We start from the raw sequence: 57,671 nt of genomic DNA on the forward strand, positions 1-57,671 counted from the left end.
AGCAGCTTCTGTTTCGGGGTCAGCGCCCAGCCGGAGATCCGGTTCAACGGACTCTCGTCCAGGCTGTCCACCTGCGGCGGTTCGACGTACCGCCGGGGGTCGACCGGGGTCGCGGAGACCCGGCCGCCGACCCACGGCCCGACCACGACGATCAGCCCGAGAAGAACAACCAGCCCGGCGGCCGCCCCGGCCAGCGCCCGGCCGCGCACGGCCGCGCGGGTCTTCGCCGGTACGTCGGACAGCGCCGGCCCGCTCGCCGGCCGAGCACTGACCGCCAGCGCGACGGCGACCAACCCGGCGAACAGCACCGTCGGCCACCCGGCCGTCCCCGCATTGGGCCCGACGACATAAAGCGCGCCCCCGTAGAGCGCAGCCGCCGGCACACACCCGAGCAGCACCCGCCCGGACCGCACCGCCACCTCGGCACCGGCCAGCCCGGCCAGCCACGCCGCCACCACCGGCACGACCACGGTGTCCGGCGTCGACTCCACCGGAATCATGGCGGTGAGCAGCCGCGGAATCCCGTTGACCAGCGCATCGGTGACAATGCCGCCGAGTGCCCCGGTCATCTCGGCCCGGTTCGCGGCCACCCGCAACGCCCCGAGCGTGTACCCGGCCAGCAACAGCACCGACATCGGCGCGATCGTCCACGACGGCAGCCGCCGCGCCGCCACACTGACCCCGACGGAGCCGAACGCCGCGCCCGCGACGAGCTGCACCAGCAACGCGTCGGCATAGATCCGCCCGAGCACCACCCCGGAAAGCCCGATCAAAACCACCAAAGCCACGGGTACGACCGCAGCCCGCAACAACCTCACCATCGGAGCACCCCGCCCGAGGAGTTCGCGGCCCCTCGCGGCCTCATCGCGTGTCGCGCAGCGGCATCCTCCACCGGCGTCACCATCCCCGCACTCCGTCCCAGGCGCCGGCGAACTGGACCCCGTCCTCGGCCTCGATGACGATGAGCCCACCACCGGCTGACACCGGCGCAGCGTCCCGATCACCGAACAGCCCAGCGATGACGACGGGATAAGCGCCCCGCAACGCGGTCACCGCACCCAGATCGGCCCGCCCACCCGGCCCGGTCAGATAGACCAGCGTGTCCCCCAGCCGGTTCTGCCGCAGAATGCGCAAGGTCTGGCTGAGATCACCCGCCCGCAGCTCGGCCTCGGTGAGCACATCCAGGAACGGCCCCTCGGCGATCCCCGATACCAGATGCAACGCAACCGGAAGATCCTCCCGCACCGCAGCCGCCACAATCGAAGCCGCAGCCTCGCAGCAGGACTCGAACGAGGCAGCAGTCCCATCACGAACGTCCGGATGCGCCTCGGCCCGATCGTCAAGCAGCACAATGATCGTCGGCTCACTGGTATCGAGCTGCTCACGAACCATGAGCTCACCGACCTTGGCCGAACTCCGCCAGTGCACCCGCCGCAGCTCGTCGCCGATGACGTACTCCCGCAACGAATCGAACGTGATGCTGCCCTGCGGCACCTTGTCGATCCGCCCGTCCAAACTGCGCGCCATCCCGGCCGGAACAGCCCGCAGCAGATGAATCCGCGGATGCACCCACACGCTGGTGACCCCGCCATAGGTCCGCGACAACGTCATGAGCCCGAGCGGATCGGTCCGCGTGACCCGCAACGGACCAACCGGCACCACACCCCGCCGCTGCGTAGGAACGGGATACTGCACGGTGGTGTCCCGCCCGGGCCGCAACCGCAGCAGGGGAACGGGCACACTCGCCGAACCACACCGATCCGCGGCCACCAGGTTCGCGGCCCGCAGCTTGCTGGTGTTGTGCACGGTCAACGTCATGGTGGCCGGCTCCCCACGAGCCACCCGGTCCGGGCTGGCAACCCGCTCGACTCCCAGCCCCGGTCGCCACACAGCGAAGACAATCCCGCACACCACCGCGACAGCAGCAGCGGTGCCCAGCAGCGCCAGGTCCGGATACCCGAACCTGAACCCAGCAACAAGCAACGTCAGCGCAGCAACAAGAACGCCGGCCCCACGCGCGGTAACACCGCCAAGCCGCCTCACGCCGACGCCGCCGCTACCGCCGCGCACCGGCGGGCTCTACCGCGACGCCGACATGACTTGCGCTCAGTGCAGACGCTCATGCACCCACGCGCTGATTGTCCGGCAGCGGCACCGGCACCGACCGCACCGCGTCCTCCAGCACCTCAACCGCCGTAACCCCGCGCAACTGAGCATCCGGCGACAACAGCACCCGATGCGCGAACACCGACCCGATCAACGCCTTGAAGTCCTCCGGCAGCACATACCCCCGCCCGTTGATCAGCGCGTAAGCCGACGCAGCCCGGGTCAGCGCGATGACCCCACGCGGACTTACCCCGACCCGAACCTGCGGGTGATCACGGGTCGCGGCGGCCAGACGCACCGCGTACGTGTAAAGCGGATCAGCAATATGCACCCGCAACGCCATCCGCACCATCTCCCCGACGGTGGCCGTGTCGGTGACCGGCTCCAGCGCATCCGGGGAGCGCATCGCGGCCCCGCGCAGCACCTCAACCTCGACGTCCTCAGCGGGATACCCGACTGACAGCTTGACCAGGAACCGGTCGAGCTGAGCCTCCGGCAACCGGTAGGTCCCGTCCATCTCGACCGGGTTCTGAGTGGCCACCACCAGGAACGGCTGCGGCACCGGGTGCGGCACGCCGTCAACGGTGACCCGGCGCTCCTCCATGACCTCCAGCAGCGCCGACTGGGTCTTCGGCGAGGCCCGGTTGATCTCGTCGGCGATGACGATGTTGGCGAACACCGGGCCCGGGTGGAACTCGAACCCGCGGCTGGCCTGGTTGAAGATCGTGACGCCGGAGACGTCGGAGGGCAGCAGGTCAGGCGTGAACTGGATGCGCCGCCACTGACCGCGTACGGCCGCGGCGATCGCCCGGGCCAGCGTGGTCTTGCCGACGCCGGGGACGTCCTCGAGCAGCACGTGCCCCTGGGCGAAGAACGCCGTGAGTGCGAGCCGGACGACCTCGGGCTTGCCCAGCACCACCGTGCCGATGCGGTCGGCGAGCTGCGCCGCGACGGCGGCGAAGCCCTGGATGTGCTGGGGCGGCAGGGGTTCGTTGCTCACTGTGGTTCCTCAGCAGGTGGGCAGGTCGTTGATGTTGTCGCCGCCGTCGAGGTTGAGCCAGGCGAACGGGATGTAGTTCTTACCCTCGTAGTTGACCTGGACCCACCAGTCCGACTCCTTGTGGCCGTTGTAGATGTAGGAGTCGATGTTGCTGCCCTTCTTCTTGCAGTACGCCTCCAGCCGCCTGCCGGGCTTGGCCCAGCCGACCTGCTTGTCGTTGTCCTGCCGGGTGACGCTGAAGATCTCGTTGCCGTTGCGACCTTCGCGGTCCTTGTCGCAGTAGTCCGCGGTGTCGCCGTTCTCGCCGTTCTTACAGGTGGCGGTGCCGAACAGTGCGTCGGTCGCCTGGTTGCGGGTGCGGGCGTCGCTGGTGCCGGCGGCGGTCTTGGCGGTCACCGTGAGCGTGTAGCTGGTGCTCGGCTTCAGGCCGGTGACCTTGAGGCTCGAGCACCCGCCGGAGGCGGACCCGCCGCCGTTGGACGACTTGACTGTGCAGGTCGCCTGCGCCCCGCCGGCGTTCACGCTGAACGTGACGGTGGCCGTGTTGAACGTCGCGGACGAGCCGGTGATCGTGACCACAGGCTTGGGCAGCGTCTTCGCGGTGGCGGTCGCCGACTCGCTCTCGCCGGCCTCGTTGACCGCGCGCACCTCGACCGAGACGTTCTCACCGGTGCCGAAGCCGTTGAGCGTCACGCCGGTGCCGTCGGTGACCTCGGTGGTCTTCCCGCCGGCGGCGACCACGTACTTGGTGATCGGGCGGCCGTTCTCGGCGGGTGCGGTCCAGGTGACCTGGATGGTGCCGGCCTTGTCGCTGACGGTGGCCGCGTCGATGTTCTCCGGCCGGTTCGGCTTGGCGAACGGCACGACACTGTTGCTGATCGGTGACGCCTTGGAGCCGGCACCCCGCTCGTTGATCGCGACGACCGTGAACGCGTACTGCTTGCCGTACTCCAGCTCGCCGTCCTTGATGGTCATGGACGTCTCGCCCTTGACCTCGCCGAGCGGGGCGGAGGTGCCGTCGCTGACGGCGGTCACCGCGTACCGCTCGATCTCCAGGCCCTGGCCGTTGGCGGCCGGCCAGCTGACCGCGACCGTGCCGTCGGGTTTCGCCTCGGCCGTCGCGGCCGTGGGCGCGTCGGGGACCTCGGAGGTCGGGCGCACCGGGTTGCTGGTGCGGGCCGGGCCGTCGCCCTTCTTGTTCACCGCGTGCACGGCGAACCGGTACGTCTCGCCGTTGGTCAGGCCGGTGACGTTGAGCGAGCGCTGGTTGGCACCGACCTGGAAGGTCTTGTCGGCGCCCTCGACGACGTACTTGGTGATCTCGGCACCGTTGGCCGGCGCGGCCTGCCAGGAGACGCGGGCCTCGGCGTTGCCAGCCGCGGCGCGCACGTTGCGCGGCGCGCCCGGCTTGGCGACCGGGGGCTTCTTCGGCTTCTGCGGGGGCGGCGGCGGGTCCGGCGGGGTGGGCGGCGGGTCGCCACCGAGGACGTCGTCGGCGTACTTGTCGACGACGCGGACCTGGTGGGCGTTGTCGACGACGCGCGCGGTGGAGGAGCCGGGGGCGTTGATGAACAGGTAGTTCTCGCGCACCTCGAGTTCGAGGGGGCCGCCGGCCTGCTTGAAGGCGATGCTCTTCTGCTCGCGGCCGGCGGTGTCGAACACGTGCACGGTGCCGGTGGACTCGTCGGCGACGTAGAAGAAGCCCTCCCAGGCGACGGCCGGCTGCAGTTCACCGCCGTCACCGGGCACCACGAAGTCGGCGACGCCACCGGTCGACGGCACCGCGTACACGTGGCGGGCGTCGGGGACGGTGACCGGCACGACCAGGCCGTCGGTGTGCTCGGGCAGCGTGCCCGGACCGCTGAGCGGCAGGACGTGCTCGGCGGTGGTGTCACCGCGGAAGGTGGTGAGCTTGTTGGTGGTGCGGTCTAGGACCGCGACGCCGGTCTCCAGGGTGGACAGGGCCAGGTCGTGGCTGGGCGTGGCCACAGTCTCAGTGCGGATCTGCACCGGGCCGGCCTGCCCGGCCGCACCGCCGGTGGCATCGCCGTCGGGCAGGGGAGCGGCGGTGATGGCGGACACAGTGCCCTCGCTGGGCACGGCGATCCACAGCCGGCCCTCGCCGTCGAAGACGCCGCCGGTGATGCCGGGCGGGTAGCGAAGGGACTCGCCGATGGGGGTGAGCGAGCGCGGGTCGAGCTGGCGCACCTCGCCCTGGACGGCGTCGATGACGAACGCGGAGTCCTCGTGCAGGGCGACGCTGACGCCGATGCCGGCGGTCATGGCGGGCCCGACGAAGGTCTGCAAGGAGGTGAGATCCATCGAGCTGATGACGCCGGTCTGCATGTCGCGCAGCAGGACGAAGCGGTCGTTCTGCGAGATCTGGACCTGGTGGCCGCGAGCCTGGGGCACGTTGACGCGGGTGTCGACCCGGGCGGTGACGCCGTTGATCCGGGCGGCCTCGCTCTTGGTCTTGCTCCACACCCAGGAGGCGGCGTCGTAGCTGGCGACGGCCTGATCGGCGGCGCCCAGGCCGAGGACGGTGAGTCCCAGGCCGGCGACAAGGCTCAGGACAGTGCCCATGGTGACGAGCCCACCACGACTGCGCCACCGGCGCTTACGCTGGCCGATCACGACATCTGCACTGGCCACAGCCTGCCTACCTCCCCGTTTGCCGGCGGCGCCCGTTCAGGACGCAGGCCATCATAGGGGGATGGGGGTCGGTGTGGACACCCGGCAAGTCACGGTTGTGGATAGTGATGATCGCCGAGAGTGATCATCATTTGCCGGGCGAGGGCTTGGTCGAGCGAGGGACCCGGCTGGTGCAGATCTGCGGCGAGGTCGAGAACTGGCTGGTGGTGTAGACAGCCACGACAGCGAAGCAATAGTCCAGGTCAGCGTTCAGTCCATTGAGATCGAACGTGGTCGTGGTCGGCCCGACCTGACCCATCGGCCGAAGCTGTTCCCCGGGCTTGCCCCCGGTGACGACGAACGAGGCCCGCCCGTTGGCCGGATCAGCCCAGAACAGCTTGACCGACGATCCGTAGTCGCGCATGCGCACATCGCTAGGAGCGGGGCCGGCGAGAGTTGGCACATCAGAGGCCGGATCGTCACCCCGGTTGGCCAGAACGACAACCAGCGCGACCACGGCGATGATCACCCCGAAGACCGCGGCAATCGCCGCGAAAAGGGCCGGGGCCTTCCGGGAGTACGACGAATCGCCGCTGCTCGCCGGAACGGCTGAGGTGATCGGTGGCGCGGAGATGATCTGCGGCATGGGCTGCTGGTCGTAGCGGCTCTGCTGGAAGTAGCCGGGTTCGGGCTGATAACCGTGGCCAGGGAATTCGGTCGCGGCAGGCGGTGGTCCAGGCGGCGCAAAAGCCGGGGGTACGCCGTGAGCGCGGCTCGGCGGGACGGGAGGCGGCATCGGCTGCCCGTAGGCGGGGGGAGCCGACGATGATGCGGCAGGCTGGCCGTAGCTGGGCGGCACCGGCTGTGACGCGGTGCTCTGGTCGTAGCTCGGCGGCGCCGACCGTGATGCGGGCGTCTGGTCGTAGCTCGGCGGTGCCGGCTGCGAGGCGACTGACTGGTCGAACCTTGGCGGAGCTGACTGGGGGACCGCTGCCTGGTCGTAGCTCGGGGGAGCCGGGTCATAGCTGTGCGGGGAGAGGCCGGTGGCCGCTGAATCGCCGGCGGAGGGCCGCTCGTAGCTGGGCGGGGCCGGCTGCCCGTAGGTGGGAGCCGTCGGTAGCGGGCTTGGCTCGGGTTCGGGGAAGTAGCGGGGCTGGGGTTCCGCAACGGGCTGCTGTGGCAGGGGGCTCTGCTGAGGGCGTACCAGTGCCTGTTGGTCCTGGGGCGCCTGCCGCTGCGGCGGGACCTGGAAGCGTTGCAGCTGCTCGGCCGGCAGCTCCATGCGTACCGTCGGCGGGTCTTCCCCCAGGTAGGAGCGCGCGCGGACGACGGCCCAGTGGTCCGCGCCGAGCGCGGCTGGGCCGTGCGCGACCACACGGCCGAACGCCCGCCGGGCCTCGTGCCGGTTCTCCATCTCCTCGGCAACGACGCCCAGATCGAAGGAGATCCCCAGCATGACCGGGTCGGTGTCCCCGAGCCGCCACTGCCCGGCCGCGTACGCCTCCTCCAGCACCCGCCGCGCACCGGAAGGATCATCGGCACGCTGATGCACGGTGGCGAGCTGCTGAGCGGTCAGTAGGACGTCAGGGTCGTCCTCGCCAAGATTGGCCCGCCCCAGATCAACGGCATGCTCGAGCACAGCGCGCGCCTGCCCAAGATCGCCGGAATCGGCGAGGGCCAGCGCACGCTGCCGGGCGGCGAAGAGCGGGGACGGCTGAGACACGCAGGCCATGCTGCCCTTTGCCGTCCGGCGACGCCAGTACGGGCGGTCCCGCTGTCCCGATATGTCCGGTCCGGGGGTGGCCTGTGAGGGTGCCCGAGGGGCGTGTATATTTCTCTCCTGTGCAGCCCGCCGGGCGGCCACTTGCGGATGCGAACCGCAGGTCGAACCGGTTACGCTGTGCTCACCTTGTCCGGGTGGCGGAATGGCAGACGCGCTAGCTTGAGGTGCTAGTGTCCTTTATCGGACGTGGGGGTTCAAGTCCCCCCTCGGACACGAACTATTTCCCCATATGAGTCCGCGTCAGGCTGTGCCTGTACGCGGGCTTTTGTTGTTCTGGGTGGTAGGTGAGTTTGAGTCCGAGTTGTCGGTAGACCTCGGCGCGGTCGGCGGGGTCTGCTCCGGCCAGGACGGTGGTGAGTTCGCCGACTTGTTGGACGATGGCTGTGATCTGGTCGCGGGTCAGTCGTGGTCGGGACTCAAGCAGCGGTGTGGCGGCGAGTAAACGCTCGATGCGCTGGCGTTCGTTCTGGGTCTGTGTGATCCAGGTGGTGACCACGGCCGGGTCGGCGCCAGCGTCGAGAGCGGCGCGGTAGCTGGCCAGCTTCTTGTCACAGGCGGCGAGTCCAGTGCTGGCTTGTCGGGCGATGTGATCGTCGCTGGGTGGCGGCTGCTGGCTGTCGGTCAGGCGGGTGATGGTGTCTTCGATGCGGTTCGGTGTGAACGCGGATGCGAGTGCCTGGTCCAGGGGTGTGACGAGGTCACGTTCGCGGAGGTAGACGTTGCGCGGGTGGTCGATCTTGTTGGCAAGGGCGTATTCCTGGGCGTAGCGGCACCGGTAGTAGGCCTCGCCGTTTGATCTCTGGCCTTGCATGCGGCGTTGACAGACGGCGCAGTAGACGAGCCCTTTGAGGACGTAGGGGTGGCGGCTGCGGTGCTTCTTGTGTTCGTGGCCGGGTCCACTGCCGCGGCCGTGCAGGATTTGTTGGACCTGTTCGAAGGTGGAGGTGTCGATCAGCGGGGGGTGAACGATGTCCTTGGATACCACCCACCGTTCTTTGGGGTTCCACCGCACGATGGCGGTGTTGCCGAGCGCGACGTCGTTGACGTCGAGCAGGACCTCGTCGGTGCGTTGCCGGTTCCAGACTTGGTGGCCGGTGTAGCGGGGGTTAGTCAGGATCACGCGGATGGCGCTCTTGGACCAGGCAAGGCCGGGCCGGTGTGGATTGCGTTTGCGGTCTTAGCCGGACGGGCTGGCGATGCCGTCGGCGGTGAGGCTTTCAGCGATGACGTAGAGGCCGTTGCCAGCGAGGAACTCGCTGTAGATGCGTCGCACGGTGGGGGCGGTGTTGTCGTCGGGCACCAGGCCGTGCAGGCGGCGTCCGTCGGCGGCTTTGGCGGGGTTGGGGTGCGGGCCGAGGTCGGCAAGGGTGTAGCCGTAGGGTGGCTGGCCGCCGAGGTAGCGTGTACCGTGCCAGAACTCGTCGCACAACCAGTGAGCTGGGGCTTCGCAGTTCGTGGTGACGATCATCGGTGTGGTGATTCGGCTGCTGTACCTGATGATGATCAGGCTGGTCGGTGCTCTCGGGTTGCTGGTTCGTAGCGAGACAGCGGTGGTCGCCGAGGTTCTCGTCCTGCGTCATGAGGTGGCGGTGCTCCGGCAGCAGTTGAAGGGTCGGCCCCGGTTGTCCTGGCCGGACCGGGTCATCCTGTCCGGCCTTGCCCGGCTGCTACCCGCCGCTGTCCGGGCTCGCCGGCTGGTCACCCCTGCCACGCTGCTCGGCTGGCACCGGCGGCTGCTGCGCCGGCACTGGACTCATCCCCGTAAGACAGGTCGGCCGCCGGTCAGCGACGAGGTCCGCGACCTTGTGCGGCGCCTCGCCCGGGAGAACCCACGGTGGGGACATCGGCGCATTCAGGGTGAGCTGCTGCGGCTGGGCCATCGTGTCGGCGCGGGAACGATCCGCCGTATCCTCGCCGCCCGACGGCTCGGACCGGCGCCTCGGGTCGTGGACACCAGCTGGCGGACGTTCCTGCGCGCGCAAGCCCACGGTCTGCTGGCCATCGATTTCTTCCACGTCGACACGATCCTGCTCAAGCGGCTCTACGTGCTGGTGGTGATGGAGGTGGCCACCCGCCGGGTCCACCTGCTCGGGGTCACCGCCAATCCGGATCACGCCTGGGTTGTCCAGCAGGCCCGCAACCTTGTCATGGACCTCGGCGACCGTGCCGGCCAGTTCCGTTTCCTGATCCGCGACCGGGACGGCAAGTACAGCGCCGCGTTCGACGAGGTCTTCGCTTCCGAAGGCATCACCGTGGTCAAGATCCCGCCGCGGACACCGCGGGCGAACTGCTTTATCGAACGGTGGGGTCGTAGCCTGCGTGCCGAGTGCACCGACCAGTTGCTGATCTACCACGAGCGACACGCCCTCGCGGTGGTCGGCGAGTACGTGGACCACTTCAATGATCACCGCCCGCATCAAGGCCGGCAACAGTTACCACCGAACCACGACCCGGCAGTCGTGATCGCGATGGACGCCCCGGTACGACGCCGACAACGCCTCAGCGGCGTGATCAACGAGTACCACCGGGCAGCTTGACGAAATCTTCAAAGTGTCAGATCACGGCCATGAACGGGGTTTTGGCACGGTGCACGATCGGAACGAGGCGAGGTTGGCGCTGCCGATGACGCTCGGAAAGTACGTCGCGCGGGCCGGCACGCGACTGATGGAGCGCGCCGATGTCGGCACGCAGGTCGCGAAGGTCAAGCTCAACGCACGGGTGGAGATCACCGGCCAGGCCGACGCGGCGCATGCCGACTGGAGCAGCGTCATCGTCACCGAAGGTTTGCAGACCGGCAAACAGGGATGGGTCAAGACCGCGTTGCTGGACGACCTGACGCGCAAGAAGTCCATCTGAGAAACGTCGGCGCCGGATCACCTGATCGAGTCGAAGCCGTAGCGGGCGAGTTGGCGGACGGCAGCGTCGGGGTCGCCGTCGGCTATCCCGGCCAGGACGGCGCGCGCGCCGGCCCCCTGCGCCCTGAGTGCGTGGACGATCTCCATGCGTACGAGCATGTCCGGCTCACGCGACGCGGCTTCGGCGAGCGCTGATATCGCCTCGGCGCCGCCGATGCGGCCGATCGCCTGCGCGCTGCCACGTCTCACCTCGGCCGCCGGGTCCGTGCGCAGGGCCGCGCGGAGCGGGACGACGACCGCCGGATCGGCGATGCGTGCGAGGGTACCGGCGGCGATCAGCCGGAGATCGGCGTCGGCGCCGAGATCGGCCAGCACGGCGGCTACCGCGGGAATGGCCGGCACCTCGGCGACCTGATGGAGAGCCCACCTCCGTTGGTCGTCCGTACCGGAGACGAGCAGCTGCCGGGCGCGTGCCTCGGCTTCGGCCGCCGCGGCCGCCGCGCCGGCCGCTCGGGTCGCCAGGAGCTCGAACGCCGAGACGCGGCTGACATCGGCGGATGTGCCCGCGCGCGCGATCACCGTCCACCGTTGCGGAACGCGGGCACCCCCGGCCAGAAGCCAGGCGATCAGGACCAGGGTTTGGGTACCGCTCCGGTGCAGCGACGGCGACGTGACCAACGCCAGCTGTGCCGGATCGATGCCGGCCGCCGGCCGGTCACCGGGGACGAGCGCAACCACCGGTGGCATCGGCAGGGCGTGCGGCGGCACCGCGGTGGTCTCGAGCCACGCGATCCGCTCGGCCGCGACCGCCGCGCTCGGCATGCCGGCGAGGAAGCCGTACCAGTCGTCGTCGGAGTGTCCGCCCGGCCGGACCATGGCGTCGGGGGTGACGGCCGCCTTGAGCCGCAGACCCTCGGCATCGAGGTAGGCGAAGAAGCGGACGTAGCCGGTGCCGAGGCCGTGCCGCTCGACCACCCGGTCGCCGGGCTCCGCGATGCCGAAGGTTGCGAGGTAGTCGCGGTAGCGCGCGCCCGGATCGACCGTGTCCACCACGTCAGTGCACCGGGATCAGAATCTTCTGTCCAGCGGTCAACGGCGGCCACGCGTTGGCCGGGTCGAGGGCGATGCCGGGGTTGGCCCGGACCAGGTCGGCCTGCGCCACGCCGTGCTGTGCGGCGATCATGGCCCGCGTCTCACCGGCGACGACCCAGTGCTCGCGGCAGCCGGCGAGGACCGCGGTGGGCGGCAGTGCGTCGGTGATCCCAGGGTTGTCCCGCACGATCGCCGGCCGTGGCACGCCGCTGCGCCGCGCCAGATCGTCCAGGCCGGCGATACCGGCCGGGATCCAGGTCCGTACCGGCGCACCCGCCACCGGCAACGTCGCCAGCTGCGGACCGGTGCGCGCCAGACCCAGGAACTCGACGTGGCCCTGGAAGAACGCCGCCCGTACGCCGGCCTCGCCGACGCCCGCGTGCGGGGATCCGCCCGGAGGCGTGCCACCATCGCGGATCCGCTCCGCCTGCGCCCGGTGGAGGGCGTACTGAGCCGGGGTGACCGCGTTGACGATGAGCGTGGCATCGGGTTTCGGCGGCGACGACGCCCCTTCGACGGTACGGCGCAGGGGTTCGGCGTCACCGGCACGGGCGCGGGGTAGCACATCGGTGTTGAGCGTCGAGATCGTGAACATCTCGACGAACCCCTCGATCATCGTGCCGCGGCTCTGCTGCGCGTCGACGAAGGCTGGGTGCGCGCGCAGATGCAGACTTTCGTGCGTCGCGGTTCGGAAGATCGTCCAGCGTTGGGTCAGCTCCGCCCGACGGGCATCGGCGCCGGGAGCGTATGACGACTGCAGGGTGATGCCGGTCTTCCCGCTCTCGCTCCAGCCGGTCATCCGGTAGTCGATCAGCTGACGTTTGTTGCTGGGCGGGAGCGTCGAAGCGGCCGCGTAGGCGTCGGCCACCTCCCACCGGAAATCCTCGGCGCCGGGATCGTCGGTGGAGTAGTGGTGTGCGTCCAGGATCTCCTTGGCGAAGCGTCGTGAACCGGCCGCGCCGGCGCTGCCGGGGACATCGTTCTCGAACAGCCACCAGGCGACCCCGCGTGCGAGGTCGGGGTCTCCGGTGAACGTGGTCCGGTCGGCCTCGCTGGACGGGTCGAAGAGATTCTTGTCCGGGCCGGTCGTCTGAAACGGGCCTCTGGCCTGGACCTGCGCGGGGCTCGTGGCGGCGGCCTCGATCGTGGTGGCGTACCGCGTCTCCAGTGCGGCGCGAGCCTGGTTGGCGATGTCGACCACGCCCGTCGGCGCCGGTGCGGCGCCACCGACCGCGGCGGGCGGCGTGCTGAACGGCACCCGGGGGAGTCCCGCGGCGGCAACCGTCTCCGGCCGTTCGTATTTGAGATATTCGTCGAAGGCCACGAAGAGTTCGGCCTGCATCGTCGCGCGCGCTGCCGCCGCGCCGAGCGCACCGGTGGTGCCGTCCCACGGTATGCGGGGCGCCGGTGCGGGGGCGGGCGGTCGCGGGGCACCCCGCCGCACCGGCACCGGTGCGGCGGGCGCCGGACGGCTGCTGGGATCCAGCTCGTAACCCAGCTCGCGGGCGAGATCGGCCGACGGTAGCGCGGCCGCCCGACCCGGGGGCGACACCCGCTGGTCCGCGCCGCGGGTGGTCGGTATCGGGGGACGCAGCGGCACCAGGTAGTTGCGCATCGCCAGTTGGTCGCCCGGTGGCAGACCCGAGGCGCCGGCCGCCGTGTCAGCGGCCCGTGGATCGGCTCCGGCGCCGTGGCTGAGCCGGACGACCCGCATGGCCGTCACGATCCTGGCGGCGTCGGCCGCGCTTGCCGCCGACCCGGCGTTGCCGATGAGCAGGTCGAGCTGAGATCGCCGTTCCAGGTCGGTCAGCGTACCCAGGAGCTCGTCCATCGGCAGGCCGTCCAGAACGGCGAACGCGGCCGGGAAGTCGCCCACCCCGGCGATCGGACTCACCACGCCGAGGGCGTCCAGCACCCGCTCCACCGCCGAGCCCGCGGCGGGCGGCGCCACGGGCTGACGCTGAACCGTGCCGCCGGAGCTGACCGTACCGGCGTGTGGCACTGAGGTGGCGGGCGCGCCGTCGGCGGTCGCCCGCCTCCCCAGGGCGTCCGCCTGACTCTCCCACGCCGGCTCGGTGTTGAGTCCCGATCCGGCCAGCTGCGTGGTCGCACGCACGGCACCCGACCGTTGTTGCAGCACATGCCCGAGCTCGTGGCCGAGCAGCAGCCGGCCACGCGATGTGTCGGGCGCCCACTGTCCGGGCGCGACGTGAATGTCGCTGCCCTGCGTGAAGGCGAGCGCCCTGAGTCGCACGGCGCGTGCCGAGCCGGTGTGCACGCGCACGTCGGAGAAGTCCGCGCCTAGCGCGGACTCCATCCGGGCCCGGACCGCCACCGGCATCCCGGTCGGATCCGTGACCTCCGGCGCGGACGCACGGATGCCCGCCCGGCGGACCGGACCGTCGGCGGCCGGACCGTCGGCGGCCGGACCGTCTGGCCTGGACCGGGTAGCTACGGGTCGGCTTACCAGCGAACGCACGCTCACCTCCCGCCGCGTCCGTGCCTGCAAGGGCTGACGTTTACCATCCTCGGACCCGCTCGTCACCGTCTCGTCACCTGAGGGCCCAATCGCTGTCAGGGGGTGGGCGGCGGGCGTTGCGGGTCGGGGAATCTCGCGGCGAAGTAGGCGTAGAGGTGGGGACGCAACCGGGACAACGACTGAGGGTCGGCGATGTAGAACGAGAACGTCTCCGCGAAGTTCTCCGCGATGGAGGTGTCCGCATAGGCGGTGAGCCCGGCCAGGCCGTCCGCCGCTGCGGCGGTGCGGAAGTCGTTCGCCTCACCGGGAGGCAGCACATCGGTCCAATCGAGAAGCCCGGCCGCGTTCCGCGCCTGGCGCCGGCCGGACAACGTCCGTCCGGCCGTGAGTGTTGCCTCCTCCTTCTTCAGCCGCTTCAGCAATGCCGCCCATGGGGCCTTCTCGGCCGCCGGCAGAGTGACTGTTCCGGGCTGGCCCGGGATCGGGGTGCGATGGAACCGGCTCTGCTGGGCGAAGCTCGACCGGAACGTGGCCAGCGGCTCGCGGACCGGTGCGTCGTCCAGTGCGTGCCCGACCTCGTGGAGGATCAGCCGGTCGAACGCGGTCGACGCCCGTCCGCCCGGAGTGGCGAAGGTCGGTTCGGGCGAGCCGAACGCCGTGTCGAACACCCGGATCGCATGCTCTTCGATGGAGTAGGAAGCGCCCAGGGTGGCATCTGCGGGGTTGGCGCCGGGGACGCGGATGAAGGTCATGCCGCGCACCGTTGCCAGCATCGATTCCGGTATCTGGGCGATCGCCGACTGCAGCAGCGTGAACTGGTCGGCGGACCAGTCGGTGATCCCCGCCGTCGCCGTGGCGCGGACGAAGCCGAGCCGGGCGAAGATCTCGGCGGGTACCTGTTGTTGCTGCGGAGGGCGCTGGTCGGGGGCGATCGAGCTCACCCGCTCGACGAGCATCTCCCGACCTTTCGGGGCGGACCGCTGGACATGGGTGAAGCGGTAGACGGCCCAGTCACCGCCATACCGGCCGAGATCCAATGCCGTTGTCGCGGTGGTGTCCACCGGCATCGGTGGAGCGAACGTGGTGAGCAGGCTGGCCGCGAGCCGGGTGAGACCGGCGCGGATCCGGGGTGAGCCACCGGGTGCCAGGACCACCGTCGTCCCGGGCGGCGACGGCACGGGCACCGCCCGGGGATGGAACAGGGAATCCAGGAGCGCGGGCGTGAACTGGTACTGGTCGCCGAAGCGGATCCGGGCCCGCTCGTCGTCCGACAGCCCGCCCAGCAGCGCCGTGCCCTGCGGATCCGCGACGGTCGTCGGCCAGGCCCACTCGTGGATCACGGCCCGGTATCGCTGGAACAACTGGTGAGGGCTGTCCCCGGTGGCGGCGTCGGCGTTCAGTCGGCGGCCCTCCAGCGCGGCGGCCTCCAGCAACGCCGTCACCGCGTCGCGGTAGGCCTTGCGCAGCCGCTCGGTGAGTGTCTGCTCGGCGCCCAGCGCGGTGTCGATGAGCTGGGCGGCGGTGTCGCGGGTACGCAGCCAGCCAGCCAGCTGGGTCCCCAACCGGCTCAGCTGCACCCGTACTCCTTGGGGTTCCTGCTGGGGCCGGCGGCGCGGCGCCCGCAGGCGGATCGCGTAGAACTCGGCGGCGCCGCCGAGGAACGAGATGGAGTCCTCGACCGTCTGTCGCTGGTCGTCGACCGTCGGCGGGACCAGCGGTGCCTCGACCGGTTGGCGCAGCAGCCGCGCCGGCCCGGACCGGCTGTCGCGGACGTGGCCCAGCTCGTGCGCGAGCAGTGCCCGCCCGGCGGCGCTGCCGGGCGCGTACTGCCCGGCGCCGAAGACGATGTCCCGGCCGACCGTGTACGCGCGGGCGCGAACCGTCGCGGCCGACCACGCCGCCGCCCCGGCGGTGTGGACGCGCACGGTGGACAGGTCGAAGCCGAGGCCGGGTTCCAGAACCCGCCGGACCTCGGCGTTGAGCGACTCGGCGGGGGTGTTCACCGCCGCGCGGACGGCGGGGGACAGCACGGCGGCGCTCTCGGCGGCGCAGCCGCGGGCGGGTGTCGCCGCCGCCCGGGCCCGTGCGAGCCCCTGCGACGGCGCGGATCGCACGGGCGCCGCCTGGCGCATTGGGGTGGCGCGCTCGGCCACGGCGTCTCCTACTTGAACTCGACGCCCAGCGTGAGACCCGCGCCGACACGGGTCTCGCCACCGGTCAGCGGCACCAGGACGAAGCCTTCCAGGCCGACCCGCACCGGCTGCCAGGCGCGGACTCCGACGCCGAGGAACGGCGACAGGTCGAGCCGGTCGGCGGCCGGCCCCTGCACCGCGGTCCCGACGAAGCGCAGACCACCACCGAGGAAGAACGTGGGTTCCTGATATTCGGCGGCCAGGCCGATGCTCGCGGCGAACTGCCTCGGGCTGGCCACCGGCGACCCCAGCAGCTGCCCCTCGGCCAGCAGTTGGGCGCGGGCGTACGGCTCGCTGCGGACCAGCACCCGCGCGAAGCGGACGGTGACGGTCGCGTCCCCGGGCGCGTGGGTGCCGAAGAAGATTCCGACGCCGAGTACGTTGCGGCTCGCTGCCTGCGCCGTGTTCGCGTGCCGCTGGTACTTCTCGGCAGCCCGCCGGGCGGTGGCGGCGTCCCACACCTTCGAACCACCAGCCGCGGTGACCGAGCCCTGCTCGCCGGGGTCGGTGGGGCGCCAGCCGATGAGCTCCAGGCGGCCGCGGAAGTAGGCCAGCCGCAGGCTCTCCTCGGCGGAACCGGGGTCGAGCTCGACCAGGAACGGACCGCGCATGGCCGCCCGGACGGCATCGACGTCGGCGACGACATCGCCGTACTCGCCGCCGCCGGCGCCGGGGGGCACGATCTGCCGTGCGAAGTAGTCGGTGAACCCTTCGACGATGTGCACCTCGTCGCGGAACGCCGCGGTGAAGACCGGGTGCGCCAGCGCGTGGATGAGTTCGTGGACCGCGATCGCGTACACCTCGTCCCGGGGCCGGTTGAGGGGCAGGTTGACCCGGTCCTGCGCGGTCGAGTAGTTGCCACCGATGTTCGCGCCGGCGGCCTTGCTCAGTTCTTCGGCATGCGTACTCTGCAGACTGTGCGCGAGCTGATCGAGCACCTCGGTACGAGAGCCGCTCGCGAGGCCGGCCATCGCCCTGATGCATGCGCCGCATTTGGTCTCGGCGCGGTTGCGGGCGAGAGTCAAGCCCAGTCGCGAGGTGTCCCCGAAGGTCAACGGGACCCGTCCGGCCGGACGCCGGGTCGGCAAGGGCTCCGTCGCGTCCCTGGACAACGTCACGGTGCGATAGGTGTATGCGCCGAACCTGCGGTAGATGGCCTGCCGCGCATCTGTCGCGGCGTCGAGGCCGACGGACTCGTCCAGTTTGGCGCCGGTGCTGCCCCGCAGCGCCCTGATATTGGCCAGCAGCGGTTCGCGCAAGCCGGCCACCACAGCGGCGACCTCGGTCTGGGTGAGCACGCGGGGAGGGGCGTCCGGCCGCCCGCCCGCCTGGCCGGTCGCGGGCTCGGTGTCCGCGACGGGCTGGTCCACCGGGCGCCGCAACGCCGTCGCGATCCGGCGCCGTTCCTCGTCGGTGGGGTAGTGCGGCTCGACGTCGTCGCGGCCGCCCTCCCGGCGCAGCACCGGTGCCGTGCTCGGCCGTGCGGCCACTTTCCCGAGGGCCGCGGACGCGCCGGCGCCGGCGCCGGCGACCGCGTCCGCCTCCCGCTCGGCCGGATCGCCGGTTCGGCCGACTTCCGGCTCGCCGTCCGCCACCGGCGTGCCGCGCTGCTGTGCGACGTGGGTCAGCTCGTGCATCAGCAGGCGCCGGCCACGGCGGGTCGCCGGCGCGTAGCGTCCGGGCGCGAAGACCACGTGCTCACCGACCGTGTAGGCCGCCGCGCCGAGAACCGCCGCGGACGGGTCGGTGTGCACGCGAACCGAGGTGAAGTCGTGCCCGGCCATCCGTCTCATCGTGGCAGGCAGCGGTTCACCGGGTCCGGCGAGCGCATGGCTGACGCCCGGCACCTGGCCACCGGCGTGCCGCCGCCGCACGGCGCGTGTCACGAACACCGGGCCAGCTTCCGCCGGCCTCGTCACCGCACTGTCACCCGGCGGGCGACGCCCGGGTGACGGCTCGGTGCGAAGCTGGTGCCCGACGCCGTCGGACGTCGCCAGGGAGGACGCCATGTCGGTCGCGTTCGCAACACGGGAGCATCCGTCGGTGCGAGGCCCGGACCGGGTCGACGCGCCGGCGGTCCACGGTCCAGACCAGGGCCGCCGACCGGTCTGGATCCAACGGTGCGCAACCGGTTCGCCCGACGGCGCAACCTGCGAACAGCGGCTGAACGACGCGAGCGCGAGCATCCAGCGGATCACCGCTCGGGACGGCGGCGCCCCGCTGCCGGCGTCGGTGCGCCGTGGCTGGGAACCGGCCTTCCGCGCCGACTTCTCCCACGTCCGGATCCACAGCGGTCCGGAGGTCGACGGCGTCACGGCGGCGTTGCGGGCTCGGGCGCTCACCTCCGGCAACGACATCCTGATCCGGTCGGGCTCACCGCGGCCGGGAACACCGGCCGGTGATCGGCTCCTCGCCCACGAGGTCGCGCACGTGGTGCAGCAACGGCGGCACCCGCGATCCGGTGGGATCGATCGTGGGCCGGCGGACCCGCTCGAGATCGCCGCCGATCGCGCGGCCGACCAGGCGACGAGCGGTGCGACGGTCAGCGCCGCGCCGGCGGGCGGCGCGGGCGGCCCCGCGACGATCCAGCGCAAACTCGAAGTGGCCGATCCGGCGGCCGTACCGGCCGGGGCGCCGAGCGGGAAGACGAACGCCTCCGTCGTCGACGGCTACATCAAGTCGCTGTGCCCCGACTTCGGCGTGAGCGGCGGCAAGGTGGTGCCGACCGGTGGCCGGTGTCCGGTGCCCGGTGCTGCCCTGGCCGCCGAGTCATGCGGTTGCCTCTGCACCATGCATACCCATCCGGACGTCTGGACCATCCTCGTCAACGACGCCGACTGGCCGCACACCGACCCGGTCACGCGTACGGTCACCGTGCACTCCGGCTTCTCCGGCGTCGAGTTCGGGGCCTGGACCAAGGGCGCCGGAGCGCACCGGTTCATGTACCAGAACTGGCGGGTGCTGGCCCACGAGATGTGCGGTCACGCGCGACTGTTCGTTCGGGGCACCCACCCGAGCGGCCCGCCGGCGACCCACGGCGGCCGCCCCAGCCACGATCCGACCGTCACCATCGAGAACAAGATCTCCGGCGAGCGGGGGATCGCCGCGGCGGACCAGCGTGGGCTGTTCGCCGATCCGCACCACGGTGAGTCGCTGGCCCGCGTCTCCATCCAGGAGTTCCCGGTCGGCTCGTCCAGCGTCGCGGCGCTCCCGGCGGCGCAGGCCGCCAAGCTCGCGACCGCGACCAGCTTCATGAACACCGCCGGCGTCGAGGCCGACGTCGCCGGACACACCGACGGCGCCGGCAACGCCGCCGACAATGCCAAGATCTCGCTCGACCGGGCCAAGGCCGTCAAGGCGGATCTGGTCGGCCGCGGCATCCCGGCGGCCCGCTTCATCGACGTCCGCGGTGTGGGCACCGCCGAATGCGCCACGCCGGGGCCGCAGCCCGCCTGCCGCAAGGTCGACCTGTTCATGTACATCATGCGCGGCGCCAGCATCACGCATCCGTAGGAGGTGACGATGGCCCGGATCGTGGTGCGCCTGCGGCCGACCGAAACGGTGGGCGAACTCGACGTCGATGCGGTCGCCGCCCGCGTCGCCGACCTCACGAGGTGGCGCGCGGAGGTGGTGGACACCCGGTTGTCAGATGCGCCGTATCTGACCGTGGTGGCCACCACCGAAGACATCGACGACGCGGCCGCGGCGGAGCTGCGCGACGCTCTTCGTGAGCCGGTTGCGGCGCGGGCATACCTGGTCAGCGCCGTCGGCCGGGAGCAGCCACTGGAAGGCGCGGGCACCGAGGACTTGCGGGCGGCGGCGTGCGCCACTCCGTGAATGCGGTGTGCGGCGCTCCGCTTCACCGCGCCGTACAGGCTTCGGTGGCCGGCCACCATCCGGGCGAGCGGCCGACGATCCTGGTGACGGCCGCCGTGGGTGCCGGGCTCCACCCCGGCCCGGTGGTGATCTTCGGGCTCGAGTTGTGGGCGTGGATGATCCCGATCACCAGCGACGGGTCGTGCAGCGGCAGCACCACGAAGCGGCCGGGACCCCAGATGAACGCGGTGTCCTCACCGACCGACAGCGGACGAAACGGTGCCCGGCGCCACGCTTGCCGGCGGTAGGCGAGGGTGTTCCCGGCCGCCCAGGGCCGGCCCCGGCCCGGATAGCGGTAGCGCCAGACCCGGGACCGATCGGCGTCCCACCACAGCAGATCGTCCAGACCGCACACGTCGATCCGGCCGGTCAGCGCGGCGGCCTGACGGGCCAGGCGGTCGGGGTGCGACCAGTCGTCGTCGTCCCAGTGCACGAGCACGTCGCCGCGCGCGGTCTCGGCGGCGATGTTGCGTTTCGTGCCCAGCACCGTGCGGCGGTCCAGACGCACGTAGCGGACCCCGGCGCCGGCGACGATGTCCCGCACCGGGTCCCGTCCGTCGTCGACGACGACGAGCTCGCGGTCCGGGTAGCTCTGATCGAGGAAACAGCGGATCGCCGACGGTACGAACTCCCGGCGGTCGGCCGTCGGCATCAGGCAGCTGACGAGCGGGCCGGCCGCGACCGCGCCGGCCCGGGTGCCGGCGCCGACGGCCGTGTAGAACTCCCGGTCGGCGCCGAGCTCGGCCGGCTCGGTGACCTCCCGCCAGCCCCGTGCGGAGGTCTCGCTCCCATCATGAAGACGCCAACTGTTGGTGGCGTGCCGCACGTACAAGAAATGACCGGCGGCCGGCAGCGCGGCCAGCCGCGCTCCCCGGTTCAGCGCCCCCCGCAGCAGGAACGCGTCCTCGGCCAGCGACTGATCGGGGTAGCGGGACTGGCGCTGCCACACCGAACGCCGGAAGACCAAGGTGCCCCCGTGCACGTCGCCGACGAACAACCGGCGGTGGGCCGCGGGCGTCGGGACGCGGAACCGCCATCGCCGTACGTCGAACCAGACGGCGTCGCGCAGCGCGGTGATGTCCGCGTCGCCGGCCAGCAACGGCGCGACCTGGGTGCGCAAGCGCGCCGGTCCGTACCAGTCGTCGTCGTCCCACTGGGCGATGAACTCGCCGCGGGCCTGCTCGCACGCCAGGTTGCGCTTGTGCCCGATCGACAGCGACTGGGCCGGCCGCAGCCAGGTGATCCGGGAGTCGTCCGCCTCCGCGCCGATGGCGGCGCGGGAATCGTGTTCGCCGTCGTTAACGATAATCAGTTCCCAGGACGGATCGTCCTGGCGACGCAGGTAACGCACCGCTTGGCGCAGGAAGTCGGTACGGTCCGCGGTGGGCAGCACGCACGTCGTGACCGGGCCGCTCAGCTTCGCGGCCGGGTGCTGCCCGGCCGCGGGCGGCGTCTGGTCCGGCAAGGGCAGCCGGATCCGGATCCGGTCCGCGGGCGCGAAGTGATCGCACGCGTCGCCGGCGCAGTGTTCCCGGTAACCGTCCGCGGTCCCGTCGAGGCGCAGCCCGCACAGCCGGTCCTGGTAACGCCGCCGGCTCGCGGCGAAACGGCGCGGCTCCTCGGTGTCCCGCCGCCGGGTGGAGGGCGCCCGGTGCACGAACGCGGCGCCCACCCACACCCCGACGAAACCGGCCCGGGCCGCCCTGGCGCTGTACTCCATTTCCCAGCACGGTCCCAGGCCGAACCCCTCGTCCGCGGCGCCGACCGCCGCGATCACATCGGCGCGGACGGCGAAACAGAAATCGGCGAGCGAGTGCAGCGGCGTCAGCGGCGTCAGCGCCCGGCCGTGGCGGCGGTGGGCGGCCCGCGCGGCCGCGACCAGCCCGTCGGCGCTGCCCGACGCGGCGGGCAGGACGGCCTGCTCGTTCCAGCAACGATTGGTCGACGGGCCGGCCAGGCCTATCCGTGCCGAGGAGGCCAGGGCCGCGGCCAACGTGGTCAGGGCGTCCGGTGCCGGCCGGGCGCCGCTCTCCAGCAGGATTATGTCGCCGCCGTCCGCGGCCGCGGCAAGCCGGTTGAAACAGGCCGGCGGTCCGCCGGGCGACGAGGTGCCCGACTGGGGCAGGTCGCTCAGCACCGGGTGCCTGGCCAGGGCGCGGGCGGTCTCGGCGTCGGGTCCGTCGGGCAGCAGCATGACCGCTGCTCCGGCCGGCAGCGCCGCGTCCAGGGCCGCCAGGGTGGCCAGCAGCCGGGCCGGTTCGGCGTGCACGTGCACACCGACGGTCAGCGTCGCCATCGGAGGCCTCCTCGAGCCCGGCTACAGGAAAGTCGTGTTCGCATGCCAGACGAACGGATGCGCGAGATGCAGGCACTCCAGTCCGGGCACCAGCCGCGGTCGCAGCCCGCGCCGCCGGCATGCCGCCAGGAACACCTCGTCGCTGCGCGCGAAGGAGTTGATGGCCGTGGTGTAGCGGATCGACGCGATCACGTCCCGCGGGACTATCTGGGTGTAGCCCCACGGGTATTCGTCCGTCGCGGCGTCGGCCGCTTCCCGGGTGAGCCGGTCGAACTCGGTGATCGCGTCGCGCCGGCCCACGATCAACGCGTCGGTCGCCTCGCCGCCGAGGTGCCGGCGGCGTCCGAAGTACAGATGCGGTCCGGTCGCCTCGATCTGCGCGAGCACGCGGCTGACGCTGTCCGTCGGGAAGACGCAGTCCGCGTCGGCGAGCCAGACCCAGGGCTGCGCGGCGGCCTCGACCGCGTGGTTGGTCAGCGCGCCCTTGTTGCGGGCCAGGTCATGGCGCACCGCGACGTCGACGACGCGCAGTTCGGGGAAGGCGCGAGCCACCGTGGCGAGGTATTCGCGGGTCCCGTCGGGGCTGTGCGGATCCGCGACGAGGATCTCGAACGAGCCGGCGGGCGCGTCCTGCGCACACCAGTTGCGCATCGAGACCCGCAACCGCTGAAGGAACCGGTGACAGGTGATCACGATCGACAGCCGAGCCGAGGTGACCTGCGTGGCCATCGATGCTCCCGCTCTCGCCGGTCACGGGTTGCGCGGGGCGCGTCGGCGGGTGGCCTTGGCCGGCGTGCCGGTGCGGGACCGCGATGGCGCCGAATCTCCGGAGAGCGGGTCCGGCCGGGCCGAACCGGTGGCCGGCGGGAACAGCATCCGAAGATCCGCCACCTCGTCGCCCACCCAGGCCAGCGGTGCGTAGTGGTAGACGACCCCGTCGGGTGGCCGCATCGCCTCGTCGTCGGCGGGCCACACATCGCCGGTGACCACCCGGGCCGGGATCGCCCACCAGTCGCCCCGGCGGTACCGCGGAGCTTCGTCGCTGTCGGGTGCCGCGAAGCGGATCTCGATGCCGTCCTCGAGACCGATCCAGGTGCCGGTGACCAACGGCAGGGCGCCGTCGGTGCCGACCTTGAGCACCCGGCCGTCCTCGGTCGACGCGGTCGGTCGGTGGTCCCAACGGCGCAGCAGCGGGTGCAGGCCCGGATCGGTGCCGCTCGAGTGGCGCCCGTAGCCACCGGACGGGTCATCCTCCAGCGTCACCAGCCGTTCCGTCACGTCCACCGATCGGATCCGGCGCAGCGGGGGCGCCGGCGCGGCCGGGGCGTCGTCGGCGACCCGTGCGGCGTACGCGTCATCCACGATCTCCACCCAGTCGCCGGCGTCGAACGCCGTCTTGCCGTCGCGGCCCAGCGAAGCCAGCCGTACGAGGTTGCCCGAGATCGAGGCGATCGGCGCCACCACGGAGGCGTTCTCCCGCGACCACATCCAGGTCGCGCCCTGCGCCACGACGGCGGGTGGAGCGCCACGGCGGCCGCGCGATCGTCCCGACGCCGGCGCGGCGAGCGTCTGCGCACCGCCTCCGGTGTGCACCTGGATCCGGTAGAGCTGATTCTCCAGCCCCCGGTAGCGTGACTCCGGCGACACGTCGCACAGATCGTCGTCGGCGTCGTCCGGCCGTTTGGCCCGCACCTGCAGCAGCGGGATCTGCCCGCCGGTGCGCTGGAAGTTCTCGGTCAGCCAGATCAGGGCGGCATCGGCGCTCGGCGGGCCGGGCGGCGACCCTGACACGGCGGACGGGGTCGCCGCCACCTGCCAGATCACCTTGGCCCGGGCGCTGGAATCCGGGCCGAGGTCGCCCAGGGCGATCTCCCGGATGGACGGGTCCTCGACCGCCGTGATCAGGCGTTCCCAGACCCGCAGATAGACCAGGTACGGCGCGTCCGGCAGCCGGTCGTCGTCGATGTCGGCGTCGAGGTAGCCGTCGGGCTGGTCCCAGTAGGTGGCGGCGTCGGCGTCGTTCTCCACGAGCAGCCCGTCGACGTACATTCGCCCGGGCGAGATCGTCAGATCCGGTTCCTTGGTGGCGGTGCCGGCCGTGGCGATCTCGAAGCCGCCGTCCGGCCCGATCGGCGCCCCGGCCGGCCCGACGAGGTCGGCCACCGCCGTGCGCAGCTGGTGGAGCAGGACCGCCATCGCCTCGTTGAAGTCGGCGTCGAGTGTGACGCGGCCCTGCTGGCTGAGCACCGTCGAGACGTGCTTGACCCGGTCGAACGTGATGCGCGAGAAGTCCCCCTGCATGGCTGCCCCTCAGGTGACGAAGATGAGCCCGGCATCGCTGCCGGCCGGTGTGTATTCCGCGAGCCGCAGGCGCAGGTTGTCCTCGCGCTGCGGCTGGAACAGGTCATGGAAGGCGCCGAGCTCGGAACCGTCCTCGGCGCCGCGCCGGATCTCCGGTGCACAGGCGAGGTCGAGTTGGGCGTAGCCGGGTGTGCCGTACCGGGTGCTGGTGTACCGGGGCAGCACCCGTTCCGGCTCGCCGGACAGTTCCGGTTCGCAATGGAACCGCGGTGGCGTCCGGGAGCCCGGCTGCAACCAGCAGAACCGTACGCAGCCGGACTGACGCCGGGCGATCCGGACCGGGCCGCCGAGTATGCAGTTCTCCACCAGGCCGGCGCCGTGGCTGCGGACGGCGCCGAACACCGTGCAGCGGCGGGCATTGAACACCGCGTACGCATGCCGGTCGTCCGGCCCGGTGAACGCGTCCACGCCGGCGCCGTCGAGGATGCTGTCCGATAGGTAGATCCGGTTCGGCTCGGCCTGCTCGTCGCCGGCGTTGACCAGGATCGTGCCGAGGATGCTGTGCTCCACCTGGACGCAGGCTGGGGTGTCGAAGAACTCCAGGCTGGGCTCCTCCGCATGCTCCGGCCGGCAGCCGAGGTCGAGCGACCAGCCCGGCACCAGGGTGCAGTGCCGGATCACCACGCCGGCGACCGGGCCTTGGACCTGGATGCTGCGGCCGGTCACGAGGAGCCCGTCGAGGGTGATCCGCGGCGCCGGCCCGCTGCCCTGACCGGTGCCGGTGACCCGCAGTGCGTCCGGACGGTTGCTGTACCAGTCCAGCAGGCGCAGCACCGGTCGGCTGCCCTCGGCCGCCCGGATGGTCAGCCGGTCACCGAGGTCCATTCTGATCTCGATCTGCTCCTGGTAGGCGTCGCTGCCGACGATCTCGATGACCGCCGCGTCACGATCGGCCGACTCCTGCGCCCGGTTGTCCCGCCAGTGCCGGACGGCGTCCATGATCCGTTGGTAGGTCTGTCCCGGACCCACTCGCAGCGGAACCGGATCGCCCGGGTCCGCCGCGGCGACCGGTCGCGGGTATTCGCCGCCGCCGATGTCCGCCGAGAAGCCGTGGTGGTAGGTGACCCAGACACCGGTCTCTGGGGCCGCCCGGTTGGGGAATGAGATCCGGCCGAGGACGGGGTCGACCGCGACCTGGCCCCGGCCGACGGTGTAGCGCCAGTCCGACAGGTCGGCGGAGACGATCCGCGCCAGCGGGACCGGCTGATCGCCGTCCAGCCAGATGCACAGACTCTTGCCCGGCCCGTAATAGTGCGCCATGCGGTCGGTGAAGGCCCGCCGGCGGATGAACGCCGGCACGTTCGTCTCGTCGGCGACGTGCGTGGGCGACGGCTCCTCGACCGGCCGGGCGACCAGGGGAGTGTCGTTGGACAGGATGCTGAAGGTGAAGTTCGCCCGGTCCCGGTCGATGCAGAACGCGGGCGCACTCGAGATCCGGTAGGGCTTGAGCCGCCACAGGTACAAGCCGACCTCGGGGATGTTGTACCTGCCCGGGCGGGCGGCGGAGATCCGGGCGACCTCGACGGTGTGCGCGAGCGTGTCGAACGGGCCGTCGAGACGGTCCAGGGCGTCGACCGACCGCACGTCGGCCAGCCGGCCGCGACGGCGTCGCCTGGCGTCCGCCCGAGGATCACCGCCGTAGAGGCGTATGGTCTGGGTCACGCCCAGCAGCCGGCGGAACTCCACCGCCCGGGCCGGCCAGCCCGCGACGTCGGCGGCGAGTTGTTCCAGCAGCGCGAGGGCGCCCTTGCGCCGGCGATTGCCGACCGTGTTCGCTACGTCGCGGCGCGGCGCCGACTGCGCCAGCAGCAGGCGCGCCTGGTCGGTGCCGGCGGCGAGAGCCTCGCCGGAGCCGTGCAGCAACCGGTACCCGACGAGCTCGGCCAGGTAGGGCACCACCCAGTCCTGGCACGTCTCGATGAACCAGTCGTCGTAGAGCTGGGCGATGTCGGCCTCGACCAGGTCGGCCTGTTCGGTGACGACGGCCAGCAGCGCGCGCAGCGGTCCGCCACGCTCCTCGTCGCGGACCTGATAGATGCGCGGCAGCAGCCGGTAGAGGCGGTCCGGTTCACCGGTCACGGGATACTCCGAAGGATGAGTGTCTCGGGTACGTCGGGGGACAACAGCGCCAACTGGGCGGGCCGGATCCCCCGGAAGACGGTCAGGCGCCCGCCCACGCTCAGCACCGGGCTGTCGAGTTGCGGGTTCAGCCGGACCAGATCGTCGACGCTGAGCCCGTGACTGCCGGCGACCGACGTCAGCGTCTCGAGGGGGTCCGTGATCTCGTGGCGCAGCTCGTCGAAACGCGTTGGTCGCGCCGGGACGCAGGCCGCGGCGCCGCTCAATGCCGCGGTGACGGCGGCCAGTTCCGCCGGTGTGGAACTGCCGGCGATGCCGGCGAACACGTCGACGTCCACATAGTCCACGCCGGGTACGTGCTGCATGGCCGCCACCACCCGGCTGAGATAGGCCGGTTCGCCCAGCTCCCGGTTGGCGAAGCCCAGCTCGCTCAGCACCGCGGCGCGTACGGCGGGCTCGACCAGCGTCCAGGAGTGGTCGGGGTCGACCCGCACTCCGGCGGACAGCACGATCAGCACCAGGTCGCGGACGGCCGCCTCGACCGGCAGGTGCGGGTCCCCGGAGTCGGCCAACGCCGACTGCAGTGCCGTGAACAGTGCGGACGTCGGATCGATCGGTACGTCGTCCATGCCGGCGATCGTCACGTGTACGACTTCGCGGGCGCCGTCGTACAGCCGCCGGGCGCTCGCCTTGCCGATGCCGACCCGGGCCCTGGTGAAATCCTGGTAGTCCTGGGTGGACAACAGCCGGTCCAGGGCGAGGACACGCAGCGGGATGAGCTCGCGGGAGTCGGCCGGCTGGTCGCCGTCCGCGCCCCCGGTCGACGGCAACGGGTTGGTGACCCCACTGACGCCCAGGGGCCGGCTAGCCAGCTGGCTGATCTGATCGCTGACCAGATTGCCCGACCGGCCCGCCCCGACGCGGTACTCCGCCGTGACGTTCTCCTGCCCGGTGGGCAGCCGTGCGCCCCGGGTGCCGTCGCCGAAGGCGACCGCGGCCGTCGCGTCCGGGCCGCTGGTCTGGACGTAGTCGTGGTCGGTGTGGCGGGACCACGTCAAGGTCTCGACCTCGTGCCAGCGGACCCCGTTCACCCGGACGGTCAGCGCGTCGTCGGCGCCGAGCGGATTGTCCGCCGGCAACCAGGTCAGCGGCGTGGTCGGGGTCACCTGGCGCAGCGTGAAGACCTGGTCGGTGGTGCCGGCGTCGCCGCTGCCGAGCACCTCGGTGCGGGTCTCGCCCTGCGTGGCGGCGGTGACGTTGCCGTACAGCAGCGCCGTGTCGCGCCGGTAGGTGTAGGCCAGTTCGTTCGCCAGCACCAGAGTGGCGTGCACCGTGTCGCCCGGCTCGTCCGGGTCGACGCGCTGCCGCACTCCCGCGATCATGGTGAGCTCGCTCGCCGCCACCCCGCTGGTCAGGGGGACGTCGGTCCGCTCACCGGAGACGATCAGCCACCGGCCCGGGCGCAGCCCGTCGTAGGCCCGGTCCAGCTCGATCGTGCCGCCGCCGATGTCGTCCCTCAGCGGATCGCCGAGAACCTGCAAGGGCTCGCCCTGCGCGTACACCGTGACGAGTTCGGGCGTCAGGGCCCCGATGTCGCCTGCGAGGGTCAGCACGGTGATCGGCACGTCGACAGTGGTGATGGTTTCGCGCGATCCGACGGTCTGCGGGACGGTCTGCTGGTTCACCGCGGTCACCTGGCGGATCAGCGGGTCGGGGTTGTCGACCTCCTCGACGATCACCCAGCTGCCCGCCACGATGCCGTCGTACACTGCGTCCAGCGGCAGTATCGCCGAGCCCGCGGGCCCCGGCTCCAACAGCTGAGGGCCCGGCGGCGAGGTCAGTCCGCCGAGGAACATGCGTGCCTTGACCCGCATCACCTGCAGTCCGGACAGCGGCACGGGCGGCGCGATCTTGGCGTTGCCCCAGGCCCGGTAGAGCGCCTCCAACCGGGGATCGGCCACCGCCAGCAGCCGGGGGTGGACGTCGGAGTCGGCGGCGAATAGCTCCGGCACCTGCGACGATAGGTACCGCGCCGCGGCCGGCGGGCGCGACGGCGGCTTGCGCAGCGCCGCCAGCATCGGCGTGAGCCCCACCAGCGCGGCCGCCGCGCTGTCCGGGCCAGGGGGTGAGGACCCCCGCGAGGCGCGGGCGAGCGTCTGGTCCCGGACATCGGCCAGCTCCGGCGCTTCGGTACGCAGCGCCGCCGCGACCAACGTCAGGACCCTCATGCTGTCCCCGATCACCGCGCCGACCTTCTCGTCGAACCAGCGCACGACCTCGGGCCGGGCCCGCCGGCGGGCGATGGCCGTCTCCTCGCGCAGACCTCGCACCGCCTCGCGCACCTCGGCTCGGGGCACCTGGTTCACGCCGCTCTCCACCTGAGCGTCGGCCAGGTCGAACGCCAGTTCGGCCAGGACGGCGGCCGCGCCCGTGGCCGCCCGCGACGGTGGCTGGGCGCCCCGCGCCTCGTCGACCGCCTTGATCAGTCGCTGCAGGGACTGGGCGAGCGGCCCGATGTCCGGTCCGAACGCGACAAGCGTCACGACCGTGCTCCCGGCGGGGAAGTCGGGGCGGGCCTCGCCGACGATCCGGGTAGCCGGCGCGGTCGCCGATCCGAACAGGAACAACAATCGGTCGGCCGGCTTCAGGTTCGCCGTCGTCCCGGCCACGGTCAGCTCGGTCAGATCGGCATCGACGGTGATCGCGTCGATCGCCGGTGGCCTGGTCCGCCGGACCGCGAGCGTGTTCCACTCCGCGCGGGCCTCGAAGGCGTCGGTGGTCTCGAAGGCTTGGGGGAGCTCGCCCTGTGCCGGCACGCTGCGCGCCTGGGAGCCCGCGGGGATCGTCGTACGGGCACCCGGGTCAAGGGTGTAGGCGAGGAACGTGCTGGCCGCGAGGGCCGGCCGGAGCCGATAGCCCAGCAGGCGGCCCAGCTCGGCCAGTGACTCCGGCTCGGTGGCGGTGCGCAGGTAGCCCTCGTTCGCGACCCGCTCCTGATAGAACGTGAGCACGTCGGCCACCATCGCCCAGCCGTCCAGCAGTGCGATCGCGAAGTCGTCGGTGTCGCGGGTCGTCAGGCCGAGGGCGTCGTGGGCCGAGATGCGGGCGAGCATGGACTCCAGGAACCGGGCCTGGGTGCCGACGCGGCGGCTCAGCGCGGCCCGGCCCGGCGGGTTGGTCGTGTCGGCCGGAGTCACGGTCTGGGTGCCGGCGCAGCATCCGCACAGTTTCTCGATCATCGGCCACCTTCCATGTCGAGCGTGAGCAGTCCGTACTCGGGCCGGGCCGGGTCGGCGGCCAGTTGGGGCACCTCGAGGGGCCCGATGCGCAGCAGCCCGTCCTCGAGGGCGGTGCCGGCCGGCCCGAACAGCGGCTGCAGCCGGGTGACCTCCACGTGGCGGACCCCGGGCGTCGCCGCGGCGGCGGCGACCAGCTGACTGACGCGGACCGGGGTACCGAAGCTCAGGTTGTCGGGATGGAAGAGGCCGAGTCGGCCGTCGGGAAGCCGGCCCTCGCCGAACACGCCGGTCAGCGACCGGGCCACGTGGCCGGCGACGAAGTCCGGCTCCACCCGAACGCGCAGCGCCAGGTCGAGGGGGACGAGGACGGCCGAGCGGACCGACACGTCATGCCCGATGCGCTGGACGGGGTGCAGGGCCTCGCGTACGGCGGCGAGCAGCCAGTCCGGTGCGGTGTCGGCGTCGACCGGGTCGACGGCCACCTGGACCTCGTACCAGCTTCCGACCCACCGCAGGTCCGCAGCCGCGCGTTGGATGCCGGGCACCTCGGCGGCGATCGCGGCGTAGTCCGCCGGGGTGATCGCCCGCAGCAGCCGGTGGCTCAGCTCGTGCGGGGCGCGCCGGCGAACGTCCGCGACCGGTTCGGGATCGACACCGCCCGACGCCGGTAGTGGATTGAAGACCCGGCTGATCCCGCCCGTGCGGGTGCCGCAGAACACGACGGTGTTGATGGCGCCGCGGCCGAGGTTCCCGGCGCTGCCGTTGCCGACGCGGTAGGCCACCTCGATCGGGCGTCCGCTGGGGAGCGCGGCCCCGGCGCGCCCGTCGCCGAACCGCAGCGTCAGAACGCCGTCGTCGTTCACCTCCCCGACGACGTGGCGATCGTCGGGTCCGCTGCTCAGCAGATCCCGGCGCGGCCGCCACGTGAGTTTCCCGCCCGGGCCGGCGAGGGCGTCGTCGCCGGCGGGCACGGTGACGCGCAGGGCCGGCAGGGCCGCGCGCGGGTCCGGCCGCAGGGCGGCCCCGGCCGGTCCCCGGAACAGCGACCGGCCGGGGGCGACGTCGCGTGCCTCGGCATCGCCCCAGGCCTGTGCGATCTCCCAGCCCTCGTCCGAGGCGTCCAGCAGGTAACCCGTGCGGGCCCGGCGCACCAGTTCGGCCAGCCGGGCCGTCTTGGCGGCGAGCAGGTCGTCGAAGCGGGCCAGCAGCACGGCCAGTGCGGACTCCGGGTGTTCGCGGGCCTGCAGCCGGCGCACGAGCCGCGGGCCGAACAACAGGTCGAGATAGGCCAGATTCGCGTCACTGAGCTCGCCGCCGTGCCGGACCCGCGACCACCACGCGGTGAGCCGGGCGCGGGCCCGTTCCGGCGCGCCGCGCAACTGCTCGGCCTGTGCGCGGGCCACGGTCGCAGGCGCGGGGAACGGCGCCCGCTGGGTGACCGGTCCGCGCCGCAAGGCGGGACGGAACCTCGCTTCGATGGGCGGGTAGGCCGGGCCGGGTACCGCCGAGCCGTCGGAAGCGCAGCCGAACTCCGGTGGATCCGGGCAGCTCAGCTCCTGCCGCAGGACCGGCTGTTCGTGCGTCTCTGTGGACCCGCCGCACCAGTCCAGGCTGCGGCCGTGCTCGACGAGCACGACGTTGCCGAACGCGACACCCACCTCGAGGTCCTCGCAGCGGGGGCCGCCGCGCGCGGTGACGCACAGCGGGAACGAGAGCGCGTCCTCGCGTGACCAGGAGACCTCCAGCAGGGGTTGCCGGTAGAGGTCGTCCCGGGCCGGTGTCACCGACGTCAGGCGTACGGCCTGGCTGTGGGTCGAATCGGCGTCGCCGGGCACCCCGGTCCGCGGCCCGGTGGCCTCGGCGAAGATCAGGACGTCGCCGGGGCGCAGATGCAGCACCCGGGTGTCGTCCCCGCCGCCTTTCCGCTCGGACGCGTCCGGCTGCTCCGGTTGGGGCGGGCCGTCCACCAGCGTCGCCGCCGTGGCGCCGGAGGGGAGGCAGCACTCGCCGTCGCCCCACGTCCACAGGCTGATCCGGCTGTGGCCCGGATGCACCGCCACGTCCTCGACGGTCACCGGCTCGAACACCTCGTACGCGGGCAGGTCCGGCCGATCCAGATCCTGGGCGAGCGCGGTGCCGCTCTGGACGGCGGAGGTGGGCGGGAGGGAGGCGAACCGGAAACCGCCCGCCGGCAGCGTGACCTCCTCGGTCGTCTCCAGACAGACCCAGGCCCGGGCCGCGCAGCCGTCGTGCACGGCATAGTCCACCAGCCGCGCATGCCGGCGGATCGAGACGCGACGGCGCGCGGTCTCGAAGTAGGCCTCCGGGGCGGTGGCATCCTGCCGGTAGCTCAGCCGGTCACCCTCGTAGGCGAGGAGTTCGACCAGGGCGGTCCCCAGATCGGGCACGTGCCGTTCGATCCATCGCGGAGTCGTCAGGCTCATCCGGTCGAGCAGCAGCCGGCGGAAGCTGTCGTAGTCCTTGGCGAGATAGTCGATCTCGGGCTCGACGTAGGCGCGGGAGGGGCAGCTGCAGACCGCGGCGCAGTCCTGCAAGGCGGCGCAGTTCTGCTTGAACGTGAAGTCCTGGCAGGAGTAGCGCGGGTCGAAGGCGGGATGCGGGCGGGTGCCGGGCCGCCCGTGGGCGCCTCTCTCGACCACGCAGAGCCGGTACGTGGACCGGTCGCCGTGGCGGTCCACGGTGAGCCGCACGCAAACCGGGTCCGCGCCGTCGCAGTCGGCGACGGCCTCCACGCGGATGCCGGTGACTCGGCGGCCGCCGTCGATGCGGAAGTTGGCCGGCTCGAGGTCGGCCGGTGGCTCGGCGAAGAGCCGGACCGTCAGGGTCAGCTGATCGGCGCCGACGTCGATGCTGTCGATGCCGTTGCTGCCGGCGGACCGGGCGGCCGCGCGGCGCCGATCGTCGGAGCAGCTCACCGTGGTGCTCATCGGCCCACCCCGCCGTCGATCGTGTCGATCCGGCGCTCGCCGGTCGCCCGCAGCACGTACTGCACGTCGACCCGCAGCGTGGCGTCGTCGGCGGTCACGGTCAGCGACTCGAGGGCGATGACGTCGCCGAGCCACAGCTCCAGCTGGGCCTGCGCGTCGGCCTGCAGCACCGCCGCCACCGCGAAGCTGTTCGGTTCGAACACCATGTCGAGCAGGCCACAGCCGAAGTCGGGCCGGTTGACCCGCTCACCGCGGGACGTGAACAGCAGTTGCTCGATCATCTCGATGACATGGGCGGCGTAGTCGGCGGTGCCGGACCGTCCGCGGGCGTCGACGTGGAACGGGAAGCCGATGTCCATCCTGGTGACCGGCATCGCGCTCACGACCCGACCACACGTGCCTGCGTGGCGGCGACGATCGGCGGTGCCGGTGTTGGCGCACACAACCCGCCGCCCGGGCCGTTGGGCGTGGCTTGCAACAGGACGGCCTGGCCGTCCACCTGCACCCGAGCCGAGACGTTGGCCCACTTCACCGTGACGCAGGGCGTGGTGAAGCCGCAGCCGGCCACGGTGAGCACGGCGGCCACCGTCGCGATCGGTCCGCCGGCCACCGTACGGGCGCCGGCCGGGACGATGGTGACCTTCCCGCCGTGCGGGCAGGTCATGACCGCCGTGGTGGTGAGGACGAAGCCGGGCATGGTCGCTCCCTACTTGAGGACGGTCAGGCCGCCGTTGTTGATGTCGACGGACGTGCCGGCGAGCCGGATGGTGGCCAGCCCGGGGCCGCAGGAGAGCTCGATCCCGGCCTCGTTGATCTTGATGTACGGCCCGCTGGGCCCGTGCAGCTGAATCTGGATGCCACCGGTGGGGCCGGGCGCATCGGTGATCAGCAGGTAGTTCTGCGTCGGCGTGCCGATCACCACCTGCGGCACGCCGGGCGGGACGGTCTCGCTGACCTGCGGGGCCTCGAGGGTGCCGCCGCGCCAGAAACCAGTCCACACCGCCCGGTCGATGTCGTCGTCCTGGAACACGATCCACACGCCCGACTGGACGATCGGCACCACGTGCATGCCGGCCAGCGCCGTGTGCGGGGTGGCCCAGATGCACGGGTCGGAGCCCAGTACGTCGTCGACGCGTACCTGCAGGCGGTTGAGCTTCAAGGGGTCGATGTTGGAGACGACGACACCCTTGTACGGACCGGAGAACTTCTTCGCGTCGGCGGTCATGTCATCACCCGGTCGGAGAAGGGGACGAACCCGTCCCTGGTCAGGCTGAAGCTCTGCTTGTACTCACCGCGTTTGATGTCGTGGGTGACGCTGGAGACGTAATAGAGGCCGTCGTAGGCCAGTCCCGCGCCGCGCACGCCCACCAGGTTCCGGGACTTCAGGATGTGGCCGTAGCGCAGCACGTCGAGCTTGCCCTGCCCGGTGACGGCGTCGGAGGACTGGGCCGTCTTGCTGAGCCCGCGCAGCAGGATGTCCGTCACCGCGCGGCCGCTCTGGTTGGGCAGCGGTTGCCTCTTGAGTGCGATGGCCGGCCGGACGGCGAGCGGCGGGCGCAACAACGACACGTTGGGCAGCGGCACCGAAAAGCTGATCTTGGTGGTCGGCTCGGTGATCTGGACCGTGTACTCGGCGCGCGACAGGCCGTCGAAGCTGAACGTCAGCGATTCCACGTTCGTGGCCGCGCCGCTGTCCACGGTCAGGGCGGGCTGCACAAGACCGGCCCGAACCTGCGGACCCCAGTAGGCGGTGCTCACGTTCGGCACCGGACCGGGGATCAGGTGGAAGGTGTAGCCGGCCTCCGATGCCAGCGCCTTGATGTAGTCCAGGTCGGTGCCCGACTGGATCGGGATCTCCTCGATCGGCGTCTTCACGCTGAAGATGACCGCCGGAACGGGCGCCGGGATGATCCCGTAGTGCGCGTACTTCAACAGGATCCGCAGGACGCGTACGTTGAGCGGCATCGCGGGATAGCACTGGCGTACGTCCTCGACGTCCATCAGCACGGTCAGGTCCTCGCCCGTGACGGTCAGCGTCGAGGACCCGGGGGATTCGCCCGGGGCCACGTCGTGCCGGGTGACCACGCCGTCCATGAGCACGTCCAGGGTGCCGCCGACGACGACGGCGATCACGACCCGGGTCGGCGGGTCGAGCAGGCCGGACGGCAGGAGCGCCTGGGTGACGACCGACCGCTTGCTGACCGCGAAGGTCACCTGGAACCCGCTGCGCTGCCCGGCGGCCGACGTCACCTGGACGGATCGGACCGCGTCCATCAGCTCCTGCGGCGCCGGCGCCGCGAGCACTTTGCCGATCAGCAGCATCAGCTGCACGCTGCTAGCCATGGGGCACCCCGAACAGGCCGCCCCCGCTCGGCAGACCGGCGGGCAGGGTGATCCGCAGCACCCGGCCCGCGGGTGTGGTCAGGTCATCGGGGTCCGTGGCCCGGTTGGCGTCGGCGAGCTGCCACCACTGCTGGGGGTCGTCCAACTCCACCGCGGCGACAAGATCCAGCCGGTTGTGCTCGGCCGGGCCGACGATGTGCACGCCGATGGTGGTGAGCTCCTCGGGCCGGGGCAGCAGCCGGCGCCGCACGTAGACGACGGTGCGCCCGCCGGGCAGCTCGTAGGTGGCGGTGGGAACCGGCTGGTAACGGCTGGCGACCGAGAACATCACTGACCACCTCAGATCGTGGTGAGGCCGAGATCGGCCACGGTGTTGGTGACGAGCGCGGCGAACTGCTGCTTCTGCCGGTGGTACTGCAGGTACAGCTGGCCGCCCTTGTGCCGGTAGCCGACGTCGTCGACGGTGAGCACCCGTACGCCGATGCTGACCTTCGCCCGGATCGGGTCGAGGGAGGTGTCGAAGGCCTCCTCGGTCACGCTGAGCTCGGTGAGGCGGACGGGTACGACCCGCCGGGCCCCGAGCACCAGCACCATGAGCGGCGCCTCCACGGCCGCGATCTCGATCATGCCGCGACCGGCCAGGTCGTTCTCGGCGATCAGCTGGTCGACGGTGGGGTAGATGCTCGCCTCCAGCGCGGACAGCACCGGGGCCACGCCGTTCGCCGCCTCCCGCGGGTGTTCGGCGGGACGGTCCAGCTGATCGGTGGCGTCGAACTCGGCGTCGAACTTGAACGACTCGTGCGGCGGGCCCTTGAGGCGCAGCGCCTCCAGGCGGTCGCCGGGCTCGTTGCCGATGCCCTGCGGCTCCAAGGTGCGCGTCAACGTGTCGGGGTTGAACTGGAATGGGATGGTCCGCACCGGCCGGCCGAACGTCGGATCCAGCAGCACGAACCCACCGCGGACCACGGGTGCGGCGGCCGGGAAGCCGGTCATGTCGTCACCTCCTCGCGATCGGCGGCCCTGCTCATCTCAGGGCCTTCGCGGCCGGCAGCTTGGCGAGGTCCACCGACAGGGAGAAACCGAGGTCGACGGTGCCGGCCGGTGCCCGCAGCTCGCTCGGCGCGAGCGTGCGGAACTGCACCGTGGTGGCCCGCAGGATGTCGTTCGGCACCGAGCCCAGCGACCGCATGTCGAATCCGACCGAGCGGGCCGTGCCGGGGATCGGTATCCGGAAGTCCCGGTCGGCGAGCAGTGCCAGCGGGACGGCGAGCCCGTCGACCTTCTCGCGCGCCAGCCGGCCGAACTCGGGTAGCTGGGCGAGGCCGGCGACGGCCACGCCGGCCATCGTGGCGACGCCGGCGCCGAGGACCACCTTCTCGCCCGTCGTGGTGCGTTCGAGCAGCCGATACCGCTGGCTCTCGAGCAGGTCGGCGACGGCCGGCACTTTCACCACGGCACCGATGACGTCGCCGACGGTCCCGGGCCGCATCCGGTCCGGTGGGCGGTCGCCCGGCGGTCCGGTGGTGGGCGTGGTGAGCCGGCCGGCGAGGGTCGGGGTCAGCGGGTCCGGTCTCGTCCGCGCGGTGGCGGGACTCCCGGCGCCCGCTCCGCTGAGCAGGTCCGGCACCGGTGTGACAGCCGGACCGGACCGCGGCGCCTCGACCACCACCTGCGCGGCGCCGGTGGACGGCCCCGCCGGGTCGAGCGCGAGCGCCGCCGCCGGCACGCCGGCCTCGATCAACGCGCCGGCCACCGCGCGGGCGCGCCGGGCCGCCAGGTCGGCGTCTGGTCCACCGGCGCCCGCGCGCGCGACTACGCGGAACGGCATCGCCGGGCCCGTGCCGATCCAGGTGGTGATGAGAGAGGCGAGGAATCGCACGGTGGACCGGTGCGTGGGCGTGAGGTCGGCGCCGCCGGCCGGGAATCCGTCGAAAGTACCCACGGTGAGGTGCAGTCCGGGCGCCGGACCCGCGGTGCTGTCGGCGTCGCGAGCGACGCCGGGTGGGCGTCCGCCCAGGGCGGCCGGATCCACGCTGTGCCCGCTCAGCACGGCCGCCGCGGCACCGTGGGCCGTCGTCTCGGCGCCGGGCTCGATGCCTCCGTTGCGGTACTGGACGACATGCGCGAGCTCGTGCGCGATACTGCGGAGCCCGAGGCCGGCCGGAGCACCGAGGTAGACGTCGTCGCCCACGGTGAACGCGTGCGCATGCAGGTGCTGGGCCGCCAGCCCGGCGGCGCTGTCGTCGTGCACCCGCACGCGGCTGAAATCCGCGCCGAAGCGGGGCTCGAGCAGCGCTCGCACGCCCGGGCCGAGAGGTCGCCCGGGCGCCTCGGCCGCTGGGACCGTTGATCGCGTCGGGGTCCGTGCCGGGGTACGCACGGAGGCGAGTTCAGTCCGCACGACCCACCGCCTCGTACACCGATCGGGCGATGCCCGCGCCGAGGCCCGCGGCACCCGCGCGGACGACGTCCGGCCCGGTGACCCGCCGCATCCGGCGGGATCGCTGCCAGCTCGCCGAGGGCGCGGCGACGAGCAGCCGCGACAGCTCGAACTCCACGGCCCGGCGCAAGGTGTCGGCGTGTTCGCGGGAGACGGCCTTGTCGTCGAGCACGAGCCGGTCGATGCGCAGTTCGACTCTCATGGCACCCGCTCCTCAGACCAGGCGAAGTCGCGCTCCCGGATGGGCAGCTCGAGCTTGCGGAACTCGCTGCGCGCCGCGGCCAGCACCGCCGGCATGGTGATCGCGGTGCCAGCGGCCGAGGCGAGGAACGCGGCGTTCAGGGCGACGTTGCGAGCGGGGCCACCGGCGAGCGGCAGCGCGGCCAGCCGGTCGAAATCCAGATCGTCGCGCGGCGACGCGTCCGGGAACACCCTCTGCCAGATGATGCGCCGCTCGGCGAGTCCGGGGAACGGGAACTCCACGATGAACCGCAGCCGCCGGATGAACGCGCCGTCGAGGGCCCGGCGCATGTTCGTGGCGAGGATCGACAGACCGCTGTACGCCTCCATGCGCTGGAGCAGATCGTTGGTCTGCGTGTTGGCGTAGCGGTCGTGCGCGTCCTTCACCTCGTTGCGTTTGCCGAACAGCGCGTCGGCCTCGTCGAAGAACAGGATCACCCCACCGCCCTCGGCGGCGTCGAACAACCGGCGCAGGTTCTTCTCCGTCTCGCCGATGTACTTGCTGACCACCGCGGACAGGTCCACCCGGTACAGGTCGAGGTCCAGGTGGTTGGCTAGCACCTCGGCGGCCATCGTCTTGCCGGTGCCGCTCGGGCCGGTGAACAGTGCGCTGACGCCCAGGCCACGGGTGATCCGTTCACCGAAACCCCAGGTGTCGTAGACGGTGAGCCGGTGCGTGACCTGTTCGGCGATCTGCCGCAGCATGCGCAGCTCGTCGCCGGGCAGAACGAGATCGGCCCAGTCCACCCGGGGCTCCAGCCGCTGGGCCAGCGCGTCCAGCTGCGGGCGGGTACGGCTCTTGCACGCCCGCCACACCTCGCGCTCGGTGCCGCCGCCGGCGGCGATGACCCGGATCGAGGGCACGTCCAGCGCGAACTGAGCCGCCAGGGACAGCACCTGCCGCTCGCCGGCCGCCGGGCCGAGCGCGGCCCGCCACGCCGCGGCGCGTTCGGCGGTGGTCGGCGGCGCCACGTCCACGACAGTGCTGTACGAGCCGACGTCGGGCCAGCTCTCTCGGGTGGCCAGCAACGTCGGGCAGTGCAGTCGTTGCAGGAACTGGGCCACCGGCGGGCGCGTCTCGCCGTTCTGCCCGGCGTCCTCGACGTCGAGGAAGAGCGCGATGGGCAGCAGCATCGATTCCCGCTGCCACAGCCGTGCGAGGTTGTCCAGCTCGGTGGCGGCCGCCGGTAGCAGTGCCGCCGGCAGGCGGTAGGCGAGCAGTCCGCAGCGGGCGGCGGCGTGCGCCGCGACGAGTTGCTTGCTGGCCCGGTCGGCGCCGGCGAGCTGGACGACGGCGGTCGGCCCGTCGACTGCCTGCCACTGCCGGATCATCTGGGCGAGTACGGATTCGTGCGAGGCGGGTAAGTCCGCGTCGAGGTCGGGGTCGAGCGGGGTGAGCAGCGGTTCCAGGCGGTCGTCGACGTAGTTGAGGCACTTGATCACGTTGACGATGCGTTCGTCGGCCCGCAGGCCGCTGGCCGTAAGCGTCTGGCCGCTGTGTTGATTGATCTCGACCAGTCGCCAGTAGCGCAGGCCGCGTTGCGGCGACAGCACCGACCACGCCGGATCGGGTAGTACGCGCAGCGCCAGCGCGAAGGTCGGGAAGGCCATGCTCTGGCCCTGGACCGAGGCACACAGGTCGCCGAGCGAGGGGTCGAGTTCGGTCGCGGCGCACAACAGCAGCGTGTCGCGTTCGAAGCGGGTGAGCCCGAAGGTCTCGGCCAGGGTGACCAACGCGGGCGGCGGCGACATCCGCTCGGCGTCGGTGACCGCCTGGGCGGCGTTGGCGATCTGCGCGGCGGTGACCGGCGGCGCCGGCGCGCGCAGCGGCGGCTCGACGGACGGCATGCTCTGCCGCCGCCTCGACCTCCACGACCCGGGCACCTCGGGCAGGTCGACCGGGGGTCCGTCCGGCGGCTCGGCAGTCCGCGCGCCCAGCAGCAGGAGCCGCAGCCAATGCAGCGACGCGGCGAGGAACTCGCCGTTGGCCGCCTCCCAGGCGGCGTGGTCGGACAGCGGCCGGCTCATCACGTCACCGTCAGCTGCTGAGAGGCCAAGGGTGCCGGCGGCGTGGCGGCCGGGTCGAACCACAGCGAGTCCGTCCCGGCGATCCGCAACCGGACGACGTGGACGCCGGGCTGCGCGTCGGGCACCCGGAACGTCAGCGTGCCGGCGGGCGCGACGATCGGATCCGCCGGCCATGGTTCGCCCCCGAGCACCAGGGCCACCGATTGCCCCGGCCGCGCCTCGGGCTCGCAGTCGAGTGTCACGACGGCCGTGCCGGCGGCGTCGCGCGCGACCGTCATCGGCATCGTGCTGGTGATCCGCGGCGCGAGCAGCACACCGACACTGTTGGTCGGCAGCTCCCGGGAGGTCGGGTCGCCGTGCACGACGGCGGTCAGCCAGGCGCCGGACGGCAGCAGCGCGGGCTCGGTCGGGACCCGGAACCGCACGCGCGTGTCGGTGACCTCGACGACCTCCGCCGCCACCACGTCGACGGGCTCGGCGAGCAACGGATGGGTGAGGCGGACCCGCACGTCGGCCGCGGACAGATGCGACCCCTCCAGGGTGACGACGTCGCCGAGCCGCGCGGCCGGCTGGCCGTTCGGAGCGATCGCCGCGCGCAGGGCGGGGAACGGCGAAGCGGCATCGGCCAGCGCCACCGGTCCGCGGTCCAGCTCGCCGCGCCTGAGCACGGGCAGCGGCGCGCGGCCGCGGCGGCGGCTGTCGATCAGCACGACTCGCGCCTCGAACGCCGCGGACAGCCGGTACGGCGCCTGGAACACCGACCACAGCGAGTAGATGTCCTTCTCGTCGTGCGGCTGCCAGGTGATCCGGACCCGTTCCACCTGGTTGGCGATGTCGCTGTAGGGGGCGATCTGGGCCAGCTCGGCGCGGGTCAGCCGCGCGTGCTCGTGCAGGATGCGCAGCGCCCCGCCCAGTATCCCGTGCGCCTGCAGGTCGTCGCCGTCGGCGACGTGCGCGGTGAGCAAGTAGTGCAGCACCAGGGGGAGAGGCGGGTCACCGGTCTCGCCGGGCAGCAGGTCGCCGGTGGGCTCGTTACGCAGGGCACCGTCCACGGCGACCTGGTAGAGGAAGAGGTTGACCTGCTTCTCGAAGGCGGTGTCGCCGACCCGGTCGGGCGGCCGCGCGATCGCGACGGCACTGGCCTCGACCTCCTTGACCCCGATGTCGACGAGGTTGCGCAGCGTCTCCGTCACCGCCTCGATGGCACGCGGGTCGCTCATGTCCGGTCACCGCCCGAGCGGTCCCGCAGATACTGCTGCAGGCTGGGCGCTGGGGGACGGCGCGGTTCCCGGCGCTTCGGAGCAGGGGCCCGCTCGGGCGTGGCGCGCAGCTCGACTCGTCCGATCGTGACGGTGACGGTCCGCTCCGCGGGCGGGTTCCCCCGCCGGGGCGCCGGTCCCCGGGGAAGGTCGCGAACGGCGAGCGGCGTCGGCGGCTCGGCCGCCCACGGCTGTACCGGGTGGCTGGCCGGCGACGGCGGCGGGTCGTCCGGCGGCACCGGGGTGGTGAGTGCGATCGCCGCGCGCAAGGTGCTGGGCTGCGCGAACCCGTGCCGTTGTGCCCGTGCCCGTCCGGTCCGGTACGGCGGGCCCGGTACCGGGGACCGCTTGGATGGCTGTTCCAGCGCCGGGGGCGGTGTCGGCCGGGGTGGCTGTTCCGGCGTCGCCGCCACGAGGCGGGCCGGACTGGGCGGCCCGGAACGTACCGGCTCGCAGCCGTGGTCCGCCGGTCCTTCGACATCGTGCTCGTCGTCAGCCCGATGTCCCGGATCCGGCCGAGCGGGTTCCAGCGCCGGCGCTTCGGGGACGGTGATCTCCACCGGCGTGCGCGTCGACGGCTGCGTCCGGTCGGCGCGGTCGTGCACGGGCGGCTGGGCCGACCCGGCGTATGACGGCAGCGACGAAGCGCCCGGCTCCCGCTCCGCCGATTCGCCCGGCGGGACCGGATGGTCGGCGAGTGCCGGCCCCGGCTCGAACACCGACGGCAGGAGCGGCCGGATCAGCGGCGGCCCGTCGCCACGGGAGAGAAGCCGGCTCACGAAGTCGTTCATCAGGCTGCCACCTCGTCCAGGTAGAACCGTCGGCGGGCCGGGCTGACGGCCAGCACCTCGGCTTCGCTCCACCCGTAGGCGCTGGCCAGGGAATGCACATCGAACAGCAGCCGGCGGGCGTACGCGTCGACCTCCATCCACAGGTAGGCCGCCACGTCGAACGGCGCATCCCACTCGTGGCCGCAGGACCAGCAGGCCAGGCTCAGTACGACGTCAGCCTGCGGGTCGGCCACCGGCAGCCGGGCGGCGACGCCGGCGAGGATCTCGTCGCTCAACGCCTCGCTGCCCGCACTCCGTTCGACGACACACGTTTCGAGCAGCCGGCGGCGGGCGTCGCCCCCGGCGGAACCGAGAGCCAGCAGATCGCCGCTCGTCGGCAGGCGGAACTCCACCTCCACGCCCGCCACCTCGACGTGGCACCGATCGTCCGGCGCCTCCTCGACCGGGACGCGGATGTCCGCGACATCCAGCATCAACTCCAGCCGTTCCGCGCAGCGGGGGCAGGATGTCTCCGACGACAGCTGCGGACCGAAACAGCGCTCCCGCAGATCCAGCAGCAGCGCATCGCGGCGGCCCAGGGGCAGATCCGAGAGCTCGGCCGGGTCCCGCCGGCAGGCCGCGCCGGCCAGCGCGAGCGCCCGCGCGACGGCCGGGCGGCCGAGCGCGGCCTCCCACGCCGCCAGGAGCTCGCCTTCGGTGATCGCGGCCACGGCTCACGCCACCGGGTCGTCGAACTGCAGATCCGAGGGGGGAACCACGTCGATGTCCCGGATCCAGCCCTCGTTCTCCAGCTTGATGTGCTGGATGGAGACGGCGTTGGCGTTGGAATCGAAGTCGGACAGCGGCTGGTACTCCGAGACCCAGCAGTTGAACACCTGGTAGGACAGGACCTTCTGACCGGACTCGTCGAACATGTCGATGGTGATGTCGCGGCGGAAGTCCTGCAGCGAGGCCTCCAGCCCGCCGGCCGCGTTCCGGAAGCTCCAGGTCTTGTTGGCCCAGGCCTCGAAGATGTGATGGGCGCCGACCCCGCGTTCCATCTGGATGGGGTCGTACTCCGTACGCCCGGGCAATTTGTAGCTGGTGGCCGGATCACCGCCGGAGCGGTGCTTGATGACCTCGGTGGTGCGTTTGAAGCCGGAGACCTTGCTGACGCCGGCGATGTAGTCGGTGCTGTCGCTGAACTTCACCCGGAACCGGAAGTTCTTGTACGGGTCGAGGCGCTGGCCCCGCACGCTGACCTGTGGCATGTCTGTCGCCCCCTAGACCTGAATCTGGCCGGCGAGTTGCTGGATGTGGATGAGCACGAACTCGGCGGGTTTGAGCGGGGCGAAGCCCACCAGGATGTTTACGATCCCGCGGTCGATGTCGTTCTGGGGATTGTTCTGGGCGTCGCACTTGACCAGGTACGCCTCCCGCGGCGTACGGCCCTGGAAGGCGCCCTGGCGGAAGAGGCTGTTCATGAAGGCGCCGACGTTGAGCCGGATCGACGACCACAGCGGCTCGTCGTTCGGCTGGAACACCACCCACTGGGTGCCGCGGTAGAGGGACTCCTCCAGGAACAGGGCCAGCCGGCGTACGGGCAGGTACTTCCACTGGTCACCGAGGCGGTCCGCTCCGCGCATGGTCCGCGCGCCCCAGGCGACCGGGCCGACCACCGGGAACGACCGCAGGCAGTTGACCGCGAGCGGGTTGAGACGCCCGTTCTCGAGGTCGTTCATCGCGATGTCCAGAGCGGTCACACCGCCGAGCGACGCGTCGGTGCCCGCGGGCGCCTTCCACACGCCACGCTGGACGTCGGTCCTCGCCCACACGCCGGCCATCACCCCGCACGGCGGGAAGGCCCGCACCCGGTCCTCCTGCAGCGGGTCGGTCGACATGACCCGGGGGAAGTAGATCGCCGCGTTGCGGGTGGCGTCGCCGGTGAGCGTGTGCGCCTCCGTCGCGTCCGCCACGCTGGTCCATCCCGACGGCGGGTCCACGATCAGCATGGCGCGTTCCTGCAGGCACAGGGTCAGCGCGGCGGTGAGCACGCCCGAGAGGTCCTGCGTGCCCGGCAGGCAGAGGATGTTGAAGATGTCGGTCTTGAGCAGGGCGTACAGGCCGGACTTGTCGAGCTCGAAGCTGTCGCCGTCCCCGCCGAGGTAGTCCCGACCGCCGAGGACGGGATTGCCGTCCAGGCCGCCGGTTCCGGTGTTGTACCAATCGGTGTCGTGGCCGGGGGCGAACGGGTCCTGGCCGGGCTTGGGGCCGTCATCGCTGTCGACCGCGGCATGCGCGGCCGGCAGTGCCTCGGCGCCGCCGGTGACGGTGACCAGCCGGGACGATCCGAGCACCTTGTCGAGGCTGCGCGGGTCGTCGGAATCGGTGCTGATGTTGAGGTAGCGCTCGACGCCGACGACCGGGTCGGTGATCGACAGGTTGTACAGATCGCGATCCTTGTCCGCCGGTTCGAGGTCTCTGGTGTCGTAGTCCACGCGGACCTGGATTCGATCGCCCCAGACGCCCGGGCTCAGCGCTTGGAGCGCCACGTCGTCGCCGTCCGTCGCCCCGGGCAACGTGATGGTGGACGCCGCCGGATCGGTGTCGACCGGGGGCTCGCCCACCGGGACCGGGCCGCCGACCAGCCGGACGATCTCCGCTTCGCTTCCGCCGTTCTGATAGAACTGCAGGACCGCGTAGCTCATCGGGCTCTTGGGATGCAGGCCGCCGAAGGAGAGTTGGTAGTCGGCGAAGCTCGTGATGTGCACCGGGTGGTCGGGACCGCGCGGGGCCCAGCCGACAAAGGCGGCGATGGATGTGGGCACCCCGGCGATCGTCCGTACCGCGCTCGGCAGTTCGTCGATATAGACGCCCGGGAACGTAGGGGCGATGGGCATGGCCGTGTCTCCCTTCCGCGACGCGATGGAGGCGGACGTTCACCGTGCGCCGGTGCTGTCACCCCAGCGTCACGCGCGTCAGGAGGCCGCTGTCCGGTCCGCGACAACGCTTCGGGGCGGCATCGGGCGGGCGTGACGCGTCTGTGACGGCGGCGGCCGAGACTGGCTCGATCGGAGCAACCGTGGAGACGAACATGCACGAGGCAACGGTCGGTATGGCGCGCGCGCCGGAGCGAAGGTTCACGGCGTCGCCGGATCCGGTGCTCATGCGCTGCGGAGGACAGAGCTGTCCGCCCGGGACGTGCGGGCACGACGACGAGTCGCAGCTGCAGCGCAGCGGTGCGTTCGGGCCGGCCGTCGCGTCCGTGCCCCCCGTGGTCCATGACGTGCTCGCCTCGCCCGGCCAGGCGCTCGACGCCCGCATCGCCACGACGGCGGGTGCGCGGTTCGGTCACGACTTCAGCCGCGTCCGGGTACACACCGACGCCGCGGCCGCCCACTCGGCGCGAGCCGTGAACTCGTTCGCGTACACGGTCGGGCGCGACGTCGTCTTCGCCGCCGGGCGCTACGACCCCGTCTCGGCGGTCGGTCGCCGGCTTCTCACGCACGAACTGGTGCATGTGGTGCAGCAGTCGGCGGCCGGACGCCGCGCCGGCGGTGATCTGGCCATGGGCCGGCCCGACGACCGGTCCGAAGTCGAGGCCGCGTCGGCCGCCGTGTCGACGGACCTCGACCCCGGGCTCCCGCCGGCGCCCTGAGCTGAGTCTCTCACCGGCGGTCTGAGCTGGGCAGGGACGGTGCGGTGACAGTCGGCGCACACGCTCACCGGCATGAAGGATGACCCATCACCCGCCGCGGTGTGCGTCATGCGCATCGAACGACGGAAGTCGGGGCTGGCCATCACGGTCGTCGTCAATCCGGACATCCGGCAAACGTCGGAAGAACGACTGTTCCGCACCGGCGACGCGGATGAGGCAGTGCAATTGATACGCGACGTCATCACGGTGTTCCGGGAAGACAGCGGCTCGTGACAGCGCGGTGACGATGCGGCCGTTACGGTCGGCCTCAACGGCTCTGAGCGGAGGTGAGGTCGTGGCTGCGAATGCGATGAGTTCATCGATCGGCGCATGCTCTCCGGATGCGCCCGTCCTGCACCTGTTCAGCGGTCCGTACGTGACCACGCGCACGGGCCGCAAGGAGGTGCCGGAGGGCTCGAAACGGCTCCTGGTGTTCGTCGCGCTCCGCCGTCGCCGGGTCGAGCGCCGGTGCGTGGCCGGAGCGCTGTGGCCGGTCGGTGGCGACGAGCGCGCGTCCGGCAACCTGCGCTCGGCGCTGTGGCGCCTGCGGCTGGCCGGCATCGACCTCATCGACGCGGACAAGTGGTCGTTGCGCCTCGGCGACCGGGTGGGCGTCGACGTCCACGCGGTGAGCGACTGGGCGAATCGGCTGATCCGGCACACCGCGGCCGGCGCCGACCTGGCCATGCCCGCCGTGCTGCCGGAGGCCCTGGACCTGCTGCCCGGCTGGTACGAGGAGTGGGCGCTGATGGAGCGCGAGCGCATCCGTCAGCAGGCGTTGCACGCCCTCGAGGCCCTGAGCCGGAAGCTCGTGCAAGCCGGTCGCTACGCGGAGGCCGTCGACGCGGCGCTGATGGCCGTGAACGTCGAACCGCTGCGGGAGAGCGCGCAGCGGGCCCTCATCGAGGTGCATCTGGCCGAGCGAAACTGGATCGAGGGTCGCCGCGCTTTCGAGGCCTACCGGCAGCTGGTACGGCGCGAGCTCGGCGCGGAACCCTCAGCCGATCTGCTGCCCGACATCGTGCAGGCGTAGACCGCGCCGCCGTCAGCGGACGCACCAGCCGAGGAGGGTCCTGCCGAAATGCGCCGTCGTCGATGGCTGATCACGGAGAGTGTCGGTGATCTGCCTGACGCGCATGCCGTCTGGGTGGACGGTGAGGGTGATGTCTGTCGTGCTGAGCCGAGTTGTCGCCGCGATCGCGCTGCTCGCGACGTCGATGCCAGCTGCCGCGAAGGAGGCACAGGCCCCGTACTTCACCGCGAGCCCGAAAACGGCCAGCGGCCTGCCCGGCTCGGAGGTCCAGGTCACGTTCGCTTTGAAGCCGGTCATCAACTACCGGTCGGCGGTTGCGGCCGTCGACGTTACGAGCTGCGAGTTCTACCTGGACGCCGCCCTGAAGTCGACAGTCGGGTGCGGCGGCGTGGCCGGCGACGCAACATGGACGATGGCTATGCCCAAGTCCCTGAAGGCCAGCAAGCACCAGGTCCATTGGACCATCGAATACACCGTCAACGGGAAGTCTGGATTTGATCCTGACACCGGTGTCTTCACCTTCGACGTTTTCGAGCCGGCGTTCAGCACGGCCGTGGAGCCGGCGGCGGCGAATCCGGGACAGCCGGTCGACGTGAGGTTCACCAGCGAACCTGCCGGCGTGACCATCACCGGGTGCAGCGTGAAGGGCATCAAGTGCGGCGAGGACGGCGGCAGATGGTTCGCGCGGGTACCCGCCCCGGACGTCACCTCGGTCGTGCCGTGGAACGTCGCGTACACCGGCGGTCCGGGAACCGACAACACCACGCCGGGCGAGGTCGAAATCAAGGTAGAACCGTGGCCCGCGCCGGAATTCCAAGTGGGGATCGCCGGATCGGCCCAGGTCGAGCCGGGCACGCCGGTGACGGTCCAGTTCGAGAGCCTGACCACCGGCGTGGACGTCAGGACGTGCTTCGTGACCTATCGGGGCGAGCGCATCGACTGCACCGGCACCGGCCTGGCGACGGTCATGATCCCCGGCGACGCCGAGACGGGCCCGGTCGAATTGCCGTGGGAGCTGACCTTCGAGAGCTCCCGCCGCGGGGAGAAGGGCGATCAGCGTAAGGGGTCGGTCGGGTTCACCGTGGTGGTCGAGGAGCCGGACTTCTCGGTAACCGTCCAGCCTCCGGCGGCGCGGCCCGACGACACCGTCACGCTGACGTTCACCTCGCTGATCCCAGCGGTGGAGATCGTGGACTGCATCGCGTTCTTCCCGCACGCGATCGGCAACACCTGCCGACGCTCGCCCCAGCGCCGAGTCGTCCGCACCCGGGTGCCCCAGGACCAGCCGCCCGGCGCGACGCTGCTGCGCTGGGGCGTGGAGTACACCGGCGCCGCCGGACGCAAAGGCGCGGACGACGACGTCATCCCCTACCTGATTCTGTCTCCGCTGCCGAAGACCGGGCCGGTCACCAAGACCACGACACCGGCCGCCAAAGCAACAACGCCACCGCCCGGTAACGGTACCAGCACCGGGCAGGTGGCCATCATCCCCGGGTCGGCGCCCCAGTTCGTGGCTGAGACGAGGCCCGAGTCCGCCTCGACTGGCGCCCGGGTGACGGTCGTCGTCTCCCCGCTCGACCCTGACGTGCGGATCCTCGGCTGCGCCGTCGTCTTCTCCGGCGGCGGCGACCGCGCCTGCCGTCACTCCGGCGGCCACTGGTCGGCCCAGGCCACCGTCCCTGCCGACGCGCCCGCCGGCGAAACGCTGCCCCTGGACTGGCGGGTCAGCTTCGTCGACACGGCGGGCACCCGCGCCGACGCCAACGGCACGACCGACTACCCGGTGCGCGGATCCGCGCCAGCCGCCCCAGCCTTCGAGGTGGTCGCCGATCCGGCCGCCGCAGCCGGCGGCAAGGAAGTGACCGTCTCGCACAACTCCGAGGACACGGGCGTAACCATCACCGGCTGCCGAGTCGGATTCGCCGATGACGCCCTCACCAGCTGTCAGGAGTCGCCGGGCGGCTGGACCGCGCGGGTGGAGGTGCCGCCGACGATATCGACCGGCCTCAGCCCCCTGCACTGGACGATCGTCTACGCCCGATCCGGCGGCCCCGGCGGCACCGCCCAGGGCCTCTCGTCGTTCCGCGTGCTGCCGCCCGATAAGGACAACCACGACTGGCGAGTCATCGCCTGGAGTCTCCTCTGGCGGACCGCGCTCGGCGGCGTCCTGCTGGTCGGCCTGCTCGCCTTCCGCGTCATCCGCAAGCCGGTCCTCGACCGGTTCCGTCCCCGCCCGGCCGCCGTCCAGTCCGACGAGCGCCGGAAAAGCGATGACCAGCAGAGCGAAGGGACGGTGTCTGTGGTGCCGGTGCTCGCGCCCGAGGAGATGTCCGTGCGGGTCGACCGCCCGGACGCACCGCCGGCTCGGGACATCCGTCTCCAGATCCGCCGCCCCCGCCTGGCTCCCCACGTGCCGGAGGACCTGCCATGACGACTATCCCGATCAGTACGGTGTTCTTCGACAGCCCGGACGGCGCGGCCCGCGCGCTGACCGAGACGCTTCGCTCGACCGACTCGGCCGGTGAGATCCGCGACCACCTGGGCCGGACGGCCAATCTGACCAAGGACGCCGTGGTCGACGAGGTCGGCAGCGTCGCCGGCGAGATCCTCGAGATGAGCGTCTCCACGATCTTCGAACGGTCCTGGTCGAAATACACGGCGCTGGTCCAGGCGGCCGAGGAGACCGCCGGCGACCCGAACGCGGTCCGGTTGATCGGGCTGATCACCCACGAAGTCTCGGTCGGCTACGAGCCGCGGGTCGAGGTGTACCTGGGCAACAAGCGGGTCGCGACGGTCACCGTCCAACTCAAACTTGACCTGACCCTCCGAGGTGTCCTCGTCCACGTCCGCGACGGCTGCGTCACCGGGATCCGGGCCGGCGACTGCGCGATCAAGGGTGCCCTGGCAATCGCCGGCCAGTCGGTGACCAGCGGGGAGAAAACTCTCGACCTGGCGCGCGACATCTCGTTCCCCAGCCCGATCCGCCTGGCCGGGGAGGTCGTCGCTTGACTCGAGCGGATCAGGCTGACCCGAGCGGATCAGGCTGACCCGAGCGGATCAGGCTGACCCGAGCGGATCAGGCTGACCCGAGCGGATCAGGCCGGCGGCGGCTCGGCCACCTCGGCATTGACCCAGGACGGATCGTAGGCGGACATGACGCGTCGGTGCGTCGAATGCCGCCTCGGCGATCTCGTCCATGCGCGCCTCCTGTGATCGATGCGGGGACGCGCTCCCCATTCCGGCGAGTGTCCACGTCGTAGCCGGCTTCGGGGCGGTTGTCGTACCACGTCTGTTCGCCGGGGTTCCGGCCATTGGACAGCGGTCAGATCGGCATCCTGAACTTGTCCGGACCGGGGGATACCGGGTCAATGGCCGGGCGATCTCGAATCGATCGGTACCTGCCTGGATGCGATCGCAACAGCATTGCCAGGTGGGATTGCGGCCTCCATGGTATGAAGGCGATGGCCGCCCACCACACCCCCGTGATCTCGACATGGACCGGCTGCTGCATCGTCGATGCGTTCGCGTAGCTTGTCGTCGATCATGGTGGTCTGGTAGCAGTCCTGCATGACCACGACACCGATGCTGCGGTCGTTGTTGCCGGGTCGGCGATCAGAGTCGTGACGGTGTCGACGATGGCATCCGCCTCTGCCTCGTTGCGCAGCGCGCTGTCCTTGAACTTCTCCTCGGCATCCGGCACAGCAACGACCTGCAACGGCTTGGGGCGGTCAGCGCCGAACTGTCGAAGCGGGACCAGGCGGTGCTGGTAGCTGCATTGTTGTCGCTGCTTACGTGTTGACCGTGCACGATCAACTGCGCGCTGGCATGCAGCTTGCCGAGCTGGATTGCTCATTCAGCGGCGTCACCGTGCCTCAACGCACACCGGCACTCTTGGCCGTTGGGCCAGCACGTCCTTGAGTGGCACGTCGCACTCGATCGGCGCTGCTGGCGGATGCTGACAAGCAGGTCATCCGTGCTTGGGCACGAACACCAGCAGATCCAGGTGGATCGAGATGTGAGTGGCTGCGCGGACGGTCGCGGCGTCGGCCGGCGTAGTTCGCCAAGTGATGCGTTCGCCCATGATCGGTGCGGTGATCGCGATGATGTGTTGCAGCCAGCCGAGACCGCCTTGCTGGGCGGCGGGAACGACTCGTTCGCTGTGGCCGTGGTAAGCGGTCTCGGATTCGCCCGGGATGGCGGCCAGCGTCACGACGATGCAGCCGTCGGGGTCAGCAGCCGTCGGCAAGCGGCGAATAGTTGCTGCATTCGCTCCGGACTGGGTCAACAGCTGGCCCGGACTGTCGGGCGGAGGCCAACGCAGCATGATTTGCTGGACGGTGCCGGGGACGTGGTCGAGGCCAGCCAGGTCCGCCGGATTGTCCAGGAATATATAGGCGCGGCCGCCTGCGCCAGCGGCACCTTCGAGCGCAGGGTCGCCGCCGACGGACACGATGGTGTCGCCGGGCCGGGTGTAGGAACCGACGAGCAGCCCGGCGGTTCGCGGCGTGAGCCAGCCAGCCGGGTTGCGGTGAGACGGATGGTCGAGGCCGGCGACACGCCAGATGGTGATGGGGACGGGCGGGTTGCCGTCTACGACGTCCATGTCGCCGGCAGCCATCAGCTCCACTCGAACGACAGCGGCATCAGGACACGCGGCATGCTCAGTCGTTCTCGATCCTGATCACCAGAGCGCTGCCGTCCTCACCGACCGAGAAGGCATCCCCAGGCGGCCGGCGCCGCCGCTGCTGCGTCCACCACCGGTGGAGCCAACCGGCGTTACGCAGATAGCGATTCAGGTTCCCGTCGGCCAACTGCCGATACGGATGGCTCTCCAGTCCGCGAAATACCGCCAGTGTGCGGCCATCGCCCATTTGCATCCGCTGGGTGTGTCCCAGCAGCGTCGGGCCCGCCCTGAGCAAAGCGAATCCGGTCGTTGGTCGACATCGGCCGCGAGTCGAAGTCGTCCAACGGTTCCTGCTGCAGGCCCAGCTGACGGGCGGTCGCGTACCCGGAGGCGGAGGCGTTGTTTCCGGCGTACGCCAGCATCGCCGCGGCCGTCGTCGAGCTGAGCACCTGAGTGAACCAGCGCCGCTCCGCTGCCGGGATCTGATAAGGCGGTGGTGTTCCCAACATCGGCTGGCCGCCATTGTCGGTCGGCGTCTCGTCCGATGCCGTGGAACCGTCATCCGGTGACGGGACTGGAGGATCGAGCCACCGGCCCGGCATCCACTGCTTCTCCTCCGGCATCTGAGACAACAAGGCCTGGAGATCCTCCACGTCCCCCGACCACAACTCGTCGTCGCCGGGAGGATCGAAGACGTACGACTGGATACCGGTCTCCTTGAGCCGTGATGCAACCATCAACCCGTACAGCGGCTCAGTGCCGACAACCACCGTCCGAACCTGCAAAGTCGCATCCGCGAGCTGCTTCTTAACCTCCCGCATCCGCAGGTGGGTGCCCTTGCACTCCAGCACCGTCACGTGCACCGCTACACCGGGCGCGCCACGCTCGTAGCCGACCAGAAAGTAGTCCGGTCTCTTCTTCGTCGCGGGCCGATTGCGGACCTCGCCAGGCATGCCCTTGATGTACCCAGCTCTCAACGCGACGTCGGCGTCAACGACGTGATAGTCCAACCGCGGGTGCAACTGCCGGAGCACGGCTCGAGCGACCACCAGTGCCAGGCCGATACCCAACTGCTCCGACTGCGCCACCTTGTGATGATGCACGACCGACTGCGCCGCATCCGGGGTCAGCGCCAACATGCCGCTACGGGCTCGCATGGTCGCGCAGTACCGGACATGCGCCCAAAGCTGAGCCACAGGAAGAAGCCGCGACCGGCTGACGAACGTGGTCGCCACTCCGAGCTCACGCAGGACATCGGCGGGACTCGTCGTCAGCGGAGAGCTCACGACCACCGGGCTGGGCGCCTTGAGATAGCTGATGCTGCCCCTCGTCCTCGGCTTCTTGTCAGCAATGACCTGCACCTCAGGGGCCAGATCCTCCCGCGACTCCACCGGCAGGTTGGAAGGGGTGCGCAGCCGCTGCAGAACTCGCTCGATGTCCACGCCAGGCGTGGTGGGGATGATTCTCGAACGTCGATGCGGCACGTAGCTCAGAGTAGCGAATTGAACGCTCTTCGTGGAAGTGAGTGAATGTCTGTCCCGCACCACCGACCCAGCCACGCGTGGTCAGCCGGCTTCGTCTACTGGCCCGGTGGCGCCCTCAGCGACCGCATCATCTCGCTGCTGAGGCCCCCTATTCTCGACGGACTTGCTCAGCCAACGACGAACGGAACCCCTCGCATGCCAAGATGCCGAGCAATCGCTTCGAGGCCGTCCTGCTGGACACCGACGGCGATGAGCCGCTGGGCCCGGGTGACCGCCACGTACCAGTTGCGCAGCATTTCGTCCGCCGCGGGGTCGCCGTTGATCCAGCGGACGCCCGCATCGTCTTCGGGAACGAGTAACAAGACGCCCGGATGCTCATCGCCCTTGACCTGATGAATGTTGTCGGACCGGAACGGCGCGGTCGCCGCACCGGCAGCGCGTAGACCATCTGCCTTGCCGCGCAACTGGCCGATCACGCCGCGCGGACGCGCGCCCGGCGGCTGGGGCCAGCCCTTGAGCTTCACGTTCACATCCCTGAACCAAGTTGCGTTCGGCTCTGGTAGCGCATACAGGAACCCGTATGCGCGTCGGACGATGTCAGCGAAATCCACGCCGACAGCCGTGCAACGGGCCTCTAGGCTGCCTTGCGCCGGGGCGTCCGGATACCAATACCGCAGTAGCAGCCGGGAGCCCGTCCGGCAGGCGTCGTCGACAAGGCTCTGCTCGGCGGTCGCCGAGTGCACAACACGCCAGGCGTGGGCGAGCATCGTCGCGGCGTTCCCGGCCGGGCGTCGATTCTTGACGGGGAGATGGCTTCGGCTATACGCAGTGATTAGGCAGACCGCGACATCAACTTCGTAAGTTTGCGCGTGGTCGAGAAACACGTCGACGACTGGACGGCCGGTGGGCGCGTGCCGCGCGACGCCTCCTTTCAGGAAGTTAGTTGGCAGCAGGATGACGGGTGCCTCGAGTTGCGGCGGCCGTACCGCGTCGTCGGGCGGTCGGCTACCTGAGCGCAGGGTGGCGGCGAGCTGGCAGATGGTCGGGGAACTACGCCAATTGCCGGTGAGGTCGACGGTCTGCCCAAGTTCAGCTTCGAGGATGTCAAGCCGCGCCAGGTCAGCGTCACGCCACCCATAGATCATCTGGTCAGGATCGGCGACGACAACCAAGGGAATGCCGATACGGTGCAGCTTCTCGAAGACCGTCAGATCCGTCATGGAGCAGTCTTGGGCCTCGTCCACGATGATCTCTGCAAACCGTGAACGCAGCGGGCCGACTACGCTTTCCCCGGCATTCAGGAACTTCAGCGCCAGAAGCCGACTTTCATGGCCGGTGACATAGCCCCTCTGGAATTGCTCCCTTCGGGCATCGAGGGCCGCCTTCTCCCAGACACTCCACGGATAGTTGCTGCCATCGATCAGCCGTCTGTGCTCTCGCGAGAGCAGATCCTGACGGATGGACTCGTACCCGGCACCTGGCGCGCGCTGAAACGTGAATCCACTCAGCGGCACTGTGCGATCAAGTTTCACCTCGGCTTGTACGCGGTCCCAGGAGTCGAGCAGTCGCAGCGGCTTGCTCGCCGGCAGGTACGGCACCACCAGGACGTCCCAGATGAAGGCGTCCAACGTGCCGATGTAGTGGGGGAAGGTGGTCGCCTCGGGCCTACCTTCGCGGTGACAGCGGCGGCGCATCTGCGTGGCGGCTGCCCGGGTGAAGGAGAGTAGCGCTCGGCCGTGGCGCAGCGCGACGGACGGACCGCGCAGATGCCGGGAGACGATGACATGGGTCTTGCCGGCGCCCGGGCAGGCCCGGACGAACAATGGGGCCGCCGCGGTAACCGCGCGTTCCTGCGCCGCGATGGCCCGCTCGACGATGGAAGTCATCCGGCTGCTGGCGGCGCGTCTGGCTGCGGCGCGTCAGCGATGTAGCTGATGGCTTGCACCAGGTCGTCAGGCACGACGAAGCCGCACCCGGGAATCAGCCGGTCGGCGAGGGCGTGCGCGAACTCTGGTTTCGAGATTGGAGTGCCCGTGGCTGCCGGGTGCTCATCCTTGTCGAGGAACAGCAACCGGAACATCTCGGGCCGTTGTCCAACCGTAGCCTCGGCAATCGGCTTCCACCGGTGTTCCGAACGTGGTGCGCATTCCAGGAATGCTTGATGTAGCAACTCCTCGTTCTCTGGGCGCATCAGGGTCGGCTCGAGGGTGTGGGGGGCCAGGAACCAATCGATGACCTCGGTTCCTGCGCCGAGCTGCGTGGCGAGGGTGCGGGCCTTCGTGACCCGGGACGGTTCCTCATCTCCGGTCGGCCTATCCGTATCGGTGATCACCGCGATCCGCTGGCCGATTCGGACCCCGGCGACAGAGGTCAGTAGGACCTTCATGTAGGAGTCGAAGCCCACGCCGTCGACCAGGATCATCGTTGCGCCATGGAACCGGTCGATCGCTTCCTGCGCCACCCGCATTTGCATCTGGTCGGTATCCGTCGGCGCGGCGAGGACCAGGTCGGCGAGCGCGGGCAGCAGCAGCGCCTCGGACAGCCCCTCGATCAAAACGGTTCGCGCCGCATAGAGCATCGCGCTCTTGGTGACGTCGAGATACCGGTCAAGCTGCTTGATCTGCTTAGGCTTCAGCCCCATGTCGGCGACTGCTACGGCCCGGGCCTGCCACCCGGTCGCCTCGACACGGGGCCCGCGGGTCATCACGACGAGATCCTCGACGCTCACCGCCGCGGACAGCACCGGCGAATGGGTGGTCATCACGACCTGAATGTGCCCGGCAGGCTGCGACGGGTCACCTCCGGCTCGCTGCCGGGACGCCGCCGCCCGCCGCTTGAGGTAGCGCAGCAGCAGGGTCTGCAGCTGAGGATGCAGATGAGCCTCGGGCTCTTCGATCAGCAGCAAGGTCAGGTCCGACTCGCGTGCGGTCTCGAGCTCAGCCAGCACGGTAGCGATGTAGAGGGCGTTCGCATACCCCAACCCGGAGCTGTCGATAGAGGCCGTCAGCGGCAGCTCTGCGTCGCCGAGCAGCATCCGTAGCGCCCTAGAAATCGAGGCCAAGCTGGCATCCGTCACTGTCAGACCCGCCTGCTGGCGATGCGCGCCGGAAGTGATCGCCCCGAGCGGCACGCTGACCGCCGAGCCGACCGCCTGAACGGCTGCGTCCTGCGCCAGCGCGGTGAAGTGCCCGTCAGCGCGTTCGACGAACGCATCGACTTGCTCCTGGCCGCCCAGCAGCGCCTCCAGCATGACCCGAATCCGGGTTCCGCCGGCGACACCGAGGTCGCGTACGGCGTCACGCAACGCCGGCAGGTGCACGTGCCGGATTGCGGTGCGCAGGATGGGCTCGCCAGGCGATTCCCGGTCCTCACCGACATGCCACGTCGCGATTCCCCGCCGGCGCCCCAAGGGCGGTCCGGTGTAGGTCAGGGACCAGTACGCCGAACGTCTACCGTCCGCCGTCGCGCCGGGAAGAAACGCGTCGCGATACGTGCCGGCATGGTCAGGATCGATGTCGGAGAGAACAGCCTGCAGTTGTAGCTGGTCATCCGGTGCGCAACCGTCGAACAGGTCACCTTCGGCCAACGCTGCTCCACGTCGGCCATCAAGGGCATCTGTGAGCTGACGCAGGCTGTCGATCACCGTGGTCTTGCCGGCGTTGTTCTCCCCAGCGAGAACCGTGACCGCGGGACGAAGCCGGGCCGTCACCTGCCGGCACGACCGGTGATTCTTGATCGTGATCTCGGAAACGAACATGAAGGCTCCCACTGTAAGGGCGTTCATGATCGCAGCCGTGCCGATCATGGACGTCGCACAACGTGTCCGCTTTTCGGGTCGTCTTAACGCGTCTGTCGGGTGTGCGGGGTCCGCCGACTGTCGAGCCGCGACCGCCGTCCGGTTTCCACCCCGAGCGACAGTCAGCGCAGATCTCTATTTCCCAGGAATAACTGGATCCTTCAGCGTTACTTGTCAGAAAGAGTCAGGAGCGCCCGTTGATCGGGTTGGCTGCCTTCCTCAATCGACCGGCTCCCGCTCGAAGAGCTTGAGGTTCCGCTGCGGGATTTGCGTCGTTGCCGAATGTCGCAGACAGGTTGCCTCAAGGCGAAATGCCAATCGCGAACGCCAGAACCAATGCGTTTCGTTTATGGGGACTCGCTGCAGAGTGGGTTCGCCCTATTTCCAAGCGACACTTAGTTGGTCGTTGAACTGACAAAACCCTCGTCTACGAAATGGCAGCTTATTGGCCGCGCTAGCGCGGACGCGTTCCGATATGACGGCAAGCGGCGATGGGAGTTGTGGCCCGCCGGCTGATGCCGCGACCATCCGCGCGGAGACCGGACGATTCGCTCCGGACGCAGTCACTCGTCCGGCGGTATGATCTGCGGGGGGAGTGAGAGCTGTGGAAGACGACGACTGCGCCTGCCTCTCCGCGACTGGGACCGCAGTCTCCGGGCTACGAACACCCGGAAACGAGACAATACAACTACCTCTTGGCCACGCCGCGTTGACTACCTGCTGCGCGTCGCGAAGAACCGGCTCAAAGGATGCAGTACCGGCCCACCCTCGCCTTCGGATTCCTCGCCACCAGCGGACTGACACCAACCTGACCCTGACCTCAAAAGCTCAGTAAACTCGTCGGGGACTCGCGGACCGTTGGCCACGAGGGCTGCTGCGTTGCCCGATCAGCCCAGCGGCAGCTCCCAGATGTCGAGTTGCCGCCGTGACCGGAATTGGGAGATCGACGCCCAGGCTAGTCGGGGTCCTGCCGTGAACGACCGACGGCACTCCGCCAAGTCATCCACATCCGGGGTCGCC

At 70.9% G+C, this 57,671-nt stretch carries 45 protein-coding genes, 1 tRNA gene and 1 pseudogene (2 of these 47 only partly in view); 10 read left to right on the forward strand and 37 right to left on the reverse strand.

From position 1 onward, the window contains the following. From ACQP2Y_RS12240 to ACQP2Y_RS12260, 5 genes are all read right to left on the reverse strand, one after another. On the reverse strand, nt 1-821 hold the 5' portion of the coding sequence (locus ACQP2Y_RS12240; RefSeq protein WP_433727385.1) for a DUF3488 and transglutaminase-like domain-containing protein. Its footprint begins 1,861 nt before the window's first position; the window shows 821 of its 2,682 coding nt (coding positions 1-821); the start codon lies at nt 819-821; its stop codon lies off the left edge, out of view. Nucleotides 822-897: 76 nt separating this feature from the next. After that, nucleotides 898-2,043, reverse strand: a complete 1,146-nt coding sequence (locus ACQP2Y_RS12245) for a DUF58 domain-containing protein (protein ID WP_433731912.1) — start codon at nt 2,041-2,043, stop codon at nt 898-900. Nucleotides 2,044-2,119: 76 nt separating this feature from the next. Continuing rightward, entirely contained in the window at nt 2,120-3,106 is a 987-nt protein-coding gene (locus ACQP2Y_RS12250; protein ID WP_360813541.1) for an AAA family ATPase, read from the reverse strand. A gap of 9 nt (nt 3,107-3,115) precedes the next feature. Next, nucleotides 3,116-5,689, reverse strand: coding sequence for a fibronectin type III domain-containing protein (locus tag ACQP2Y_RS12255; protein ID WP_433727387.1), 2,574 nt, complete (start codon nt 5,687-5,689; stop codon nt 3,116-3,118). A 196-nt stretch (nt 5,690-5,885) separates the two neighbouring features. Beyond that, on the reverse strand, nt 5,886-7,460 hold the full coding sequence (locus tag ACQP2Y_RS12260; protein ID WP_433727389.1) for a tetratricopeptide repeat protein: 1,575 nt from the start codon (nt 7,458-7,460) through the stop codon (nt 5,886-5,888). A 188-nt stretch (nt 7,461-7,648) separates the two neighbouring features. On the opposite strand from ACQP2Y_RS12260, the gene ACQP2Y_RS12265 reads away from it, so the two are divergent. Then, nucleotides 7,649-7,733 (forward strand) — tRNA-Leu (locus ACQP2Y_RS12265). Between the two features lie 4 nt (nt 7,734-7,737). On the opposite strand, the gene ACQP2Y_RS12270 is transcribed toward ACQP2Y_RS12265, so the two are convergent. Together ACQP2Y_RS12270 and ACQP2Y_RS12275 are read right to left on the reverse strand one after the other, a co-directional pair. Next, nucleotides 7,738-8,331, reverse strand: a complete 594-nt coding sequence (locus tag ACQP2Y_RS12270; protein WP_433731914.1) for a hypothetical protein — start codon at nt 8,329-8,331, stop codon at nt 7,738-7,740. A gap of 156 nt (nt 8,332-8,487) precedes the next feature. Beyond that, a pseudogene (locus ACQP2Y_RS12275) lies at nt 8,488-8,988 on the reverse strand (recombinase family protein); the annotation flags it as partial. 7 nt (nt 8,989-8,995) lie between these two features. Here ACQP2Y_RS12275 and ACQP2Y_RS12280 point away from each other — a divergent pair. After that, complete coding sequence (locus ACQP2Y_RS12280) at nt 8,996-10,057, forward strand: integrase core domain-containing protein (RefSeq protein ID WP_433727391.1); 1,062 nt, start codon at nt 8,996-8,998, stop codon at nt 10,055-10,057. Between the two features lie 73 nt (nt 10,058-10,130). Continuing rightward, on the forward strand, nt 10,131-10,376 hold the full coding sequence (locus ACQP2Y_RS12285; protein ID WP_433727393.1) for a hypothetical protein: 246 nt from the start codon (nt 10,131-10,133) through the stop codon (nt 10,374-10,376). Between the two features lie 17 nt (nt 10,377-10,393). Here the strand turns inward: ACQP2Y_RS12285 and ACQP2Y_RS12290 are convergent, their stop codons facing one another. The 4 genes from ACQP2Y_RS12290 to ACQP2Y_RS12305 all read right to left on the reverse strand — a co-directional run bounded on the left by ACQP2Y_RS12290 (nt 10,394) and on the right by ACQP2Y_RS12305 (nt 18,030). Beyond that, nucleotides 10,394-11,425 carry a HEAT repeat domain-containing protein gene (locus tag ACQP2Y_RS12290; protein WP_433727395.1) on the reverse strand — a complete coding sequence of 344 codons (1,032 nt, stop codon included), beginning with the start codon at nt 11,423-11,425 and terminating at the stop codon, nt 10,394-10,396. Nucleotides 11,426-11,429: 4 nt separating this feature from the next. Continuing rightward, nucleotides 11,430-13,808: an eCIS core domain-containing protein gene (locus tag ACQP2Y_RS12295; RefSeq protein WP_433727397.1), complete on the reverse strand. Its 2,379-nt coding sequence runs from the start codon at nt 13,806-13,808 to the stop codon at nt 11,430-11,432. A gap of 233 nt (nt 13,809-14,041) precedes the next feature. Continuing rightward, complete coding sequence (locus ACQP2Y_RS12300; RefSeq protein WP_433727399.1) at nt 14,042-16,099, reverse strand: eCIS core domain-containing protein; 2,058 nt, start codon at nt 16,097-16,099, stop codon at nt 14,042-14,044. 8 nt (nt 16,100-16,107) lie between these two features. Next, entirely contained in the window at nt 16,108-18,030 is a 1,923-nt protein-coding gene (locus tag ACQP2Y_RS12305; protein WP_433727401.1) for an eCIS core domain-containing protein, read from the reverse strand. A gap of 115 nt (nt 18,031-18,145) precedes the next feature. Between ACQP2Y_RS12305 and ACQP2Y_RS12310 the strand changes: the two genes are divergently transcribed. Continuing rightward, complete coding sequence (locus ACQP2Y_RS12310; RefSeq protein WP_433727403.1) at nt 18,146-19,651, forward strand: eCIS core domain-containing protein; 1,506 nt, start codon at nt 18,146-18,148, stop codon at nt 19,649-19,651. Between the two features lie 9 nt (nt 19,652-19,660). Further along, on the forward strand, nt 19,661-19,975 hold the full coding sequence (locus tag ACQP2Y_RS12315) for a hypothetical protein (RefSeq protein WP_433727405.1): 315 nt from the start codon (nt 19,661-19,663) through the stop codon (nt 19,973-19,975). Nucleotides 19,976-19,997: 22 nt separating this feature from the next. On the opposite strand, the gene ACQP2Y_RS12320 is transcribed toward ACQP2Y_RS12315, so the two are convergent. The 20 genes from ACQP2Y_RS12320 to ACQP2Y_RS12415 form a co-directional block, all read right to left on the reverse strand. Further along, on the reverse strand, nt 19,998-22,310 hold the full coding sequence (locus ACQP2Y_RS12320; protein WP_433727407.1) for a glycosyltransferase: 2,313 nt from the start codon (nt 22,308-22,310) through the stop codon (nt 19,998-20,000). 21 nt (nt 22,311-22,331) lie between these two features. Beyond that, the gene (locus tag ACQP2Y_RS12325; protein WP_433727409.1) at nt 22,332-23,039 is read right to left on the reverse strand and encodes a glycosyltransferase family 2 protein; all 708 of its coding nucleotides are present in this window, start codon (nt 23,037-23,039) and stop codon (nt 22,332-22,334) included. 21 nt (nt 23,040-23,060) lie between these two features. Then, a complete protein-coding gene (locus tag ACQP2Y_RS12330; protein WP_433727411.1) occupies nt 23,061-24,611 on the reverse strand; it encodes a DUF6519 domain-containing protein in 1,551 nt (516 codons plus the stop codon). 9 nt (nt 24,612-24,620) lie between these two features. Beyond that, nucleotides 24,621-26,750 carry a hypothetical protein gene (locus ACQP2Y_RS12335; RefSeq protein ID WP_433727413.1) on the reverse strand — a complete coding sequence of 710 codons (2,130 nt, stop codon included), beginning with the start codon at nt 26,748-26,750 and terminating at the stop codon, nt 24,621-24,623. Beyond that, the gene (locus ACQP2Y_RS12340) at nt 26,747-29,989 is read right to left on the reverse strand and encodes a putative baseplate assembly protein (RefSeq protein WP_433727415.1); all 3,243 of its coding nucleotides are present in this window, start codon (nt 29,987-29,989) and stop codon (nt 26,747-26,749) included. Before ACQP2Y_RS12340 ends, ACQP2Y_RS12335 begins: the two co-directional genes overlap by 4 nt. Beyond that, nucleotides 29,986-32,937, reverse strand: coding sequence for a putative baseplate assembly protein (locus tag ACQP2Y_RS12345; protein WP_433727417.1), 2,952 nt, complete (start codon nt 32,935-32,937; stop codon nt 29,986-29,988). Before ACQP2Y_RS12345 ends, ACQP2Y_RS12340 begins: the two co-directional genes overlap by 4 nt. Then, complete coding sequence (locus ACQP2Y_RS12350) at nt 32,934-33,311, reverse strand: GPW/gp25 family protein (protein ID WP_433731917.1); 378 nt, start codon at nt 33,309-33,311, stop codon at nt 32,934-32,936. Before ACQP2Y_RS12350 ends, ACQP2Y_RS12345 begins: the two co-directional genes overlap by 4 nt. 5 nt (nt 33,312-33,316) lie before the next feature. Then, the gene (locus ACQP2Y_RS12355; RefSeq protein WP_433727419.1) at nt 33,317-33,634 is read right to left on the reverse strand and encodes a hypothetical protein; all 318 of its coding nucleotides are present in this window, start codon (nt 33,632-33,634) and stop codon (nt 33,317-33,319) included. A gap of 9 nt (nt 33,635-33,643) precedes the next feature. Continuing rightward, entirely contained in the window at nt 33,644-34,162 is a 519-nt protein-coding gene (locus tag ACQP2Y_RS12360; protein WP_433727421.1) for a phage baseplate assembly protein V, read from the reverse strand. Next, a complete protein-coding gene (locus ACQP2Y_RS12365; RefSeq protein ID WP_433727423.1) occupies nt 34,159-35,280 on the reverse strand; it encodes a hypothetical protein in 1,122 nt (373 codons plus the stop codon). The genes ACQP2Y_RS12360 and ACQP2Y_RS12365 overlap by 4 nt, the downstream gene beginning before the upstream one ends. Next, nucleotides 35,273-35,608, reverse strand: a complete 336-nt coding sequence (locus tag ACQP2Y_RS12370) for a hypothetical protein (protein WP_433727425.1) — start codon at nt 35,606-35,608, stop codon at nt 35,273-35,275. The genes ACQP2Y_RS12365 and ACQP2Y_RS12370 overlap by 8 nt, the downstream gene beginning before the upstream one ends. 11 nt (nt 35,609-35,619) lie before the next feature. Further along, a complete protein-coding gene (locus ACQP2Y_RS12375; RefSeq protein WP_433727427.1) occupies nt 35,620-36,273 on the reverse strand; it encodes a hypothetical protein in 654 nt (217 codons plus the stop codon). Nucleotides 36,274-36,304: 31 nt separating this feature from the next. Next, nucleotides 36,305-37,582 (reverse strand): eCIS core domain-containing protein, encoded by a 1,278-nt coding sequence (locus tag ACQP2Y_RS12380; RefSeq protein ID WP_433727429.1) that lies wholly within the window; start codon nt 37,580-37,582, stop codon nt 36,305-36,307. Nucleotides 37,583-37,670: 88 nt separating this feature from the next. After that, the gene (locus tag ACQP2Y_RS12385) at nt 37,671-37,922 is read right to left on the reverse strand and encodes a hypothetical protein (RefSeq protein ID WP_433727431.1); all 252 of its coding nucleotides are present in this window, start codon (nt 37,920-37,922) and stop codon (nt 37,671-37,673) included. Further along, the gene (locus tag ACQP2Y_RS12390; protein ID WP_433727433.1) at nt 37,919-39,988 is read right to left on the reverse strand and encodes an ATP-binding protein; all 2,070 of its coding nucleotides are present in this window, start codon (nt 39,986-39,988) and stop codon (nt 37,919-37,921) included. The genes ACQP2Y_RS12385 and ACQP2Y_RS12390 overlap by 4 nt, the downstream gene beginning before the upstream one ends. Continuing rightward, nucleotides 39,988-41,208, reverse strand: a complete 1,221-nt coding sequence (locus tag ACQP2Y_RS12395) for a DUF4255 domain-containing protein (RefSeq protein ID WP_433727435.1) — start codon at nt 41,206-41,208, stop codon at nt 39,988-39,990. The genes ACQP2Y_RS12390 and ACQP2Y_RS12395 overlap by 1 nt, the downstream gene beginning before the upstream one ends. After that, nucleotides 41,205-42,038 (reverse strand): hypothetical protein, encoded by an 834-nt coding sequence (locus ACQP2Y_RS12400; RefSeq protein WP_433727437.1) that lies wholly within the window; start codon nt 42,036-42,038, stop codon nt 41,205-41,207. The genes ACQP2Y_RS12395 and ACQP2Y_RS12400 overlap by 4 nt, the downstream gene beginning before the upstream one ends. Further along, nucleotides 42,038-42,748 (reverse strand): hypothetical protein, encoded by a 711-nt coding sequence (locus ACQP2Y_RS12405; protein ID WP_433727439.1) that lies wholly within the window; start codon nt 42,746-42,748, stop codon nt 42,038-42,040. The genes ACQP2Y_RS12400 and ACQP2Y_RS12405 overlap by 1 nt, the downstream gene beginning before the upstream one ends. A 3-nt stretch (nt 42,749-42,751) precedes the next feature. After that, on the reverse strand, nt 42,752-43,288 hold the full coding sequence (locus tag ACQP2Y_RS12410) for a phage tail protein (protein WP_433727441.1): 537 nt from the start codon (nt 43,286-43,288) through the stop codon (nt 42,752-42,754). Nucleotides 43,289-43,300: 12 nt separating this feature from the next. Then, a complete protein-coding gene (locus tag ACQP2Y_RS12415; RefSeq protein ID WP_433727443.1) occupies nt 43,301-44,917 on the reverse strand; it encodes a phage tail sheath family protein in 1,617 nt (538 codons plus the stop codon). 194 nt (nt 44,918-45,111) lie between these two features. On the opposite strand from ACQP2Y_RS12415, the gene ACQP2Y_RS12420 reads away from it, so the two are divergent. The 5 genes from ACQP2Y_RS12420 (at nt 45,112) to ACQP2Y_RS12440 (ending at nt 49,756) form a co-directional block, all read left to right on the forward strand. Next, nucleotides 45,112-45,675 carry an eCIS core domain-containing protein gene (locus ACQP2Y_RS12420; protein ID WP_433727445.1) on the forward strand — a complete coding sequence of 188 codons (564 nt, stop codon included), beginning with the start codon at nt 45,112-45,114 and terminating at the stop codon, nt 45,673-45,675. 72 nt (nt 45,676-45,747) lie between these two features. Continuing rightward, nucleotides 45,748-45,948 (forward strand): hypothetical protein, encoded by a 201-nt coding sequence (locus ACQP2Y_RS12425; protein ID WP_433727447.1) that lies wholly within the window; start codon nt 45,748-45,750, stop codon nt 45,946-45,948. 142 nt (nt 45,949-46,090) lie between these two features. After that, nucleotides 46,091-46,747, forward strand: a complete 657-nt coding sequence (locus tag ACQP2Y_RS12430; protein WP_433727449.1) for an AfsR/SARP family transcriptional regulator — start codon at nt 46,091-46,093, stop codon at nt 46,745-46,747. A gap of 130 nt (nt 46,748-46,877) precedes the next feature. Then, on the forward strand, nt 46,878-49,178 hold the full coding sequence (locus tag ACQP2Y_RS12435) for a hypothetical protein (protein WP_433727451.1): 2,301 nt from the start codon (nt 46,878-46,880) through the stop codon (nt 49,176-49,178). After that, nucleotides 49,175-49,756, forward strand: a complete 582-nt coding sequence (locus ACQP2Y_RS12440) for a hypothetical protein (RefSeq protein ID WP_433727453.1) — start codon at nt 49,175-49,177, stop codon at nt 49,754-49,756. Before ACQP2Y_RS12435 ends, ACQP2Y_RS12440 begins: the two co-directional genes overlap by 4 nt. Nucleotides 49,757-50,288: 532 nt before the next feature. On the opposite strand, the gene ACQP2Y_RS12445 is transcribed toward ACQP2Y_RS12440, so the two are convergent. The 6 genes from ACQP2Y_RS12445 to ACQP2Y_RS12470 all read right to left on the reverse strand — a co-directional run. Further along, complete coding sequence (locus ACQP2Y_RS12445) at nt 50,289-50,600, reverse strand: hypothetical protein (protein WP_433727455.1); 312 nt, start codon at nt 50,598-50,600, stop codon at nt 50,289-50,291. A 114-nt stretch (nt 50,601-50,714) separates the two neighbouring features. After that, the gene (locus tag ACQP2Y_RS12450) at nt 50,715-51,365 is read right to left on the reverse strand and encodes a hypothetical protein (RefSeq protein ID WP_433727457.1); all 651 of its coding nucleotides are present in this window, start codon (nt 51,363-51,365) and stop codon (nt 50,715-50,717) included. 158 nt (nt 51,366-51,523) lie between these two features. Continuing rightward, a complete protein-coding gene (locus tag ACQP2Y_RS12455) occupies nt 51,524-52,813 on the reverse strand; it encodes a hypothetical protein (protein ID WP_433727459.1) in 1,290 nt (429 codons plus the stop codon). A gap of 209 nt (nt 52,814-53,022) precedes the next feature. Beyond that, a complete protein-coding gene (locus ACQP2Y_RS12460) occupies nt 53,023-54,741 on the reverse strand; it encodes a UvrD-helicase domain-containing protein (RefSeq protein WP_433727461.1) in 1,719 nt (572 codons plus the stop codon). Continuing rightward, nucleotides 54,738-56,612: an ATP-dependent nuclease gene (locus ACQP2Y_RS12465; RefSeq protein WP_433727463.1), complete on the reverse strand. Its 1,875-nt coding sequence runs from the start codon at nt 56,610-56,612 to the stop codon at nt 54,738-54,740. Before ACQP2Y_RS12465 ends, ACQP2Y_RS12460 begins: the two co-directional genes overlap by 4 nt. A gap of 926 nt (nt 56,613-57,538) precedes the next feature. After that, a protein-coding gene (locus ACQP2Y_RS12470; protein ID WP_433727465.1) for a hypothetical protein crosses the window boundary here: on the reverse strand, nt 57,539-57,671 show its 3' end. It continues 2,177 nt past the right edge of the window; only the last 133 of its 2,310 coding nucleotides appear in the window; its start codon lies off the right edge, out of view — the gene reads right to left on this strand; the stop codon is at nt 57,539-57,541.

This window comes from Actinoplanes sp. CA-051413 (assembly GCF_050955795.1).
GTDB lineage: Bacteria > Actinomycetota > Actinomycetes > Mycobacteriales > Micromonosporaceae > Actinoplanes.

Excerpts from the sequence above, each read along its gene's own strand:
- ACQP2Y_RS12255 (WP_433727387.1), bottom strand. The coding sequence starts at position 5,689 with ATGGGCACTGTCCTGAGCCTTGTCGCCGGCCTGGGACTCACCGTCCTC.
- ACQP2Y_RS12270 (WP_433731914.1), bottom strand. The coding sequence starts at position 8,331 with ATGCAAGGCCAGAGATCAAACGGCGAGGCCTACTACCGGTGCCGCTAC.
- ACQP2Y_RS12295 (WP_433727397.1), bottom strand. The coding sequence starts at position 13,808 with ATGCCGGTGGCGGTCCGGGCCCGGATGGAGTCCGCGCTAGGCGCGGAC.
- ACQP2Y_RS12310 (WP_433727403.1), top strand. The coding sequence starts at position 18,146 with ATGTCGGTCGCGTTCGCAACACGGGAGCATCCGTCGGTGCGAGGCCCG.
- ACQP2Y_RS12315 (WP_433727405.1), top strand. The coding sequence starts at position 19,661 with ATGGCCCGGATCGTGGTGCGCCTGCGGCCGACCGAAACGGTGGGCGAA.
- ACQP2Y_RS12320 (WP_433727407.1), bottom strand. The coding sequence starts at position 22,310 with ATGGCGACGCTGACCGTCGGTGTGCACGTGCACGCCGAACCGGCCCGG.
- ACQP2Y_RS12325 (WP_433727409.1), bottom strand. The coding sequence starts at position 23,039 with ATGGCCACGCAGGTCACCTCGGCTCGGCTGTCGATCGTGATCACCTGT.
- ACQP2Y_RS12330 (WP_433727411.1), bottom strand. The coding sequence starts at position 24,611 with ATGCAGGGGGACTTCTCGCGCATCACGTTCGACCGGGTCAAGCACGTC.
- ACQP2Y_RS12340 (WP_433727415.1), bottom strand. The coding sequence starts at position 29,989 with ATGATCGAGAAACTGTGCGGATGCTGCGCCGGCACCCAGACCGTGACT.
- ACQP2Y_RS12345 (WP_433727417.1), bottom strand. The coding sequence starts at position 32,937 with ATGAGCACCACGGTGAGCTGCTCCGACGATCGGCGCCGCGCGGCCGCC.
- ACQP2Y_RS12350 (WP_433731917.1), bottom strand. The coding sequence starts at position 33,311 with ATGCCGGTCACCAGGATGGACATCGGCTTCCCGTTCCACGTCGACGCC.
- ACQP2Y_RS12355 (WP_433727419.1), bottom strand. The coding sequence starts at position 33,634 with ATGCCCGGCTTCGTCCTCACCACCACGGCGGTCATGACCTGCCCGCAC.
- ACQP2Y_RS12360 (WP_433727421.1), bottom strand. The coding sequence starts at position 34,162 with ATGACCGCCGACGCGAAGAAGTTCTCCGGTCCGTACAAGGGTGTCGTC.
- ACQP2Y_RS12365 (WP_433727423.1), bottom strand. The coding sequence starts at position 35,280 with ATGGCTAGCAGCGTGCAGCTGATGCTGCTGATCGGCAAAGTGCTCGCG.
- ACQP2Y_RS12370 (WP_433727425.1), bottom strand. The coding sequence starts at position 35,608 with ATGTTCTCGGTCGCCAGCCGTTACCAGCCGGTTCCCACCGCCACCTAC.
- ACQP2Y_RS12375 (WP_433727427.1), bottom strand. The coding sequence starts at position 36,273 with ATGACCGGCTTCCCGGCCGCCGCACCCGTGGTCCGCGGTGGGTTCGTG.
- ACQP2Y_RS12385 (WP_433727431.1), bottom strand. The coding sequence starts at position 37,922 with ATGAGAGTCGAACTGCGCATCGACCGGCTCGTGCTCGACGACAAGGCC.
- ACQP2Y_RS12390 (WP_433727433.1), bottom strand. The coding sequence starts at position 39,988 with ATGAGCCGGCCGCTGTCCGACCACGCCGCCTGGGAGGCGGCCAACGGC.
- ACQP2Y_RS12395 (WP_433727435.1), bottom strand. The coding sequence starts at position 41,208 with ATGAGCGACCCGCGTGCCATCGAGGCGGTGACGGAGACGCTGCGCAAC.
- ACQP2Y_RS12400 (WP_433727437.1), bottom strand. The coding sequence starts at position 42,038 with ATGAACGACTTCGTGAGCCGGCTTCTCTCCCGTGGCGACGGGCCGCCG.
- ACQP2Y_RS12410 (WP_433727441.1), bottom strand. The coding sequence starts at position 43,288 with ATGCCACAGGTCAGCGTGCGGGGCCAGCGCCTCGACCCGTACAAGAAC.
- ACQP2Y_RS12415 (WP_433727443.1), bottom strand. The coding sequence starts at position 44,917 with ATGCCCATCGCCCCTACGTTCCCGGGCGTCTATATCGACGAACTGCCG.
- ACQP2Y_RS12420 (WP_433727445.1), top strand. The coding sequence starts at position 45,112 with ATGCACGAGGCAACGGTCGGTATGGCGCGCGCGCCGGAGCGAAGGTTC.
- ACQP2Y_RS12425 (WP_433727447.1), top strand. The coding sequence starts at position 45,748 with ATGAAGGATGACCCATCACCCGCCGCGGTGTGCGTCATGCGCATCGAA.
- ACQP2Y_RS12435 (WP_433727451.1), top strand. The coding sequence starts at position 46,878 with ATGTCTGTCGTGCTGAGCCGAGTTGTCGCCGCGATCGCGCTGCTCGCG.
- ACQP2Y_RS12440 (WP_433727453.1), top strand. The coding sequence starts at position 49,175 with ATGACGACTATCCCGATCAGTACGGTGTTCTTCGACAGCCCGGACGGC.
- ACQP2Y_RS12445 (WP_433727455.1), bottom strand. The coding sequence starts at position 50,600 with ATGAGCAATCCAGCTCGGCAAGCTGCATGCCAGCGCGCAGTTGATCGT.
- ACQP2Y_RS12450 (WP_433727457.1), bottom strand. The coding sequence starts at position 51,365 with ATGGCTGCCGGCGACATGGACGTCGTAGACGGCAACCCGCCCGTCCCC.
- ACQP2Y_RS12460 (WP_433727461.1), bottom strand. The coding sequence starts at position 54,741 with ATGACTTCCATCGTCGAGCGGGCCATCGCGGCGCAGGAACGCGCGGTT.
- ACQP2Y_RS12465 (WP_433727463.1), bottom strand. The coding sequence starts at position 56,612 with ATGTTCGTTTCCGAGATCACGATCAAGAATCACCGGTCGTGCCGGCAG.